At 42.8% G+C, this 57671-nt stretch carries 51 protein-coding genes, 1 tRNA gene and 1 pseudogene (2 of these 53 running past the window's edge); 18 read left to right on the top strand and 35 right to left on the bottom strand.

The features are described from left to right. Window positions 1-1372, top strand: partial view of a hypothetical protein gene (locus BN8908_RS06285; RefSeq protein ID WP_068689727.1) — the 3' portion only. 347 nt of this gene lie to the left of the window's left edge; 1372 of the gene's 1719 nt are visible here — the last part of the coding sequence; its start codon lies off the left edge, out of view; it ends in the stop codon at window positions 1370-1372. Window positions 1373-1460: 88 nt separating this feature from the next. Here the strand turns inward: BN8908_RS06285 and tpiA are convergent, their stop codons facing one another. Genes tpiA through BN8908_RS06270 form a run of 3 tightly spaced genes read right to left on the bottom strand, consistent with a single transcriptional unit; the run spans window position 1461 to window position 4119 of the window. Further along, entirely contained in the window at window positions 1461-2228 is a 768-nt protein-coding gene (gene tpiA, locus BN8908_RS06280) for a triose-phosphate isomerase (RefSeq protein ID WP_068689725.1), read from the bottom strand. A gap of 58 nt (window positions 2229-2286) precedes the next feature. Beyond that, complete coding sequence (locus BN8908_RS06275; RefSeq protein WP_068689723.1) at window positions 2287-3534, bottom strand: BT_3928 family protein; 1248 nt, start codon at window positions 3532-3534, stop codon at window positions 2287-2289. Window positions 3535-3576: 42 nt separating this feature from the next. Beyond that, window positions 3577-4119 (bottom strand): DUF1599 domain-containing protein, encoded by a 543-nt coding sequence (locus BN8908_RS06270; RefSeq protein WP_021988969.1) that lies wholly within the window; start codon window positions 4117-4119, stop codon window positions 3577-3579. Between the two features lie 111 nt (window positions 4120-4230). On the opposite strand from BN8908_RS06270, the gene folP reads away from it, so the two are divergent. After that, window positions 4231-5076: a dihydropteroate synthase gene (gene folP / locus BN8908_RS06265; RefSeq protein WP_068689721.1), complete on the top strand. Its 846-nt coding sequence runs from the start codon at window positions 4231-4233 to the stop codon at window positions 5074-5076. Between the two features lie 15 nt (window positions 5077-5091). On the opposite strand, the gene BN8908_RS06260 is transcribed toward folP, so the two are convergent. From BN8908_RS06260 to BN8908_RS06245, 4 genes are all read right to left on the bottom strand, one after another. Beyond that, entirely contained in the window at window positions 5092-5634 is a 543-nt protein-coding gene (locus tag BN8908_RS06260) for an RNA methyltransferase (RefSeq protein ID WP_068689719.1), read from the bottom strand. Window positions 5635-5698: 64 nt separating this feature from the next. Beyond that, window positions 5699-7024, bottom strand: a complete 1326-nt coding sequence (gene miaB / locus BN8908_RS06255) for a tRNA (N6-isopentenyl adenosine(37)-C2)-methylthiotransferase MiaB (RefSeq protein WP_068689718.1) — start codon at window positions 7022-7024, stop codon at window positions 5699-5701. A 232-nt stretch (window positions 7025-7256) separates the two neighbouring features. Next, window positions 7257-8762: an OmpP1/FadL family transporter gene (locus tag BN8908_RS06250; RefSeq protein ID WP_068689716.1), complete on the bottom strand. Its 1506-nt coding sequence runs from the start codon at window positions 8760-8762 to the stop codon at window positions 7257-7259. A 38-nt stretch (window positions 8763-8800) separates the two neighbouring features. Further along, window positions 8801-10240: a hypothetical protein gene (locus tag BN8908_RS06245; RefSeq protein ID WP_068689714.1), complete on the bottom strand. Its 1440-nt coding sequence runs from the start codon at window positions 10238-10240 to the stop codon at window positions 8801-8803. Between the two features lie 202 nt (window positions 10241-10442). Here BN8908_RS06245 and proS point away from each other — a divergent pair, with 202 nt between their 5' ends. Together proS and mutY are read left to right on the top strand one after the other, a co-directional pair. Continuing rightward, window positions 10443-11918 (top strand): proline--tRNA ligase, encoded by a 1476-nt coding sequence (proS, locus tag BN8908_RS06240; RefSeq protein WP_068689709.1) that lies wholly within the window; start codon window positions 10443-10445, stop codon window positions 11916-11918. A 136-nt stretch (window positions 11919-12054) separates the two neighbouring features. Further along, entirely contained in the window at window positions 12055-13128 is a 1074-nt protein-coding gene (gene mutY, locus BN8908_RS06235; protein WP_068689707.1) for an A/G-specific adenine glycosylase, read from the top strand. 10 nt (window positions 13129-13138) lie between these two features. Here the strand turns inward: mutY and BN8908_RS06230 are convergent, their stop codons facing one another. From BN8908_RS06230 to BN8908_RS06210, 5 genes are all read right to left on the bottom strand, one after another. Next, window positions 13139-13594, bottom strand: a complete 456-nt coding sequence (locus BN8908_RS06230) for a C-GCAxxG-C-C family protein (protein WP_068689705.1) — start codon at window positions 13592-13594, stop codon at window positions 13139-13141. A 101-nt stretch (window positions 13595-13695) separates the two neighbouring features. Further along, window positions 13696-14667, bottom strand: coding sequence for an alpha/beta hydrolase (locus BN8908_RS06225; protein WP_068689703.1), 972 nt, complete (start codon window positions 14665-14667; stop codon window positions 13696-13698). A 12-nt stretch (window positions 14668-14679) separates the two neighbouring features. After that, window positions 14680-15285 (bottom strand): YIP1 family protein, encoded by a 606-nt coding sequence (locus BN8908_RS06220; RefSeq protein WP_068689701.1) that lies wholly within the window; start codon window positions 15283-15285, stop codon window positions 14680-14682. 10 nt (window positions 15286-15295) lie between these two features. Beyond that, on the bottom strand, window positions 15296-15562 hold the full coding sequence (locus BN8908_RS06215; protein WP_392389376.1) for a DUF2089 family protein: 267 nt from the start codon (window positions 15560-15562) through the stop codon (window positions 15296-15298). Between the two features lie 123 nt (window positions 15563-15685). Beyond that, on the bottom strand, window positions 15686-16993 hold the full coding sequence (locus tag BN8908_RS06210; RefSeq protein WP_235837412.1) for an AraC family transcriptional regulator: 1308 nt from the start codon (window positions 16991-16993) through the stop codon (window positions 15686-15688). 63 nt (window positions 16994-17056) lie between these two features. Here BN8908_RS06210 and BN8908_RS06205 point away from each other — a divergent pair, with 63 nt between their 5' ends. From BN8908_RS06205 to BN8908_RS06195, 3 genes are all read left to right on the top strand, one after another. Then, complete coding sequence (locus tag BN8908_RS06205; protein ID WP_222860027.1) at window positions 17057-17686, top strand: porin family protein; 630 nt, start codon at window positions 17057-17059, stop codon at window positions 17684-17686. Between the two features lie 26 nt (window positions 17687-17712). Further along, on the top strand, window positions 17713-19158 hold the full coding sequence (locus BN8908_RS06200) for a TlpA disulfide reductase family protein (protein ID WP_068689700.1): 1446 nt from the start codon (window positions 17713-17715) through the stop codon (window positions 19156-19158). A gap of 224 nt (window positions 19159-19382) precedes the next feature. Continuing rightward, window positions 19383-19952, top strand: a complete 570-nt coding sequence (locus BN8908_RS06195) for an AAA family ATPase (protein ID WP_068689698.1) — start codon at window positions 19383-19385, stop codon at window positions 19950-19952. A 77-nt stretch (window positions 19953-20029) separates the two neighbouring features. On the opposite strand, the gene BN8908_RS06190 is transcribed toward BN8908_RS06195, so the two are convergent. The 3 genes from BN8908_RS06190 to BN8908_RS06180 all read right to left on the bottom strand — a co-directional run bounded on the left by BN8908_RS06190 (window position 20030) and on the right by BN8908_RS06180 (window position 25561). Then, the gene (locus BN8908_RS06190) at window positions 20030-22384 is read right to left on the bottom strand and encodes an ABC transporter permease (protein ID WP_068689696.1); all 2355 of its coding nucleotides are present in this window, start codon (window positions 22382-22384) and stop codon (window positions 20030-20032) included. Window positions 22385-22554: 170 nt separating this feature from the next. Then, window positions 22555-23334, bottom strand: a complete 780-nt coding sequence (locus tag BN8908_RS06185) for an SDR family NAD(P)-dependent oxidoreductase (protein WP_068689694.1) — start codon at window positions 23332-23334, stop codon at window positions 22555-22557. 139 nt (window positions 23335-23473) lie between these two features. Continuing rightward, entirely contained in the window at window positions 23474-25561 is a 2088-nt protein-coding gene (locus BN8908_RS06180; protein WP_021988951.1) for a sensor histidine kinase, read from the bottom strand. A gap of 272 nt (window positions 25562-25833) precedes the next feature. On the opposite strand from BN8908_RS06180, the gene BN8908_RS06175 reads away from it, so the two are divergent. The 3 genes and pseudogenes from BN8908_RS06175 to BN8908_RS06165 all read left to right on the top strand — a co-directional run bounded on the left by BN8908_RS06175 (window position 25834) and on the right by BN8908_RS06165 (window position 28007). Continuing rightward, entirely contained in the window at window positions 25834-26226 is a 393-nt protein-coding gene (locus tag BN8908_RS06175) for a hypothetical protein (RefSeq protein ID WP_068689692.1), read from the top strand. Window positions 26227-26463: 237 nt separating this feature from the next. Continuing rightward, window positions 26464-26575 (top strand): annotated as a pseudogene (locus tag BN8908_RS19140) (LapA family protein); the annotation flags it as partial. A 211-nt stretch (window positions 26576-26786) separates the two neighbouring features. Further along, window positions 26787-28007 carry a sodium ion-translocating decarboxylase subunit beta gene (locus BN8908_RS06165; RefSeq protein ID WP_021988948.1) on the top strand — a complete coding sequence of 407 codons (1221 nt, stop codon included), beginning with the start codon at window positions 26787-26789 and terminating at the stop codon, window positions 28005-28007. A gap of 62 nt (window positions 28008-28069) precedes the next feature. Here the strand turns inward: BN8908_RS06165 and BN8908_RS06160 are convergent, their stop codons facing one another. The 11 genes from BN8908_RS06160 to BN8908_RS06110 are packed head-to-tail and all read right to left on the bottom strand — an operon-like array spanning window position 28070 to window position 38985. Beyond that, complete coding sequence (locus BN8908_RS06160; RefSeq protein WP_021988947.1) at window positions 28070-28984, bottom strand: glycosyltransferase family 2 protein; 915 nt, start codon at window positions 28982-28984, stop codon at window positions 28070-28072. A gap of 18 nt (window positions 28985-29002) precedes the next feature. Then, window positions 29003-29626 carry an acyltransferase gene (locus BN8908_RS06155; RefSeq protein WP_068689689.1) on the bottom strand — a complete coding sequence of 208 codons (624 nt, stop codon included), beginning with the start codon at window positions 29624-29626 and terminating at the stop codon, window positions 29003-29005. A gap of 29 nt (window positions 29627-29655) precedes the next feature. Beyond that, window positions 29656-29865 (bottom strand): hypothetical protein, encoded by a 210-nt coding sequence (locus BN8908_RS06150; RefSeq protein ID WP_068689687.1) that lies wholly within the window; start codon window positions 29863-29865, stop codon window positions 29656-29658. Between the two features lie 3 nt (window positions 29866-29868). After that, the gene (locus BN8908_RS06145; RefSeq protein ID WP_068689685.1) at window positions 29869-30993 is read right to left on the bottom strand and encodes a glycosyltransferase family 4 protein; all 1125 of its coding nucleotides are present in this window, start codon (window positions 30991-30993) and stop codon (window positions 29869-29871) included. A 22-nt stretch (window positions 30994-31015) separates the two neighbouring features. Further along, on the bottom strand, window positions 31016-32188 hold the full coding sequence (locus BN8908_RS06140; RefSeq protein WP_021988944.1) for a glycosyltransferase family 2 protein: 1173 nt from the start codon (window positions 32186-32188) through the stop codon (window positions 31016-31018). Window position 32189: 1 nt separating this feature from the next. Further along, on the bottom strand, window positions 32190-33089 hold the full coding sequence (locus BN8908_RS06135; protein ID WP_068689683.1) for a glycosyltransferase family 2 protein: 900 nt from the start codon (window positions 33087-33089) through the stop codon (window positions 32190-32192). After that, window positions 33073-34506 (bottom strand): O-antigen ligase family protein, encoded by a 1434-nt coding sequence (locus BN8908_RS06130; RefSeq protein ID WP_082989227.1) that lies wholly within the window; start codon window positions 34504-34506, stop codon window positions 33073-33075. The genes BN8908_RS06135 and BN8908_RS06130 overlap by 17 nt, the downstream gene beginning before the upstream one ends. Then, window positions 34499-36688 carry a GumC family protein gene (locus BN8908_RS06125; RefSeq protein WP_068689681.1) on the bottom strand — a complete coding sequence of 730 codons (2190 nt, stop codon included), beginning with the start codon at window positions 36686-36688 and terminating at the stop codon, window positions 34499-34501. Before BN8908_RS06125 ends, BN8908_RS06130 begins: the two co-directional genes overlap by 8 nt. A gap of 1 nt (window position 36689) precedes the next feature. Further along, window positions 36690-37448, bottom strand: coding sequence for a TolC family protein (locus BN8908_RS06120; protein WP_021988940.1), 759 nt, complete (start codon window positions 37446-37448; stop codon window positions 36690-36692). A gap of 18 nt (window positions 37449-37466) precedes the next feature. Continuing rightward, window positions 37467-38606, bottom strand: a complete 1140-nt coding sequence (locus tag BN8908_RS06115) for a sugar transferase (RefSeq protein WP_068689679.1) — start codon at window positions 38604-38606, stop codon at window positions 37467-37469. A gap of 1 nt (window position 38607) precedes the next feature. Further along, window positions 38608-38985, bottom strand: a complete 378-nt coding sequence (locus tag BN8908_RS06110; RefSeq protein ID WP_021988938.1) for a response regulator — start codon at window positions 38983-38985, stop codon at window positions 38608-38610. Between the two features lie 293 nt (window positions 38986-39278). On the opposite strand from BN8908_RS06110, the gene BN8908_RS06105 reads away from it, so the two are divergent. The 3 genes from BN8908_RS06105 to upp are packed head-to-tail and all read left to right on the top strand — an operon-like array spanning window position 39279 to window position 42170. After that, window positions 39279-40415, top strand: a complete 1137-nt coding sequence (locus BN8908_RS06105; protein ID WP_068689677.1) for an ATP-binding response regulator — start codon at window positions 39279-39281, stop codon at window positions 40413-40415. 12 nt (window positions 40416-40427) lie between these two features. Beyond that, window positions 40428-41483 carry a mannose-1-phosphate guanylyltransferase gene (locus BN8908_RS06100; RefSeq protein ID WP_068689676.1) on the top strand — a complete coding sequence of 352 codons (1056 nt, stop codon included), beginning with the start codon at window positions 40428-40430 and terminating at the stop codon, window positions 41481-41483. A 30-nt stretch (window positions 41484-41513) separates the two neighbouring features. Beyond that, window positions 41514-42170: a uracil phosphoribosyltransferase gene (gene upp / locus BN8908_RS06095; protein WP_021988935.1), complete on the top strand. Its 657-nt coding sequence runs from the start codon at window positions 41514-41516 to the stop codon at window positions 42168-42170. Between the two features lie 136 nt (window positions 42171-42306). Here the strand turns inward: upp and BN8908_RS06090 are convergent, their stop codons facing one another. After that, complete coding sequence (locus BN8908_RS06090; RefSeq protein WP_068689672.1) at window positions 42307-42864, bottom strand: GNAT family N-acetyltransferase; 558 nt, start codon at window positions 42862-42864, stop codon at window positions 42307-42309. A 184-nt stretch (window positions 42865-43048) separates the two neighbouring features. On the opposite strand from BN8908_RS06090, the gene BN8908_RS06085 reads away from it, so the two are divergent. After that, window positions 43049-43120 (top strand) — tRNA-Met (locus tag BN8908_RS06085). 90 nt (window positions 43121-43210) lie between these two features. Here the strand turns inward: BN8908_RS06085 and BN8908_RS06080 are convergent. Beyond that, window positions 43211-44293, bottom strand: a complete 1083-nt coding sequence (locus BN8908_RS06080; RefSeq protein ID WP_068689670.1) for a trypsin-like peptidase domain-containing protein — start codon at window positions 44291-44293, stop codon at window positions 43211-43213. A gap of 18 nt (window positions 44294-44311) precedes the next feature. Continuing rightward, on the bottom strand, window positions 44312-45667 hold the full coding sequence (locus BN8908_RS06075) for a type III secretion system chaperone family protein (protein ID WP_068689668.1): 1356 nt from the start codon (window positions 45665-45667) through the stop codon (window positions 44312-44314). Between the two features lie 319 nt (window positions 45668-45986). Between BN8908_RS06075 and BN8908_RS06070 the strand changes: the two genes are divergently transcribed. After that, window positions 45987-49427, top strand: coding sequence for a P-loop NTPase family protein (locus tag BN8908_RS06070; protein WP_068689666.1), 3441 nt, complete (start codon window positions 45987-45989; stop codon window positions 49425-49427). On the opposite strand, the gene BN8908_RS06065 is transcribed toward BN8908_RS06070, so the two are convergent. Next, a complete protein-coding gene (locus BN8908_RS06065; RefSeq protein ID WP_021988927.1) occupies window positions 49420-50130 on the bottom strand; it encodes a phosphatase PAP2 family protein in 711 nt (236 codons plus the stop codon). The genes BN8908_RS06070 and BN8908_RS06065 overlap by 8 nt on opposite strands. A gap of 95 nt (window positions 50131-50225) precedes the next feature. Further along, the gene (locus BN8908_RS06060; RefSeq protein WP_068689663.1) at window positions 50226-50693 is read right to left on the bottom strand and encodes a thioredoxin family protein; all 468 of its coding nucleotides are present in this window, start codon (window positions 50691-50693) and stop codon (window positions 50226-50228) included. Between the two features lie 255 nt (window positions 50694-50948). On the opposite strand from BN8908_RS06060, the gene ispE reads away from it, so the two are divergent. Together ispE and BN8908_RS06050 are read left to right on the top strand one after the other, a co-directional pair. Next, on the top strand, window positions 50949-51785 hold the full coding sequence (gene ispE / locus BN8908_RS06055; RefSeq protein WP_021988925.1) for a 4-(cytidine 5'-diphospho)-2-C-methyl-D-erythritol kinase: 837 nt from the start codon (window positions 50949-50951) through the stop codon (window positions 51783-51785). Window positions 51786-51790: 5 nt separating this feature from the next. Beyond that, the gene (locus tag BN8908_RS06050) at window positions 51791-52108 is read left to right on the top strand and encodes a hypothetical protein (protein WP_021988924.1); all 318 of its coding nucleotides are present in this window, start codon (window positions 51791-51793) and stop codon (window positions 52106-52108) included. A 178-nt stretch (window positions 52109-52286) separates the two neighbouring features. Here the strand turns inward: BN8908_RS06050 and BN8908_RS06045 are convergent, their stop codons facing one another. Next, a complete protein-coding gene (locus BN8908_RS06045; RefSeq protein WP_021988923.1) occupies window positions 52287-52826 on the bottom strand; it encodes an HdeD family acid-resistance protein in 540 nt (179 codons plus the stop codon). 213 nt (window positions 52827-53039) lie between these two features. On the opposite strand from BN8908_RS06045, the gene BN8908_RS06040 reads away from it, so the two are divergent. After that, the gene (locus BN8908_RS06040) at window positions 53040-53600 is read left to right on the top strand and encodes an RNA polymerase sigma factor (protein ID WP_068689661.1); all 561 of its coding nucleotides are present in this window, start codon (window positions 53040-53042) and stop codon (window positions 53598-53600) included. Between the two features lie 75 nt (window positions 53601-53675). Here the strand turns inward: BN8908_RS06040 and BN8908_RS06035 are convergent, their stop codons facing one another. The 3 genes from BN8908_RS06035 to BN8908_RS06025 all read right to left on the bottom strand — a co-directional run. Beyond that, window positions 53676-55043, bottom strand: coding sequence for a thioredoxin family protein (locus tag BN8908_RS06035; RefSeq protein WP_068689659.1), 1368 nt, complete (start codon window positions 55041-55043; stop codon window positions 53676-53678). Window positions 55044-55165: 122 nt separating this feature from the next. Continuing rightward, window positions 55166-56308 carry a retropepsin-like aspartic protease gene (locus tag BN8908_RS06030; protein WP_161945856.1) on the bottom strand — a complete coding sequence of 381 codons (1143 nt, stop codon included), beginning with the start codon at window positions 56306-56308 and terminating at the stop codon, window positions 55166-55168. Window positions 56309-56360: 52 nt separating this feature from the next. Continuing rightward, a protein-coding gene (locus BN8908_RS06025; protein ID WP_068689655.1) for a zinc metalloprotease crosses the window boundary here: on the bottom strand, window positions 56361-57671 show its 3' portion. The gene runs 12 nt beyond the window's last position; only the last 1311 of its 1323 coding nucleotides appear in the window; the start codon falls outside the window, past its right edge; its stop codon occupies window positions 56361-56363.

Here is a 57671-nt window from a genome sequence, read left to right as displayed (position 1 = left end):
CCCCTCAGAAGGCGCAAGTCCGGACAGAAATTATATGATATTTCATAATTTGCGAACAGGTATTTTGAAAGTATATTACTATAAGGAAAATGATGTTAGTAATAATACTTGTATTTGGTTTTTGCTTTTTCAATATCCTCAGCAATGGATGAATTGTGTAAATGAGTTGTGCCACCCTCTATCTTTTGGACAGTGTAATGTGATTGAAACTTCGACGTTTTCAACTTATTCGGACAAGGGAATACGTAAAGGATGGAATTGTTTTCAGGTACTGTTGACTTATGCTCCGAATGCTACTCAGGTTATGGATATAAATGCACAAACATTGAATGTAGGAGAGCTTGATTTATTTGGACAATATGAAGAAGCGTCTTCAGGAACACTTTTATCTTATTCATCCCGGAACCCATTGAGTAAATTTACGGGGGAAATAGCTAATATTTCGGGGAATTATGCTGCTAATTGGTTAAAAAAAGAGATTGATGAGGGAAAGATAAAAGAGAATTCTCTGCAAACCAGAGGATGGATTTCTTCTTTGGTAATTGGATCAGTAAAGTCCCTTGTTAAGGGGGGAATAAATAAGATATTGAATGCTTTTACAGGGAGGTTTTCTAAAACCGTGACGAATAGAATGGATATACAAATCAATACCCAGGGAAATAGTAGAACTACAGGTACGTTGTCGTTTGTGTCTCCGGCACCAATTTTAAGTCTTCGTACAGATTTTTCGCATGACCGTATAGGGGCATTAGGTGCATGGAATCTTGCGGCCCAGCCGATTGTTTATCTAAGTCCGATAGCTGATCATCAACCTAGTTCTTATGACAATTTATATCATCAATATTCATACAAATTCAGAGGAATTAAAGGATATAAATATGAACTTTTGTTTAATCTAGCTTTGGAATCTCATTTATTGAAATATTGGACGGAAATGGAAGTGGTACACTATAAAGGAAAAATACCACAGATACCCGTAGTATATACTGATTTCGGAGTTTTAGGAGGAAGTAGTTCTTTTTTAACGGGATATTTTAAGAACTTATTATATGAAAATAGTGCAGATAGTATAGCTATTTATGAAGATCATTTTGATCCGCATATATATACGACTTATGATATGTATCAGCAATACGGACGGCCTTTAAAAGCGGCTTTTATACCGAAAACAGAGACAATGGAAGGTACTTATCGATTTGATAAAAACCATTTTGTAAAGTTTACTCTTTTTATGGTGACAAATTTTGAAGGACAGATAGATACAACAGTGTCTACTCGTACTTTTGTTCCAAAGATTGAATGGGACCCGTATTTATACAATAAATATAAGGATATGGATGGGGAATGGATAGAGTATCAGGAAACGAGATAAGAAAATAATTTGAAAGGTATCGTAAAAATAAAGACTGGAAGTTCTTTATGATTAAAGCAGACTCCCAGTCTTTATTTTGTTTTGAAGTTTAGTGTTTTGAACGAGCGGAGATGATGGCGGAAAAATCTTCTGCTTTTAAGGAAGCGCCGCCGATTAAGCCGCCGTCTACATCCGGGTTGGCGAATAGTTCGTCGGCATTTTTAGCGTTGCAGCTTCCTCCGTAAAGAATGGAGGTATTGTCAGCAATGGCTTTACCGTATTGATCGGCAATAACTTTGCGGATAAAGGCGTGCATTTCCTGTGCCTGGTCGGAAGTGGCTGTTTTGCCGGTACCGATAGCCCATACCGGTTCGTAAGCGATGACAATGTTTCCGAATTCTTCAGCCGTCAGGTTGAATAAGCCGTTTACCAACTGGGATTTAACAACTTCAAAATGTTGGTTGGCTTCCCGCTCAGCCAGGACTTCTCCTACACAGAAAATAACTTCCAGTTTGTTTTCCAGGGCGCGGGCTACTTTTTTTACCAGGATAGCATCTGTTTCACCGTAATAGCTTCTTCTTTCCGAGTGTCCTAAAATAACATATTTACACCCGGTAGAGGCTACCATGGCTGCCGATACTTCACCGGTGTATGCGCCGGATGCTTCCGTGGCACAATTTTGTGCAGAGACAGAAACCAATGCCGGATCGACAGTTTTGTTCACTTCTGCCAGATGAATAAACGGAGTTCCGATGATTACCTGTACATTGGAGGCGTTCAGTGATTTTACTTTGGCATTTACTTCTTTTGCCAGTTCGATTCCTTCGGAAAGGGTTTTATTCATTTTCCAGTTACCTGCAACAATTTTTTTTCTCATGGTAGTATAATTTATTATTAAGTTTAGAATGATTTTTTCGTATAATCTGCTTTAAGACTTATTTTGCCAGTCTTTTGTATTTTTTTATCATGTAGAAGGCCAGCAGGAACATGTATAGTAAAGCCAGGGAATAAATCACATACCGATCGGTAATGTATTGTTGTTCCAGCAGGCAGAAAGATAAAGGATCTTTTCCTTTCAGTTCATCGGCATCCGGAATATCCCGGTGTCCCCATTTATCGATAATGGTTCCTTTTTTCAATAATACAAGGCCCGGATTGGAACGGGTCACGGTTTTTAATTGAATTTCATCTGTAGCGCAGAAGCTGTAGTTGACGTTGTATTTGTGAACAAAATCGGTGATTTCGTCGGCGTTGGAAGCTGTCAGGCCGTAAAAGCGGTAGCCGTTCTCACTGGCATAAGCTGCCAGCTTGTTGAGTTTATCCTGTGCTTCTGCCGAGGCTTTGCTCAATTTGTAAGAAACGACTAAGAACGTGTAGTCGTCATCGTTCAGCACTTCTTCTGTGATGTCTCCGTATTCGGGGTGTTCAATGACAAAATCGTGGATGGGGGCTTTATAGCCTTCCTTTAATAATTTTTGGCTGGAACTGTGAAATTCCCAATTCAATGTGTCTTGCCAGGGGAAGTTGCTTTCATCAAATTCCTTAATCTCTCCTGTATTTTTATTTTTGTATTTTAAGGTTGTGCTGTATTCGTCGTGAGGAGCTCCTTCCGGAATCGTCATACCTTCGGTGATGTTGGCTCCGACGGCATAGGGGCGGAAGTCCAGGATCGGCAGATGACGATAGCTGTACATTTCTATGCAAAACATAAATATAATACTTCCCGTCAGAATAACACTCTGTTCCAGGACGTTGAAAATGGATTTGAACCGATTGCGGTTGAAAAACACCAGCAATACCATAACCAATAGGATGATATTTTTAAAAAAGGTTTCCCAATTGGTCAAGACCAAGGCATCTCCGAAACAGCCGCAGTCTGTCACCGGATTTTTGATTGCGAGGATCAACGTCAGGGGAGTGAAGACTGCCATGAAAAGAAGGGCTCCCCAGGAGGCTAATTTTGTTTTGATATTTAAAAATAAGCAAATACCGATAATGAATTCTGCCATGGAAAGCAAGAAAGAAAAGAATAATGCGGAAAAATTCATCCAGCTCATTCCGAAAGCGTTGAAGTAGTCGGTGAATTTGTAATCGGATCCCAACGGATCTATCCCTTTTACAAAGCCGGAGAAAATAAACACTAGTCCGATAAGAATCCTGCAGATATTCAGTAAAAATTTCATTGTACTTTGGAGTTTATAAAAATATATAAATCGTTTCTGTTTTTATTGTTTGTTCTCGACACATAAGCGGATCAGGGCAAAGACGGCATAATTGACCATGTCGTAGTAATTGGCATCTATACCTTCCGATATCAGGGTATCGCCTTGATTGTCCTCGATTTGCTTGGTCCGTTTGATCTTCATCAGAATGAGATCGGTATAGGAACTGATACGCATACTTCGCCATGCTTCGTCGTAATCGTGATTTTTGTCTAACATCAGACGTTTGGCGCTTTGAAAATATTCATCGTATCGTGCGGTTATTTTTTCAGGAGGAGTATCTTCTCCCGGGCCGAGTTCCAACTGGATAAGTCCCATGATGGCATAATTGATGATGCCGATGAATTCCGGCACAATACCTTCATGTACTTTGCATACGCCTTTTTCTTCTATGCAACGTATGCGGTTGGCTTTGATAAATATCTGATCTGTAATTGATGTTGTGCGTAATATCCGCCAAGCTGTGCCGTAGTCGTGCATTTTTTTTGTAAAAATATCACGGCATATATTTATTACGCTGTCATATTCTTGTGAAGTATCCACCATAATTTTCGGTTTACATTATGAAATGTAAAAAACTCGTTGTTATTTTGAGGTGTAAAATTAATAAATAGAATTGATAATATTTCAATTTTCAATTTTCAATTTTTAGCAATCATGATAAAGTTTCCGGTAATAGAAAGGCAAGTGCTCGATTTATCCCGTCCCCGGGTGATGGGAATTTTGAATGTGACTCCCGATTCCTTTTACGATGGGGGTAAGTATCTTAGTGAAACGAAGGTCATTGAACGTATCCGGCAGATTGTGGAGGAGGGAGCGGATATCATTGATGTCGGAGCTTGTTCTACCCGTCCGGGGGCTGCCGGGGTTGACGAGAAAGAGGAAATGGCCCGGCTGGAACCGGCTGTCGAGCTGATCCGGAAATATTATCCGAATATGCTTGTTTCGATAGATACTTACCGGGCGAAAATAGCGGAAGAAATTAATACTTGCCTGGGCCCGGTCATTGTCAACGATATTTCCGGAGGAACGATGGACAGCCGGATGTTTGAAACGGTAGCCCGGATGAAAGTGCCTTATATTCTGATGCATATACAGGGCATTCCCCGGACAATGCAACGGAATCCGGTGTACGAAAATGTCGTGGAGGAGGTAAAGCTCTTTTTTAAGGAACGGATTACCCGTCTGAATGAGTTGGGATTCGATAACCTGATCCTGGATCCGGGGTTCGGATTTGGAAAAACGGCTGAACATAATTTCCAATTGATGGAAGCATTGGATACTTTTCAGGAATTGGGTTATCCGGTACTTTCCGGAATTTCCAGAAAGGGTATGATCTGGAAGACTTTGGACATTACGCCGGCGGAGGCATTAAACGGCACGACGGTGTTGAATACGGTGTCACTGATGAAAGGGGCTCAATTGTTGCGGGTACATGATGTAAAAGAAGCTGTAGAAGCTGTGAAACTGTTCAACTGTATACATCAGTTTGCCCGTTTCTGATCCGTGTTTTGAAGATCAGAAACGGTTTAGCCACGGACGGACGACCTGCCACAGTACGATGCCTACACTGACGGAAATGTTGAATGAATGTTTTGTCCCGAATTGGGGAATTTCGATGCAACCGGCAGAATGATCGATGACTTCCTGTTGTACCCCTTTCACTTCATTGCCGAAAACCAGTGCGTATTTTCCATCGGTGGGAAGTGTCACCTTTTCCAGTGACAGGCTGTTCTCGGCCTGTTCTACCGAGAACACTTTATAGCCGTCGGCCTCTAAACGATGGATGACAGGTAATGTATCTTTACTGTATTCCCATGCCACCGATTCTTCTGCTCCTAAAGCTGTTTTATGGATTTCCCGGTTGGGCGGGGTGGCTGTTATGCCGCAAAGGTATATTTTAGAGAGCCGGAACGCATCTGACGTCCGGAATACGGAACCGACATTATTCAGACTGCGGATATTGTCCAGAACGATAACGATGGGCAGTTTTTCTACCGACTTAAATTCTTCGGTGCTGATCCGGTGAAGTTCTTCGTTTTGTAATTTTCTGTTTTCCATCGATTGTAATGAATTTTAAATTATTGGGTAAACTGATTTGTTGACAGATTCATTCAATCAAAAATCAACCGACGGCTTCTCCTATTAAAGTCGCCGAAGTACAGTCTTTCACCTTTACCTGGATAAGATCGCCGGCTTTGGCTGTTTTGCAAGGGAATACGATCACTTTGTTCTGACTGCTGCGCCCGAACATTTCGTCCGGACTTTTTTTCGAAATCCCTTCTACCAGTACTTCGAACGTTTTTCCGATATCCCGGCGGTTACTTTCCAGAGACCAGCCTGTTTGCAGATCGATCAATTGCTGGAGGCGTCTCCCTTTGGTTTCTTCATCGACATTATCAGGTAAACGTTTGGAAGCCATTGTGCCAGGACGCTCGGAATATTTAAACATATAAGCCAGATCGAATCCGACTTGTTGCATCAGTTCCAGCGTCTGCTGAAAATCTGCTTCACTTTCGTTATGGAAACCGACAAATACGTCTGTCGAGATGCCGCATTCGGGGATGATACGGCGGATGGCGGCAATCCGGTCCAAATACCATTCACGGGTGTATTTCCGGTTCATGTCTTTGAGTACCGAATTACTTCCCGATTGTACGGGTAAGTGGATGGCTTTGCATATATTCGGGTAACGGGCGATGGTTTCCAGTGTGGCATCGCTCATATCTTTAGGGTGGGAGGTAGCAAACCGGATCCGCATTTGAGGCACGGTACGGGCTACCGTTTCCAGTAATGCCGGAAAATTTATGTCGGAGGTTTCGTCTTTGTAACGGTAGGAGTTGACGTTCTGTCCCAATAGGGTCACTTCTTTGAATCCGCGTCTCTGCAGGTCGATCACTTCCGCTACGATACTGTGCGGACTGCGGCTGCGCTCGCGTCCCCGCGTGTACGGTACGATGCAGTAGGTACAGAAGTTGTTGCATCCGCGCATGATGGATACAAAACCTGAAATCGTCGTTTCGTCGATACGGGAAGGGCAAATGTCTTTGTACGTTTCGGTTTCCGAAAGCTCGATGTTGATAGCCTTTTCTCCTTTGGCGGCCTTTTCAATCAATAAAGGCAGGTCCATGTAAGCGTCGGGTCCGACGACGATATTGACGTTTTTTTCCTGTTCGAATAGATTTTCTCCCAGACGTTCTGCCATACACCCCATAATTCCTACGAGTAGATGGGGATTTCTTTTGCGGATTTCAGAAAACCCTTGTACGCGTCCCCGTACCCGTTGCTCTGCATTTTCGCGGACAGAGCAGGTATTTACCAGAATGATATCCGCTTCGTTTTTATCTTTGGTGTGTTCAAAGCCTTTAGCTGTTAAAATGGCTGCGACAACTTCACTATCAGCGACATTCATTTGGCAGCCGTAGGTTTCGATATAGAATTTTTTACCCATAAAAAAATATTACTTTTGAAGGTACAAAAGTAATATTTTCAAAGGGATATCTTTTATAAAAAGCGTAAAGATTCGCAGACTTTTAAACAGCTAATTTATTTTTGATTTTAGATTTACGATTTTTGATTCTGTCACACTTGGATGAAAAATTACATATTTATGTATGGAATTTGAAATCTCTTTAATTGTTGACTTGGTGTGTTTAATCAAAAATCGTAAATCAAAAATTATTTTAGAATCTTACTCCCACCGTAATCCGTGCCTGGTGTTCGTGGTATTTGTTGGATACGGGCTCTGCCATTACCGTATGAATGAGGTTGTCGATCTGGGTTTCCGTGTAATAGAAGATGGTTTCGTCTTTTGCAAACCGGTAGCTGTATGCGGCGTCACAATAGAACTGACCGAAATTCAGACCGATACCGCCTGAAACCGTTTGGATTTTATCACCGCCCGGAATAGAATTTACAAAACTGTATTCTTTGCGTTTGTACGGACTTCCCATATAATTATAGCCGGCCCGCAAGCTGAATTGGCTGTTAAAACGGTATTCGGCTCCGACCCGGAAATTATGAGCTGCCGTATAGGTACTCTTGATTGCGGCGTTGGTTTCGTCGTAAAAACGGCTGTAGGGGCCTGCTGTGTATTTGGCCGAACCGTAATCCACATATTCGTAGTCTGCGCTGATGATCGCTTTTTGGTTCAATACCGTTGCAATACTTAAGATGGCCCGCCAGGGAGTTCTCATATCGAAATCGTATTTGTCGTAGTATCCCTGGGATTGGCTGATTTGTGATTCCCGCCCGGTATTCGGGTCTTCGGGAGTCCAGTAGTAAGCGTCAATATATGTTTCCCGGCGATAATTCATGTTATACCACGTGGGCGTATGAATAGCGGCACCGATACGGAGTTCCGGAATCGGACGGTAAATGGCTCCGAATTTCAGGTTGGTACCTACACCGTTGATCCGGACATTTTCAAAGAAGTCGTATGAATCAAAGCCGGACGGGGCATTTTCTTCACCGAGTTCAGTGTATTGGCTGCGGGTTTTGAAATAGGTCGTTTGCAAGCCGATAGTCATTCCCAAATACAGTTTGTCCTTGTAGTTCGTGCCGAAAGAAAAAGCATACTCACCCTGATATCCGTCTTCTTTGAGCAATTTGTATTGATTGACTAATTCCCCTTCTCCGACGGCCGGAGAATAGTACAATTGGTCATTCGGATTGATCAGGAATGTTTCATACGCCTGTCCCAGTGTAAACGGATTCAGATCTTTCGGCTGGATATTGTCCGCCTGTAGAGCATAGGCATTGAGCTGGGAAGTTGAGGAATTGAGTACGGCGATATCCATCTGGCGGTTGTAGTTGCTCAAATTGGTATAATTGATACCGAAATTAAAACCCCGCCAATTGAAGTCGGGCGTATACAGAGAGAAAACTGCCCCCAGCGTTCCCATCTGGAAAGAAGTCTTATTGGCTGTACGGTTTCCCGATTTGATATCGTTGAAATTCAGTAAGGGGGTAAAGGCTGCCTCCGATTTCCGGAAAACACCGATTCCGGCAGGATTGGTACTTAAAGTCGAGAGGTCGCCTCCCAAGGCTCCGAATGCACCTCCCATGGCAGCCGAACGGGCCGTCCCTGTGGTTGTAAATCTGGAGAAACGCAGGATTTCTTCATAATTTTGGGCCGATGCTATGGTTCCCATAGTCAACAGTGCCGAAAGAATATATAATTTTTTCATTGGGTTCAGTTTTTAGTATAAAACGAAGTTTTTGCATTTTATCTTCTTCCGCCTGTTCGGGTAGAGCTACCACCGGAGCGGGTGGTTCCGGACGACCGTGTTGTACCTGTGGAACGCGACGGAGAATAACTGCTTCCGCCCGACCTTGTGTTGTTGTACGAAGGCCGTGTCGTATTGTTTCTGTTGTAATTATACGAATTGCTTCCCGATCGTGTTGCCGGACGGGTATAACGGTTTGACTGACCGGATGTAGACGGCCGTGTCGTTGCTGGCCGTGTTGTCGTACCGGGTCTTACGCTGGTTCCCGGCCGGGTCATTCCCGGTCGCGTTGTGGTTCCCGGTCGTGTGCTTGTTCCTGGTCGTGTTGTTGTACCCGGTCGGGTTGTCGTTCCCGGTCTTACGCTGGTACCTGGCCGCGTTGTCGTACCCGGACGGGTCGTGGTTCCCGGCCTTGTCGTTACTCCCGGTCGCGTTGTCGTACCCGGCCTTACGTTGGTGCCGGGGCGGGTGCCATAACCCGGTCGCGTATTGTTTCCCGGTCGCGTAGCATAGCCCGGACGGGTGCCGATTCCCGGACGCAGGTTGTTATCCGGTCGTACAGGTGCGGGTCTGTTATGAGAGGGGGGGTAATGTCCGCCGCCCCAGATAGGCGGATAAGGATAGTGGTGATGCCAATGCGGATAATATCCACCCGGATACCAGGGATCGTACCAGCCGCCCCATCCGTACCAACCGTTATACCAGGGTCTGTACCAGGGATCGTACCATCCGTTGTTCCAACCGAATCCGAAACTCCAACCCGGATTTCCCCAACCCAGATTGAAACTCCAGTTGAATTGTCTGTCAAAAACAAAACTGTCATAACCCGGTTGATTCCAGGCAATCGTCCAGATGTATTTGGGGTAGGATCCGAAAAGGAAGGTCGAATAAAGTTCTATATTTGAAGAGGACGGAAACCACCAGTAACGGTTGTTGTCTGTATAAACATTCCAGTCCGGACTTACGGAAAGACTGAGAGCGATGTCTGTACCGTTGGCAATATAGCCGAATCCTTGGGGATATTGGGCTATAATCCGGGCTGCCTCACGCAAATCCGACTCACTGCCTTTAAAGCCACCGATCCAGTAACCGGTATTTTCATAGATCGTTTCGTTGATATCATTCGCAGATGACAATTGTGATTCTGCCTGATAAGCCAGATCTGCCGTATTGACTTGTTCTACGGTACCTTTGCGGCGGTTGATGACGGATGCCGTACTGCCTGTCCAATCTGATTCCGGTTGAGTGTAAGATGTCGTACCGGCTGATTTTGTCATGTCGATATGCTGTCCCGTTTCGGTTTCTACTTCCTTAACGATAAGCGGTTTTGCTCCAGGTACATAGTAGATGTCGTCTTCCATACTGCTGCTAAGGCTGCGGCTCGAATAGCAGGAGGTAAGGAGAAACACTGAAGCTATAATATATACTATCGATTTCATAAGATAATGATTTACTTGTTTATTAAATTACTATCAAAAAGTATACCATAAATTTTGGAATTCCGGGGTTATATACTGTATTTAACATGATTCCTCCGTTGTGTGGTATCTTTATCTGTTTACGGAATAAAAATACTCTTTTTCGGGTTATATATCTTAGTTTTTTGCTTAAATTTGCGACGTTTTACCAAAAAATAAGAAGATGGCCAAGTTTTTAACATCAAGAAGTGAAGATTATTCTCAATGGTATAATGAGTTGGTAACCAAGGCAGGATTGGCGGAACCGGCAGCCGTAAGAGGTTGTATGGTGATCAAACCGTACGGATATGCCATTTGGGAAAAGATGCAACGTCAATTGGATCAAATGTTTAAGGACACCGGACACGTAAATGCTTATTTTCCCTTATTGATACCGAAATCTTTCTTTTCAAAAGAAGCTGACCATGTTGAAGGATTTGCGAAAGAATGTGCTGTTGTGACCCATTATCGTTTGAAGAATGATCCCAACGGCAACGGAGTTATCGTCGATCCGGAGGCTAAACTGGAAGAAGAGTATATTATCCGTCCCACATCCGAGACGATTATATGGAATACATATAAAAACTGGATACAATCTTACCGGGATCTTCCGATATTGTGTAATCAGTGGGCGAATGTTATGCGTTGGGAAATGCGTACCCGTATGTTTCTGCGTACGGCTGAATTTCTTTGGCAGGAGGGACATACTGCTCACGCCACTAAGGATGAAGCGGTAGCTGAGGCCAACCAGATGGTGCGCGTATATGCCGAGTTTGCAGAAAAATGGATGGCTGTCCCTGTAATTATGGGTTCCAAGAGTGAAAGTGAGCGGTTTGCCGGAGCTTTGGATACATACACGATAGAAGCTTTAATGCAGGACGGTAAAGCATTGCAGGCAGGTACATCTCATTTCCTGGGACAGAATTTTGCCAAAGCTTTCGACGTGATGTTTACCAATCAGGCAGGTGAACGGGATTATGTATGGGCGACTTCCTGGGGGGTTTCAACGCGTCTGATGGGAGCTTTGATCATGGCACATTCCGATGACAACGGATTGGTATTGCCTCCGAAGTTGGCTCCTTTGCAGGTCGTGATTGTGCCGATATATAAAAATCCGGAAGGACTTCAACAGATTCGTGATAAGGTAAGCGGTGTCGTAGAAGCATTGAAGGCAAAAGGAATTACCGTAAAATTCGACGATCGTGATACCCAGAAACCGGGCTGGAAATTTGCTGATTACGAACTCAAGGGAGTACCGGTACGTTTGGCGATAGGAGAACGTGATCTGGCAAACGATACAGTTGAGGTGGCCCGTCGCGATACCCTTGCTAAAGAAACGGTACCGATGGCCGGAGTGGTAGAATATATCGGGAAATTACTTGAAGACATTCAGGAAAATATTTATAAAAAGGCTCTCGGTTTCAGAAACAATATGATCACAAAAGTGGATTCTTACGACGAATTCAGGCAACTGGTCGAAACGAAGGGTGGTTTCTTCCTGTGTCATTGGGATGGAACGGCGGAAACCGAAGAAAAGATCAAGACGGATACCAAAGCGACGATTCGTTGTATCCCGTTTGATAGTCCGGAAGAAGAGGGAAAATGTATGGTAACCGGTAAACCTTCGCATCGTCGGGTGCTGATAGCAAAAGCTTATTGACCGGGCTACCGGGATCAGGCTGCCCCAAAAGTCCGTATCGGGTAATTTTCAGGCGGGAGAATGTGCTGTCGGCAGACAGGGATGTTTCCCGTACCGGGAAATCGAAGGTCGGTTTTTGGGGTAGTTTTTGTAAAATATATTGGTTGTGGATAATAAATCGGGTTTTGGTAAGGTTTTGGTTGCGTGGTATGAGGAGAACCGCAGGGAATTACCGTGGCGGGATACGAATGACCCTTATCTGATATGGATATCCGAAATTATTTTACAGCAAACCCGGGTAGTGCAGGGCTTGGATTATTTCAATCGTTTTGCCGCCCGGTTCCCGGATGTCCGTTCACTGGCAGAGGCAAAGGAAGACGAGGTACTGAAGTATTGGCAGGGTTTGGGGTATTATAGTCGTGCCCGTAATTTACATGCTGCCGCCCGGGATATTATGCAACGTTTTTCCGGGTTGTTTCCTGTCCGTTATGAGGACGTTTTGTCATTGAAAGGGATCGGCGGGTATACGGCTGCCGCTATCTGTTCTTTTGCCTGGAATCAGCCTTATGCTGTTGTTGACGGAAATGTCTACCGGGTGTTATCGCGGGTATTCGGGATAGATATACCGATAGATAGTACGGAGGGAAAGAAGTTTTTTACCGCTTTGGCGCAGGAGTTGTTATTGGTTTCCTGTCCGGGAGTTTATAATCAGGCTATTATGGATTTCGGTGCTATCCAGTGTGTTCCCAAGTCTCCGGCCTGCCTGTTTTGCCCTTTGCGCGAAAAATGTGTGGCCTTTGTTCGGGGGGAAGTAGAAAATTTGCCCGTAAAAGCCGGAAAAACCCTTGTAAAGCCCCGTTATTTCAATTATTTTCACATCCATTACCGGGATAATGTCCTGTTGGTGCAACGACGTGCCAAAGATATATGGCAAAATCTGTATGAATATCCTTTAATTGAGACAGAGAAGGATATGGAGTGGCCTGAATTGATCCGGACAGAAGAATACCGGCATCTTTGGGAAGGGGCCGGAGAAATACACGTCGTACGCAGAGCGGGACCTTATAAACATGTCCTTTCTCATCGCATTATTTATGCCCGTTTTTATGAGATTCGGATAAACGTACTTTCTGCCGGTTTGACAAATTGTTTGCAGGTATCCGCCGATGATTTTGAAAAATATGCCGTTTCCCGTTTGATCAGTCTCTATCTGGAAGACAGGAACAGATGAAATTTTCTTTTTATTGTTGTTTTTCGAGATATTCGGCCCAGATACGGGCAGCTTCCTCTACCAATTTTATGCAAGGACGTTTGGTGTAATACCGGGAAGTCCGTGCTTCCGGCAGGGGATCTGTATGTGCAATTTCTTTCAATCCGAGTAGTTCACTGCAATTCAGTGCTCCGTTTCTTTTTTTGAATTCTTCAGCTAATTCCTGTACCAGACGATAGTTTGCCGCTTTACCTTCCCGGTCTGACGGATCGGCCGTACCCGTTTGTAATCCGGCTAAAATGAACATGCCGCAGGCAGCTCCGCAGGTTTGGCGCATACGGCCGATACCTCCTCCGAAGGAAGCCGACATTTTCAGGGCCTGTTCGGGTGTATATCCGTAGAGGTCGGCAAATGCCGCACATACCGATTGTGAGCAATTAAAGCCCTGCTTGAATAATCCGACAGCCTTTTGAATCCTTTCTTCCATGACGATGACATTTGTATGAATGGTAACAAATGTATTATAATTTTGCGGTATAGAGAAAAAGGACAATATTTTACTTTGTCCTTTTTCTGGTGAAATGATATTTATTTGCTTTTGATAAAATCGACGATTATTTTTTCCAGACTTTTATTGAGAGGGGCGTCGGGATTGTTGTATACTGCCGATATTTGAAAAACCTGGTCCTGAGAGTCACAGTCTTTCAATACATGTGTCATACCGGGAATGATGTATTTTTGTGCTTTCGGATAAGCATTGGCCAGTAATTCGACTTCTTCCGTAGGGCATTGCAGATCGTTGGTCCCTGATATGAGTAGTACCGGTATATGCAGTTGCCTGATGTCTTGCGCCGGATCGTATTTAAACCAGGAGATCAGATAGGGCTGGACAGACGGCCGGAACAATGTATAGAGCAGGGGAGAAACATGACCAACTGTATCTCCTTTTTCGAGTTTCTCCAGTATCGGATTGCACATATCCAGAATCTGTTGCGGTTGTTTGGCGAGTTGTTTGCGGAGAATCTGGGAAGCCGGTCTTCCGGCGCCTGCCAGAGAAATAACTTTGCCGATCTCCGGGTTACTGCCTGCCGCTAAAATACCGATTTGAGAGCCTTCGCTGTGTCCGGCAACGATGACTTGGTTGAAACGCTTGTCTTTTTTCAGGTAACTGACCCAATCGTTGACGTCGTTCACATAGTCTTCAAAGCGCAGGTTTTTTTCCTGCAATCCGGCATTGCTGCTTTTGGCAATTCCTCTTTTATCGAAACGTAATGAGGCGATGCCGTTGGTACGTAACATCTCCGCCAGCATTTTCAAAGCATTGTTTTTCATCATCGGGTTGTTGCCGTCCCGGTCGGTCGGCCCTGAGCCGGCAATAAGCAATACAACCGGACTGTTTGAGGTGTTTTCAGGTACCGATAATGTCCCGTACAGGTCTCCTGTTGCGGTTTTCATGACGACTTCCGACTCTTGTCCGTATGACGACTGCGACATCAGGCCCAATAGACATAGTGGCAGGCATAACGGTCCTACTAATAGATATAAAATAATCTTTTTCATAGTGTTATGGGTTTAAACGTTTATTTTGTAAAGAAAGCTGATCAGGTATACGGCCAGAATATCCCCGCCGATTATCGAAACGGCGTAAGCGATGCCCAGACGTGCACCTTTCAGGTTACAGGTTACTTTCAGGGCCTTGAACATCCATATCAGTGTCCAGACGATAAAGACAGTCGAAATAAGGGCCAGAAATGCTCCTGTCATGATTTCCGGGCTATTGAGCCATTCTATCGTTATGTCTTGAGGGGTTGCATGGATTAATGTCTGTAGCGGTTTACAAAAGCATAGCAGCGCTGTTGCGATTAAAGGCAGCTGTGCGAAAGCCGTGGTACCGAGGACATCGACGATGCGGATTCGGGAACGCGACAGAAGCAGACCTGAGGTGTAGAAGAGGAGTGCCGGTATCAGCCAGATAATCAGATGTTCGCCCAAAAATGTTGTAAATGTATTACTCGGAGCCCATCCCATGTGTAACAATCCTTGAAAATGTAATCCTGTGATCCACGATAGGACTATTGTAATGCATACCCCTGCAAATCCGTAAATCAGGGCCGGTATACCCGCTATTTGTATAAACGGATTCAGTATTTTTTTCCAAAATGAAATTTGCGTGTCCATGGCTTGTAAGTTAAGGTAGTTTTTCAATAAGATCGTCCAGTAGATTACGGACGGTCGGGTAACTTAAATTCATCTTTTTGGCCATTTCTTTGAGACTTCCTCCCGCCTTGACAAAGTCGATTACAAAAGTCTGCTCCTTTTCACTTAATTGTGCCAAAGGTGAAAGATCGAAGGTTCCGCAAATTTCCGTGCCGCATTGGGTACAAAACAATCGCCCGACTTTCAGAGGTGTTTCACAGGCCGGACAATGTAAGGGTAATTTTTTCTTTATATCCATAATTGCATTGTTTGCTTGTAGCAAATATAAATAATGTTTTATAATATTCAAATTATATTGAATAATATTTAATTTAACATCAATAATATTAATGTATTTAAATGTTTTTATTCCCGTGTGTTATCAAGTGTTTAGGCGATGTATCTTTTTATATTCGGAGGGAGATATTTTCATGTATTTTATGAAAGCTCTGCGGAATGTGCAGGTGGAATTGAAACCGGAGCGTTCCGCAATGTCTGTAATTTCAGTTTGCGGTTCCGTTTCGAGAAGGTGTTTACTTTCTTGCACTCGGAATTGGTTTACGTAGTCGGAAAAAGACACGCCGAGTTCTTTGTTAAATAATTGAGATAAGTAAGTTCTGCTGATTGGAAATTTTCGTTGTAGATCCGATAGACGTAAATCTCTGTATAAATAAGGTTTTTCTGTTTGAAACCATTGGTTAATGGCTTGTAAATAATTTGTTTTTGCCTGGTCATATATCCAGTCTTTTTCCGGAATGTTTTCTTCGGAAGGGGTTTTCCAGCCGGCAGCAAATGAAATTTTCCAAGGGATTTCTTTTAGAAACAGAGCTTTATAGAAAAAATAATACCAGAGAATGAGAATGAATACTTTGTTGATTACATATAAGATCGTGTTATGGGTGACTAATAGTATAAAGTAAAATATATATAATGCGGATAGTACAATCATTATTCTTTTCAGCCAATAAAGGTCATAATCATCCGGATTGGATACATTTTCTTTAAGAAGTTGGGTATACTCGTTATTGTAGCGGAAAGTCAGATAGGCCGGAATGATCATATACAGCATGTTGCACAGGAGTAGTGTAATGCGAAAGATAATATCGATATCGGAAAGTGATAAAAGGTCTTGCATGCCGTGATAAACTGTCACTTCCTGTTTGAAAATGTAATAGCTTCCGAAAAGAAGGGTGAAGCCGATAGCCGGAGATATAAAAAAACAAAAACGCTTGAATGTGAGATATCCCGGACGTAATATTTCGATGATATAACAGGTCGTCGTTGCCATGACATAACTTCCCGTGATAAGTACGATCGGTTGAAATAGTGCTGTGTTATCTAGAAATGGATTGATTATGAGGCGTATACTGATAAGTAGTGCCCAAAATAACATACTTAGTCCTAAAATAAATTTGGCTTTGCTGTGTTGTGGGTGTGCTATAAGGGTTATTCCTCCAAAAATACACAAGCTTAGGATCATCAGGCTTAAAATCAACTGAATATTTTTTAACATGGTAAATAAAGTTTTTCGATTATAAATCAAGATCTTAAAGAAAGGTGTTGCAATATATGCTCTTTTTGTATTTTTTGATCGGCTCTTTTTGTATGATTTGCGCCCTTTTTTGTGCAAAATGAGCTCTTGTGCGCATGATCCCTCTCTTATTTTTGCTCTGTAGTTTTGGTGCGACAAATATAAAAAATGTAGAACTTAAAATGTAAAAAGATGAAAAAAACATGTTTACAATTTGTTTCAATGAAACGAATATTATCGGTTATCGGAATAACCTTTATCAGTTTATCGGTTTTTTCACAGGAATCCTTTTGCGGTTTGTCCTGGGGGATCAAAAGTGGTGTGAATTGGAGCAATATTTTGACGGAGTCAAGTATATTTGATAGCGATAAGGATGAAATTTCGCCGAAGTGGGGATATGTCGGAGGCGGTTTTATCGATTATCGATTTACACGTACTTTTTCCTTGTCTTGTGATGTTTTGTTTTCATGTAAAGGAGCCAAAATGGATTTTTCTTCCGAACAAAGTGGACGATTGTTTTCGGATTTGTATTTTCGGCTGAATTATTTGGATTTTCCTGTAATGGCTAATTTCCATATTTATAAGGGATTGGCTTTGAAAATCGGATTACAACCCTCTTTTTTACTTTCAGCTAAAATGAAAAGTACAGCAATGAAACATCCGGTGTCTGTCCGGAAAAAAATAAATGCTTTCGATTGTTCCATGCCGATAGGTGTGGCTTATGCTTTTGATTGCGGATTGCTTTTCGATGTGCGGTATGCTTTGGGTGCCCGGGGTATATTGAAAACGTTGAGTAATGACGATCTTAATAATAATTCCGTTTTTTCCTTTACTGCCGGTTTTAGGTTCTGAAAAAAACTTTAATCATAAAACGAAGGATGAAAAAATTTAAATTAAGTATATTTTGGCTGGTTTGTTTGGTCATTTGTATCGTAGTAGCAGTTATTTATGGCTGGATAGACTATCGTTTTAAAGATGTGCAGGTTTCCGGGGTTATTAAAAATCTCGAGGATGGGCAACTGTTGTTGTACGGTGAACACGACGGAAAAGTGGATACGATTCAGTTGGACAAAGAAGGTTCATTTGTTTGTCATTTTTCTGAAAAGGAGATTCCCGGTGTTTATGTGTTGTGTATTCCGCAAACTTCAACCACGGTTTTTTTATATTTACGTGCAGGAGCTCGTGTACGGCTTTCATATGATGCGCTGCAATCGGACCTGACTCCGGTAATCACTGGAAATGTTACTGTAGAAAGTGAGATTATACGTAAAATTAATGAAGAATTCCTTGAAATGGAATTGGAACAGGTTGCTCAGAAAACTTTTTCGGAATATTCAAAGGAAATATATGATCGATACGATGGAGTCGTGAAGTTGTTGGATAAGGTGAAGGACCGGAAATTCGTAGCCATGGTTTTGAAAGAACTGAAGGCCCGGCGGGATTATTGTTTGTATTATTATAGAGTGGCTTATAAATTATGTATTTCGTTGGAAAGCGATGTTCAGGAGGAAGCTTTTTGGGAATTTGCCCGAAATCTGGATTTGAATAATATTGAGAATGCAAAGAGTGATTTGCTTAGTCTCGTTATTGCCTGGGATATGCAGACTGCGAAAATAGAAAGATCTGCCATCAATTGCTTGTGTGAATTGAAAAGACGGGTATCAAATCAGGAAGTTTTGAATTATATGTCTGAACAATACATGGTTTCTGCTTTATGTAATGAAACTTCTTCGGATGAATTAACAATGGTGTATGACTTCTTTGTTCAATTATGTGATGATTGTGATATTTTATGTAAGGTGGAGAAAGAATATGAGGCTGTCAAAAGGGCTTTAACAAGGTTTGCTCCGGGAAAAGAAATGATTGATTTGGAAATGTTTGACAGAGAGGGTAACAGTGTACATCTTGCCGATGTGAAAGGTGATCTCGTTTATGTGGATATATGGGCGTCGTGGTGTGGATCTTGTTGTTATGAAATGGCTTTTCTTGAAAAACTGGTGGAAAGATATAAGGATTCTCTTCATTTGGAGGTTGTCAGTCTTTCAATCGATAAGAATGAAAAAGCCTGGCTGGCAAGAGCACCGGAAGATCGTCCCGGCTGGAAGCAATATCAGGCTACGGAGCTTTCACAAAGAATTCTTGAAGAAGAGTATCATATTACAGCAATACCTCGTTTTATGCTGCTGGACAGAAATGGAAAAATTATTGATGCTCATGCTCCTAGACCTTCTGACGATATAATTCACCAATTGATACATCGTTTTTTAACTTCTCGGGCTATGGTACAAGGGAACTTTTCCCTTGTACTGGATAATACTTATTGATTTTTCGTTTTCAGTATCGGAAGAAAGAGTTTTGAAAAAGCGGATGGGGGAGAGTAAAAAATATATTTTGTTTTTGTAAGGCTGGAGAAGATATAAATCGTTTTATTATTAATTTGTAAATTTGTTATGTGGGGGCGGCGGTTTGTGGAGACAGATGTACATCCGAATGTCATAAAAAAGTGAAGATGGATGGAAAGTACAGAGGTAATATTTGAAACAGAGCGATGGAAAATTTGAATTTTTATATTTTGACGGGAGGACCCGGGAGCGGGAAATCGACAGTGTTGAATTTATTGTTTTCTATGGGATATCCTGTTGTTCCGGAAGTCGGAAGAAAGATTATCCAGGAACAGGTTTCCATAAAGGGAAATGCACTCCCCTGGGGCGATACATGTCGTTATGCAGAACTGATGTTGTTGCAGTCGGTACTTGATTTCGGGAAGTTTGCGTCTTTGAATATACCTCGTTTTTTTGACCGGGGTATACCCGATACCTTGGGATATTGTCGTTTTGCCCGTATTCCGGTCAGAAAAAAGTTGGAATCTGCTGTCCGGAATTATCGGTATAATCCGGTGGTTTTTGTATTTCCGCCCTGGGAGACTATTTATACCCAAGATTCGGAAAGGAAACAAAGTTTTCAGGAAGCCCGGGATACTTGTCGTACTATCCGGGAAGTATATGAAGAGAACGGCTATCGGACTGTTGCCGTTCCCTTTTTGCCGCCGGAAGAACGTGCTGTGTGGATTTTAAATTATTTGAATCTTCCCTCGGTTTGTGCTTCGCGGCTTTATTGAGTTCCGGAAAACACAGAGGAAATGCCCTCTGTGTTTTGGTATAGAAATAGAACGTTTTAGCGGTTTCGGAGGTGCTGTTATTCGCTTTTCAGTGCATTTACAGGATTGGCGGTAGCCGCCCGCCAGGTCAATGCACTGACGCATAGCAAAGCAATTACAACCATAATAACAAAGGCCAGGGCAAATATCCACCAGCTTAATTCTGTTTTGTATGCGAAATTATCCAGCCAGATTTGAATGACATAATAGACAATAGGGCATATCAAAATAAAGGCGATCAATAAACGTTTTATAAAATCCTTATTTAATAAGACCAGCATTTGCATTTCTGTTGCACCCATTACTTTTCTGACTCCGATACTCTTTGTTTTTTGCTCGATAAAAAAGACAACGAAAGCCAGTAATCCCAGGCACGCGATCACAATCGACAATCCTGTAAATATCAGCAGGCGGCGTGCGAACAGGTCTTCATCTCCATAGAGTTGCGTGTAGTCGTTTTCCATAAAACTATACTGATAGAAAGTCTGGGGATACAGTTCTTTGTAGCATTTCTCGATATAGGCCAATGCTTCCTGCCGCTTTTCCGGGACAATCCGAATGTATACATCCGCCATGCCTTGAAAATCGTTTAAGTAGCCGAAACACAAAGGTGTGATTTTTTGATGCATCGATTTAAAATTGAAATCTTTCACGACACCGGTTTGCTGTTCTGTTAAATAAGTGTGATCAGGTGATTTTGACGCGATTTCTTTTGCCATTTGCTGATTCATCAGAAAACGGCCTTTGTTGTTTCCTCCTTCACGGTAGGCTTCGCCTTCTACCAGTTGCAATTCCATGACATCCATAAAATATTCATCGACCCAAATGATATGTCCCCCCATATTTTCATCCAGTCCCGGAATTTTTAAATAGCTTCCCCGTTCATTGATATCGTAAATGCGTGATTTTGCTGCCGTCGCATTTACGATGGCGGGATTTTGTAAAAGAAGTTCCCGGAATTCCGGAAATTTTTTCATCAACACCGATTCCCCATGTCCGTTTACCATAACTACATTTTTCGGATTATATCCCGGATCCCGCTGTTTCATGAAATTTACCTGTTTGAAAATCAGGAGTGTGGAAATAATCAATCCCATGGAGACGGCAAATTGCAGTATCATCAGACTTCCTTTTACCCGTTGTAAGGCAATACTTTCATTTCGTTGTGAATTTAAAGAATCCAGACGGTTCATACGCGTCAGGTAGAAAGCCGGATACAATCCGGACAACACTCCGCATAGCAAAGGAATACCGGCCAATAGAATCATTCCGTTCCAGATATCTATTTCTAAGTTAAATCCGTATCCCAGCCATTGCGACAAGGAGGGGAATACCAGCAGAGCTACGATCCAGGCTCCGAACATGGCTAAAAAGCAGGTAAATACGGAATCCATAACGATCGATCCGATCAGCATACCGCGGTTGGCTCCCAGGGTACGTTTTACTCCGATCACCCTTGTTTTATCAGCCAAACGGGCGGTTGCCATGTTTACGTAATTGATGATGCTTACAATCAATACCAATATGGCTATCAGAATTAAAATATTGATATTGGAGCGATTACCGTGAGTGGAAAAATCGACCGCAGGCGTAAAGTAAAGTTCCTTATAATCCTGCAATTGCAGGTAGGGGAGGTTTTCTTTTATGTTCTCCGGTTCATATCCGAAACTTTCCATTTTCCGGGTATATAATTTCCGGAATTTCCCAAGTAATGCCTCCCGGTCTGTTCCCGGGAGTAATTCCAGGAAGGTTTCCCAGTTTGCAGACCGCCACGAATCGCTATATCCTTCCTGCCAGTTCTTATCCACATAGTGCAGGTTAACCAATATTTCCGGTTTTCTCAGAGCCGGATTTACAATGTCTTTGAAAACGGCCGAAACGGTACAATGAAATTGCCCTCCCATTACCAGTTGCTTACCGATGGGATTTGCATCTCCGAATAATTTCCGGGCCATTTTTTCACTTACCATTACCTGGTCGGTTGTTGCAATCCCATTGGGTTCTCCCTGTAGAATCTGTAAGGAAAAAAATCTGGGATAACAGCTATCTCCCAATACGACCGGTTCTTCCGTGTAAAGTTCCTCCACTCCTTGCTGAGGTGGAATGTAAAGGGCTATGCCCATCATCATCATCCGGCAGTATTCTTTTATTTCCGGAAAGCTACCCGCCAGCCAACCTCCGTAAGCCCCCGGAGTGATCCCCCAATCGGCAGTCTTTACCCGTACAATATTTGCCCGGTTTTTTACATTTTCATCATGATTTAATTCTGCATGTACGTAGGTGTATAAAATGATTATGGCAGTGAAGGCCAATGTCATACCGATACAATTGACTAAAAAAGAAAAAGGCTTATTGCGTTTACTTCGTATCCATTCTCTGAACTGTGACCACATTATGTTGTATTTTTTGAGTTTATTTATTCTTGTTTTCAAAAAATATGCCAACACAATAATAACTTGAATGTCTGTAGTTTAGGTGTAAATAATGGGATGCAGCTGTCAAAAAAATAGACAATAGTGTCAAAGAATTAAACGATTAGCCGGAGAATAGCCCCATACGGCGATTATAGTTTTTGCTGACGCAACCATATTTTTATCAGCAGGCTTTGCGGCAATAGTTTTGAAACGATGTGAAAGAGTTTGGTAAAAGAGCCGTAGATCGACATATCTTTTCGTTTTTTAGCATCTTTCAGGGCTTTGTGAGCGACTTTGCCGGCTGTTACCATGCCGGCGAAGTACCGGGTTGCTTTCGGGGCTCCGATTTGTGCTTTTTCCAATAAGGGGGTGTTTATCCATCCGGGACAGACTGCGGTGACGGTAATGGCTTTTTCTTTGAGTTCTATATTCAAAGCCCGGGAATAATTTCTTACAAAGGCTTTTGTCGAACTGTATATATTTTGATACGGAAGCGGCAGAAAAGCGGCTGCGGAAGCTATATTGAGGATATGACCGCCTGCTTTTATGTAGGGAATGCACACCAATCCCATAGCGACGACAGCACTGCAGTTCAAATCAATCATATTTACAGATTCTTCAATGCTCAAATCGTTGTATGAGCAGAATTTTGCAAAACCGGCATTGTTGATCAGAAATAAAATATCCGGATCATGTTCTTTTAAATAAAAAGAAAAGTCTTCTATGGCTTTTATGTTTGACAGGTCCGTCGGGAAAATTTTTATTTTTTCCCCGCAATCCGTCTGTAGCCGGATCAGTTTTTCTTCATTTTTGGCGATGGCCCATATTTCGTCTATGTTTTCTTCTCTGAGGAGCAGTTTTACGAATTCTTTGCCTAAGCCTCCGCTTGCTCCTGTGACAATTGCTATTTTTTTTCCCGGTCCGTTCATCGGTTTTACATTAGATTATGATTTGATACGTATTCGTTTCGTATCTGTTTAAGTTGGAAAAAACCGTATATCATAATTGATAAATCAAATATAGATAAAAATCGGGAATGCCGGGGGACTCGAATATGTTGCCGATAAATTACCGGGGAAGGGGATGAATAAAAATGAACCGGGCTCCCCGGGTGTAGGTGGTGTCGAGTTTGACTTCTCCTTGAAGTGCTTGCGCAATCAGGCGGCAAATGTGTAAGCCCAGACCATTGCCTTGGGAAAAAGAATTCAGTTTCTCGAAACGATTGAATATTTGTTCGGCTTTGTCAGAAGGAATACCCGGTCCGCTATCACTGATGGCAAAGATTACCTGCTGTTCCTGTTCATTGATGGTGTATGTCAGGTTGATTTCTCCCTGTTCGGTATATTTGACAGCATTGTTCAGAAAATTCAGAAGGATTTGCTGTACACGCATGCTATCCGTTACAAGGGTATAAGTATCTTCCCGGGTTGCGGTAAATGTCATTTTAACTCCGGGTTTTACCTTATCTTTTGTACTGTCGACAACTGTCTGACAGAGTTCATTTATTTTATAGGCAGATTTGACGATTTTTAGTTTACCCGATTCCATGGCGGATAGTTCCAGTAAATCGTTGACTAGTTTGAGTAATAACTCACTGCTGTTTAAAATCAGGTTGGAATAAGTTTTCAGTTCACTGTTTATGTTTTGAGCCTCGGAAGCTATCAGTTGTGAAAATCCGACTATCGAATTGAGAGGGGTGCGTATTTCGTGGCTCATATTCTGAATAAAGACGGTTTTTATCCGGTCGGAAGCTTCTGCCTGGTCACGGGCCTGTACTAGTTTTTCCTGGGTTTCCAGCAAGGTCATTTTTTCTTTTTTAAGTGCTTGTTCCGACTGTTTCAGACGTTTTACAAGACGCCGGCTGTGTAAGTGGAAAATGAGTATCAGAATCAATAATACGGTCAGCAGGGATACAATATATCCCATAAGAGATTTGGTATTATGTTCTGCTTCGAGTTCGGTTTCTCTGTTGCGTTGGTTTAAGCTTTCTACATCATTGAGGATCTGAAGTTCTTTGTATTTTTCCAGATTCCGGGTTTGATTGAGCTGATGCAGGACGGTGATATATTCTTTCAGGGCCTTTAATTCCTTGTCTTTTTCTCCTAAAGCCTGTGCAATCTCTATCTGATAACGCAATAATATATGATTCGGAACCTGACGTTGAAGAGGGGGCTTTTGCCACAGGCTGTCCAGAAATACCGAAGCTTTCTCATATTGATTTTTGGCCATGTGATAATAGAGATGAGGCTTGGGGTCGAGTCGGGTAAAATGCCAGTAGACGTCCTCGCTTAAGGAGCACATCTGTTGTAAATGGGCATAGCAGGAATCGACTTCTGCAGCAGACAGACCGGGGTAGTTGTTGAGCATACGACGGTAAATGGCGTAATAGGACGTATAGTAATTCCGGTATATACGGCCCTGTTTGCGGTAGTAGCGTTCGAGATCGTGTATGTATTCCAGTAATTTTTTATCCGTTTCTATGGCTTTTTTATATTCTTCACTGAAGGTGTAAAGAATACTCAATTGGGTAAGAACCGAAGCTCTTAAATAGTAGTTTTCAGGAGGAAGCTGGCTCGTCAGCTTTTGCTGTTCTTCCAGGTATTGAGTGTAAATGTCGCTTTGTATGGAATACCCCAGACAAATACACAATGTACGTAATTTTAAAATCCGGTCGTAGATATCGATTTCTTTGTTCGCATCCGCTTTGTATTCTTTTAATAATTGCTTCAGATGTTCGGCTTTCTCTTCTTCGGAGGCATTTCGGCTGTATATGCTTTCCCATTGTCCTTTCAGGAATACGATCAGGCCTTTGCTGCCTGCTGTCGGTGTGAGTTTCTCTGCTAAGGAGATGTAGTATTTTATAGAATCGAGCTTATTTCTGTTGCCTAGTTCCAGTAAAGCTTCTATTTGTACTTTTTCATCATTGACTTTACAGGCTTCCGAATAAAGTTGAAGGTAATATTTCAGGCGTTCGTTTTTGTTGGAATTGTCCGCCAAATGACGCAATAGGGTATAACGTTCGGTTTGGCGGGTGGTATGGGAAAGCAATCGGGCCAGACTGTCCTGTATATGATGGGATCTCGTATTACCAATTACCGGAACGACAATACACAAACATAGAAATAATATTGCACACAGACGCAAGAAAGCTGTCATATCCAATTTTCTTATTATACAAAGATAATAAAAATATATATATTTTATAATATATGTTTTTCAGTTGAAAAATCCTACTGTATGCCGGTTTGTTTGGATGAAATTTATGGACTTTAAATTTTGCATTTTGATTTTTTAATCTACTCAAATAAAGATTATTGCGATATTCGAATAGAACAACTGATAATAACGGTGTGTTTATAAAAATATTTTCAATATTCGGGTGCGATTTGTGACTATGGCATTGATATTATTTCTACCTTTGTGGTGCAATGAAAAAGTATTTGACAGGCATATTGTTCGGTTTGTTTTTCTTGTTCGGTTTGTGTGAAATAACCGGGTATGGAAATCAGATAAATTCACTGGAGGATTTTGTGTCTGTTCAGGAATCCGGAACAGGGGTAAATGCAGTTACTGCATGTGCCGACGGAAGGGAATTCGACGTATTTTATCTGTATCTGGGAGAGATTCCGGCAACTATTGTCGTTACTTCGAGGGGAGGAAATTTTTTTCGTACATTGCGATTTCAATCTACCATTCGTGTACTTTCTGCAATAGATATTCCATTAGTGGAAAAGAATTCCAAAGGAGAATATTTTCATTTTAGTTTTGGGAGGACGTCCTACCGGTATTTTGTATATACCTTGCGGCGTTTGTTGATTTAGCCTGTATTTATTTTCGAAGGATATATACCGGGGATAGGTATGTCCGCAATTCACTTTACACTGTTTATAACTTTCAGTAAGCCGGGGAAATTTCCGGTTTTCTGTCGGGTGTTTTCAGTTGTCGGGAAGAAACTGATATCCATTTCTGACGGAGAGCTTACAGCTTGAGCGGATGAAATGTATTTCCCGGCATAAAATCAATTTGAACGAATTATTTATTTTTAAAATTATTGGGCTATGTCAAGTTTATTATTGTATACATTGGGGATGATGGGATTGACTTTTTTCATCGGTTTTTTTGTTGCAGCAATCATTAAAACAATTGCTAATTGGGCTGATTTTTTGGATTATTATCATTTTTACCGGAAGAAAATACTGAAGGTAAGAAATATCCGGACGGAGGAGCCGGCGGTAATGGTGGAAGGGCCTGCACGGAAAGAAAGGATGCACGAGGATATCTATCGGAAGTTGCGGCATAAGGCAAATGAAATATGGAACGGTTTCAGGTTACATAAGAAAATAGCTATCTGATTTCTTTAATCCTACAGGTTACTTTTGCTATGGAAAATATTGATTTTTATAGTTTGTTCCAGGGAGTCGGTACGATGGCCGCCGGCGGATGGTTGCTGGCTGTGACACGTATTGCTTTGGTTATTCTGGGTTGTGCAGTGATTTATTTAGGTTGGAAAGGTGTACTCGAGCCCATGATTATGATTCCGATGGGATTGGGTATGATTGCTATCAATTGCGGTACATTGATGATGCCGGAAGGCGGATTGGGAAATCTGTTTCTGGATCCCTTGGCCAGCGATACGGATGAGTTGATGAATATTATGCAAATCGATTTTTTACAGCCGATTTATACCTTGTCGTTCAGTAACGGGTTGATCGCCTGTTTTGTGTTTATGGGGATCGGTACGTTGCTGGATGTCGGTTATCTGCTCCAACGTCCCTTTGCCAGTATTTTATTGGCTTTATGTGCCGAATTGGGAACTTTTCTCACATTGCCTATTGCTTCGGCTATGGGACTGACATTGAAGGAAGGGGCTTCTGTGGCAATGGTCGGAGGTGCAGATGGTCCGATGGTATTGTTTACTTCTTTGGTATTGGCGAAGCATTTATTTGTGCCGATAACGGTTGTCGCTTATCTGTATTTAGGGTTGACTTACGGAGGATACCCCTATCTGGTGAAATTGTTGGTACCCAAGCGTTTCAGAGCCATAAAAATAGAAGAAAAGAAAGTTCCTAAGAACTATGCCCCCAAAGTCAAGTTGGCTTTTGCCGTCATTTTATGTGCTGTATTGTGCTTTTTGTTCCCTGTGGCTTCTCCTTTGTTTTTGTCATTGTTTATAGGGGTGGCAGTCCGGGAATGTAAAGAGAGTATGAAGCATGTGTATGAATTTATGAGCGGTCCGTTATTGTATGGCTCTACGTTTATGCTGGGATTGTTGTTGGGGGTATTGTGCGATGCTCATTTGCTGATGAGTCCTGTTATCTTGAAGCTATTGATTTTGAGTGTTGTAGCCTTGTTGTTATCCGGAATAGGAGGAATTATCGGAGGGTATATCATGTATTTCCTGAAAAAAGGAAATTACAATCCGGTTATCGGTATTGCCGCAGTAAGTTGTGTTCCGACAACGGCAAAGGTGGCTCAAAAGCTGGTAAGTAAGGATAATCCTGATTCTTTTGTACTTGGACACGCTTTGGGCGCCAATATATCCGGGGTCATTACTTCGGCTATTATTGCCGGAATTTATACGACGATTATTCCGTTGCTATAATATTTTGCCACTTATGTGGCAAAATATTATATACCCGTTTATTCGTCCGGACAGCTTTCGGATTAGCCGGTTTTTAAAAACATAACCAAAAAATTCCGGAAACGGACGTAACGGAAATATTTTTCCCGGATACAGGTTATAAAAAGCTTCCGTTTTTGAGCCGACGGTAAAAGGTGGGCTCTCCACACAATAGCATTGAGTGTGGTACGGAAGTATTTGTCTATAATTTTCCGGACGGGTATGGGTTGTGTTTGTTGCAGCCGTTTGATTTCTTTCATGACGGTCAGGTATCCGGCTATATTTTCATTGGAGAAATTCCGGGTCATGATCGATCCTTCTCTTAGTCTGCGCCGGGAAAATATTTGCGGAATGTAACCGACCCGGGCGGCGTAGAGGTATAGTTGAAAGCAAAACAGTTCGTCTTCGTGGATGATTCCGGGGTAGAACGACAATCGGTATTGCCGGAGAAAGGCCGTGCGTATCAGGTTAAGCCATACCGGTGTCCGGAATGTGTGTGTATCTAATTGATGGTCGAACCATTCAATTCCTTTTTTGACTCCCTGTTCGGCTTTATGGATGTAATTCTGGGCATGGTAGTTGCCTGTGTTGATTGTTTGTGCGTCGAAAAATACAAAATCGAGATTCTGCTCTATGCATTGCCGGTAACACTGTTCCAAGGCATTTTTTTCGAGCAGGTCGTCACTGTCCAGGAAGTATATAAATTCACCTTTGATATATTCAAGCCCTTTGTTGCGGGCAGCCGATACGCCTTGATTCGTTTGGGTATAGATCCGGATGCGGGGGTCGGTATTTGCCAGTTCACGGATGATGAAAGGACTGCGGTCGGTAGAACCGTCGTCGATGACAATGATTTCGATGTCCCGGAGGGTTTGTTCTCTGGCGCTTTCAATGGCTTCACCGACATAGGCTTCGGTATTGTATACCGGGATGACGACACTGATTTTCGGGATATTCATAGATCAGGGTATAAACAATTATCGTACAGGTTTTATCCATGTTTTTTGTTCGAAATCGTATTGTCTGACAATACGTCCCGGATTGCCGGCGCAAACGGAATAAGGAGGGACATTGCACGTAACGACTGTACCTGCAGCAACGACTGCGTGTTTGCCTATCGTTATTCCGGCCAGGATAACGGCATTAGCGCCGATCCATACATCGTCCTCTATGGTGACGGGGATCGTCGTAACGCCTTGTTTACTGATCGGTTGTGTGATGTCCCGGTAATTGTGATTAAGACCTGAGATAACGATGTTTTGAGCCAGATTTACCTGGTTCCCGATAGTGACAGGTCCGATAATCGTATTGGATAAGCCGATCCGGCTGTGGTTTCCGATGATTACGGCACCGACCATATTGTTTATTGTCGAGAAACTCTCGATAACAGAATAAGCACCGAGTTGGAAGGCATTGAACGGGACGAGGTCTTTACGGACATTACCGTAGATAATGCTTCCTTTCGAACGTTTCAGATAGAACGGTTGTAACAGGCGTAACCAGCGGCGGGGGCGCGTTTTTACCGGATGTACGAGCAGGTGAAGTACCTGTTGCTTTAGGCGGGGATTATGCCCGAGTTTTTTTTTGAGTTTGGCTAGCATGGTCTTGTTTTTTGCGGCATCTTAATGTTTCAGCGATTTGTTTCTTTACACGGGGCTTTTTCCTGCATTCCGGATGTGTCGATTTTATCGGCACTGCATGCCCGGAGTCCGGAGCTGATTTTTCCGGGGCATTCCGGGGGGACAACCGATAAAATCGATGATTGACGGCTGGACCATTTGTGTCCGGTCGGAGTCCGGAAGATGATTACAGAGCAGATAAAAAATATCGTATTATTCATACTTTAATGTTTTTGGATGACGTCTTGATAGACATTCAGTAGCTGGTGTGCCGTTTGTTGCCAGGAAAAATGTTTTACCCGCTCCAGGCCATAATCGATTTGTTTCCGGCGGAGAAGTGGATTCTGTTCCAGTTCAATGAGGACTTTCGCTATGGTCTCAGCCTTTTCCGGATTAATTAAAAGAGCATCTTTTCCGGCAATTTCCGGGATGGCAGATGTGTTTGAAGTAATCACCGGAGTACCGCAGGCCATTGCTTCGAGCAGAGGAATACCGAAACTTTCCCGTAAAGAGGTGTAAAGAAAAACCGAAGCTCTGTTGTAAATGGCCGGTAGATCTGTGTGCGGGATATAGCCGGGGTAGCGGAGCATGGGTTTGATTTCTTCTATCTGCTCCTGGTGCAGTATACGGTCGATTGTGTCTTCTTTTAAATCAGCAATCAGCAAAGGCAGCCGTTTTGCCGATTTTTTCAGATAAAGGCTGTATGCTTTCAATGTTCGCGGCGTGTTTTTTTTCGGATCGGTATTTCCCAGAAAGAAAAGGTATTCTTCGTCCGGCAGGTATTTTTGAATTTGTGTCCGGGAAATTTCCAGTGGCTGAAAGCGTTGACTGTAACCGTTGTGGATGGCTGTAATCCGGTTTTCCTCTAAATTCAGGAACGACCGGATCCGGTTGCATTCGAAGTTTGAAACGGTAATGATCTTCCGGCAATGTTTTATTATCCGGGGTACGACCAAACGACGGTAATACCGTCCCATATTTTGGTAGAACGAACTGTTTTTTCCGGCCTTTTTTTCCAGAAATATAATATCATGCAGGGTCAATACCAGGGGTACGGAACAAAAAACAGGGGCTGTATTACTGGTACAATGCAACAGATCGGGTTTGATACGCCGGATGGCCCGTGGTAAAGCAAACTGTTCCCAAAGCGGGTAAGAGGGACATTTGATTTCAACGATATGAAAGTTGGATGTCGGTGTCAGGCAATGGTCTTCACCGGGAGCCGTCAGGATGTAATATTCATTTTCTGTATCCAGTTTTTGCAGTTCCCGAATGACTTCGAGTGCTACAAAATCCATCCCGTGTTTGTTGGGACGAAAAATCCGTTGGGCTTCAATCGCAATTTTCATCAGCGTAGCGTTTTACTACTATTTATGGGTTAATCCCTTTTTCAGTACTCGTAAATTTTTTATTTTCTCCTTTTAAGCGGAAATGATTGAGTACCATCATGACAAATAGTTTGGGTAGTTTGTTGATTGACTTTTTGAAATCCTCATCGACCATTTTATCGGGTATGGCCAGACAAAGAGTGATTCCCATAATGATAAACAGTCCCCACCATTTTATAGCAAGCGGCCAGTCTAAAATTTGCATGAGTCCTCCCATGACGATGATTCCGCCGAAAAGAATGAGGCGGGGAGGGAGTATCCATTGGATCAGTTTATCGCTGTAATCGAGATTACCGGAGAAGATGGCTTTGGGCAGGTCCCTGTATACACGTCCCCATTGTCCGATCTGTGTAGCCAGCCATCGTCTCCGTTGGTTGTAAAATCCTTTTTCTCCCTGCGTTTTTTCGTCGTATACCCATACATAATCGAGGAATTCGATGAAAATGCGTTGTTTGAGCAATAGTACTTCCAGTTCTTTGTCTTCGCCGGCTGTATGCAGGTGTTTAACGTTGTTGCGAAACCATGAGTAATCGAAAGCCATACCTGATCCGATAAGGGCAGAAGAAATGCCTAAATTGACATGTCCGCGACGGAATATCGAGTTATTCACTTCTTCACTGATTCCATCGAGAACGGCAATTTCCGTATTCCGGTTTTTAGCGGTACGGTGTGTTTGTACGGCTTTTATACCGGCTTCAAAGGTTTTATTGATCTCATTGAGGAAATCCGGTTCGACAAGGTTATCTGCATCCAGGATGACGACGATATCGTATTTGTTGGGATCGAGGTTATCTATGGCAAAGTTGAGCGCTTTGGCTTTTGAGCTTTTTTCATAGTTGGCTTTCAGAAGGATAATCGGTAAACGGGACAACCGTTCGTTTGTATTGTCCTGCATGTGGTCGGATACGACAACTACATCGTAGTATTCTTTGGGGTATTCCTGCCTTAAAAACGAGCTGATTACGGATTCGATGATCCGGTCTTCCCGGTAAGCCGGGAAAATGATTGCAAAACGACGTTTTTTCCGGGCTTCCGGATAATGGAATACCCGTTTGCGTAATGAAGCCAGCGTGAATATCAACGGATAACTGACAGCTACGGCGGCTAATATCCAGCAAATGTATTCAATCAAGTATATGATTTCCCAAAGGTTCATCTTATTTCTTTTTGTTTTTTAATGAAAAAAAGTCCATGCATCCTTTACAAATGGCTTTTGCCTGTCGTGTTCTTCCTTTCAGCAAATTTAACACTATATTTTTAGGAATAGCTATCGTCAATTGGTAAAATAAAGCGATCCATTTTTCTGCTCCCGGACAATTACGCCAGGAATACAGTAGGCGGTTGCGATTGAGATAATAGGTTTTCAACGGACTGTCGTTTCCCGTAGACCGGCTTTCCTTGTGGTAGACAGTGCAGGCAGGTTGATACCACAACCGGTATCCTTGCCGGGTCAGCCGGCTACACCAGTCCATTTCTTCGTAATAGAGGAAAAATATTTCGGACATGTTGCCGATTTCTTCCAGAATTTCTTTTTTGAACATGAGGGCTGCCCCGTGCAGGAAGGCCGTCGGACCCGGAATATCGTACTGCCCTTTGTCCGGTTCGTCATATCCGGTGGCATGATTGCGCAAGGTGTAGCGGGTCATTGGGGTGAATCCGGCATACTGGATGGCGTAAGGTGGAAATGCAAAGCGTATTTTCGGACTTACGGCTCCTATATCGGGATTGTTTTCGAGTGTATCACAGAGAGCGGACAGACTATCGTCTTTAATATAGGTGTCGTTGTTGAGCAAAAAAATATATTTTCCCTGAGCCTGTGCTATCCCCAGGTTGTTGCCTCCGGCGAAACCCAGATTTTGTTCACTCCGGAGAACGATGGCATGCGGATAACGCTGCCGGAGCATGGCTGCCTCATTTTTCCGGGAACCGTTGTCTACGACAATGATTTCGTAGGTACGGGTATGCAGGTGTTCCTGTACGGAATCGAGTAAGTCACAGGTGTCGTTGAAGCCGTTGTAATTAACTGTAATAATCGATATTTCAGGTGTTTGCTTCATGCTGATTCAATTCTCTGTCGTAATATGGCGCAATATACAAGATGGCCATTAGTGTATATACGATAATACCGTTCGGATAATTCAATACTTCGTTTCCGTAGCAAGTGACCAGAATTCCGCTGATCGCTGCAATGATGGCATATAATTGTCCTTGCAGTTCCCGGTTGAGTATCCGGAAAGAAGCGATATAAGTCGCTTTGAATAATATGGCCAATAAAATAAGAAGGTATAGCGTAAGGCCTGCAATTCCTGTTTCGACAAGTGTCATGACATACCAGGAGTCTGTTGCCATATAGGTGAGGGGATCGTGCCGGTTGACCGGTCTGAAACGGTCGGCTTTGTCTCCCGCTAATCCCAGGCCTATTCCGAAAGGCTTGTCTTTCATCAGGTGATAAACCTGTTGTTGGTTGTTTTGCCTGATCTGGAAAGAAGCGTCGTTTAGATCGAATGCCGAGCGCATACGCCGGATCAGACGATTGCTGTTGCCGATTGTCGTGTAATTCAGAAATACAAAACTGCCGATCAACAGAACGGCTGTCGTAAAAATGGCTTTTGTATTCCGGCACAGCACTAGGTAAACGGCGAGTCCTACAAACGGAATTGCCAGCGAACTGCGGGTGCCGGAAATAACAAGTCCGTATCCTCCGCCTAAAGCAGCCAGCCAAAAGAGTATTTTGAGCCATTTTTTTCTTGCGTAAAATCCGGAAATGCCGAAAACGATCAGGGATAAGCCCATGCTCGCCCCATAGCTGGCAGCATCACTGAAAAAAGAAAAAAAGCGGATACCGGTGTTGATGAGGTGAGTGCTTCCGCCTCCTTCTTCAAATAACCAACGTAATTCTGTTGTATCGAATCCCTGGTTGCGTTGCCAATATCCTTTGAATGCCGCTAATAGGGTCAGGCTGGCCCATATGATCAGCAGCCATTGGAAATTTTTGTAACGGGTAAAGAAAACCGGTACCAGAATAGCGCAGAATAAAGGAAAAAATGCGTAATTGGCGATAGCAATACTCCAGGGAGCTGCCAGTGCACTGGGGTTGAATATCTCCAATATGCAATACACCAGCCAGATACACCAGGCGAATGTCAGAAAGTTTTTGGAGCGCTCCCAATTCTGGCGGGTTTGTATCTCTTTTACCATTGAGATTACGATTATACCTAGAGCCAGAACCGTCATGATCATGCCGCTTTTTATGGGAATGTACCGGTTTATTCCCATGATGACATAATTGAGAATAAAAAAGGCGTAAAAGGTATACTGTTTGTGTATTATTCCGCCGATACCCAATAAAATAGCCGGCAAAGCTGCAAAAGCCAATGCTACGGCAGTTCCCTGATGGAGAATAAGCTGGAATATAATGACTAAACCGGCAAATAGTCCAAGGGCTATCGGGTATTTATAACGGAAATTATACATATTTTTTGTGTCGGTCGGTGGCTGTCAGTCCCAATTGAGATAACCGATAAAATAATTTTCTAAAAAATGTATAAGGCGGCATCAGGCCGTTCAGGTCTTCTGCGGCATCCCGTTTGGTATAATTCAGAACCAGGAATAATGGAGTTTTACCGGCCATTTCTTTTGTTCGGTTGAATACTAGCTGGTCTGTATTTTTCCAGGTTCGCCGGGAATCGACGATTTCCAGATTCACGCTTGCACCTTGCAGAATATCAGTTGTTAAAGCTGCCTCTTTTAAAGAAGGATATTCCACCAGGATGACTTGATTTTTCAGATCGGCTTTGCCGTTCGGATCCTGATCCTGTGTCCCGGGTATTGGGGTGAAAGAGTCGGAATCCGTTCGGAAGTTGTCATGCCAGGATAGCTGTTTTACTTCCAGACCTTGGGCCTTAAACTGTTCTGCCATCTGGTTACTGACGAAGCTTTTTCCTTCTCCCGGTTCATTACTGATCAGGTTGATAATGTTGTTTTGACCGGGTTTGAAGTAGGTCGTAGCATAATTGCATAACGTTTGTGCAGACAGAGTTGTGTATAATTGGTTGAATCGTCTGGATTGTATGCGCAGCGTTCTGCAAAAGGCGCCTATCACTTGTTTGCCCGTCAATAGTTCGGCTTTGAATTTGTGATGTAAGGTATGGTCCATCAATTCTATCAGCAGGAAGAAGAATATGGTGAAAACCAGGGAGGCGAAAAATACACCTATAATAATCTTTTTCCGGTGGTTAGACAATGAGGTTAGCGGATAATACGGATCATTCATGACCTTGAGGGTTGCCGATGTCATTTGCAGGCTTTTTTGTCTCAAACGGGCGGAATTTAATGCGTCCATCGTTGAAAAATATTCCTTTTCAAAGATATTTACAACCCGTTCTTTGCGGTTGAGTACTGAGCCGATGGGGGCAAAGTGCGTATATTTGCCCGACATTTGTCTGGCCCGTTCCTGCAAAACATGCAGTTCGGCTTCTCCTTTTTTATAAGCTATTTCCTGTTTCAGCCATTCTTCTACCACAGCGTCGTTGGCAATGCCTTCTTTTGTATATCTCAAGCCTTCAAAATCCCGTATGGTTTGTTCTATGGCTTTCTGACTGGCCGCTAATTCCCCGGCCAGGGAATCTTTTACCCTGGCGGTAATTTTTCCTTCCGGATAATAGGTTGCCATAGCCAGTTGCTCGCTCAAACGGGTGATTTTTTCGTTGTGATAAATATAATCTTTGTTGTTCCGGATAATATCGGAATATATACCCATCCGTTTTTCCAGGTCTTTTCTGATACTGTCGGCCACTTCGAAAGCATTTTTGGATTCCCAGTATTGCAGTTCAAAGTCCCGGTTTAATGCAGCGACATGCTTGGTTTCTTCATCATAATTAATAACCCGGTTGTCGGTACGGTAAACAGTCAAATCGTCTTCTGCTGCCTTCAGTTCTTTACCGATGCGCTGGAGTTCGGCTTCGAAAAATGCAATGACGGAATTCGTGGCTCCGAAACGTAATTCCTGGTATTGGTGAATAAACTCGTCGATTAAAATGCACAATGTCTGATAGGTGATTCCCGGATCGTCTGTCGTGTAGGATAATTCGAGTACGTCACTGTTGCTGATCCGGAAAGCAATGATTTTCTGCAAGGATTCCCGGTTGACATAGGGTAATTGGTATTGGTATATGCCATAGACATAATTGGAAGGATCGTTGGTTTCGTATGCTACCAGATTTTCGTATGTTCTTTGCTCATTGATGGAGTCATTGGAAGAACTCTTATCGATCAGGTGGTGTATCGGTTCGCCGTGCTCATAGAGTTGACGGTAATGGTCTGCGTTAATGTAAATGTTGTCTTTTTCCGGATCACCGTAAACCATACACCGGGCATACAGGCGCAAAGATACCTGTTTCAGGGTTTGGTCGGCAGTCAGCAGATTCAACAGGTTATCCATCATACTGCCTTGGGTATAGCTGGTCGTTGTTGCTCCCGTTTCCGACATGACGTTGACGCCGGTGATAATACCGGTGTATATCGAGCTGTTTACCGTATAATTTTTGGGCATTTTCTGGGTATACCAGATGGCAAATAAGGTAATAAATACCGGAAAAATAATTAACCAATAGCGGATACGATAAAAGAATTTGATAAAATACGTGATATATATCATTTTATTTATGAATTAATGGGGTGTTAGTAAGAACTTCCAGCTTTAAAAGATAGATATTGAGACGGCTTGCTATCAATTCGTATTCTGCCTGGGCCTTTTTCTGAGAGTTTTTCAATTCGGTCAATCCGCTGGTCGATATTTTGTTATTGATAAAATCACTTTTAACGACATTGTAATCGGCTTCATACATGATTACGGATTCGATAGCCAGTTTCAACATTTTGAGTTGATATTGGATATCTCCGTATAATTCGATGATTTCCGCCTTTATTTCATTAAATGCGATTTCCTGGTTGAATTCGGCGGATTCAACAAGTTGTTGTTGTTTTTTGACTTTTAGCCGGCGATTGATCAGATTATCCAGAGGAACGTTGATATTGGCTCCGATTTGCCAACTGCTTTGGGTGCTCCCGGAGTAAGTTGTCGTAAGGGGGAGGTATTCGGTTTCATGGTCGATGTAAGTTCCGAGTATACCGTAATTGTAGCCTGCACGGAGGGAGAAGAAACTCCACCAATCTCTTTTCGCTAGCTTGGTATCGTATTTTGCAGCCTCAATAGAGGCCTGGATGGCTGCTATCCGCGGATTTTTTTTGGCATTTTCAAACAGGGTTTCCAGAGGAGGAAGTTGAAAATGCTGAAATTCTTCCGTCGAAAGCAGGTGCGGAGAATATCGTGCCGTATCCGTATCGCTTTTTTGGGCGAAACTGTAACAGCATACTCCCAATAACAGATAAGATAATATAAAGTGTTTGATATTCATGGTGTTATTGTTAATGTTCTAAACATTTTCTTTTTGGATAAAAGCTGTAAAAGTCCGGAGGATAATTTTCATATCAAACCAGAATGAAAATTTATGTGCATATTGGATGTCCAATTGTTTTCTTTCTTCTGCCGATAGAATCCCGTCCGTTCCTCTTTTTTCTACCTGCCACAATCCGGTTAAGCCGGAAGGGGCCATAAACCGTTCGATGTATTCGTCCGATGTTAATAATTCCGCTTCATATAAGGGCAGGGGACGGTTGCCGACGACAGACATATCCCCTTTCAGAATATTCAGGAGTTGGGGAAGTTCATCGATACTGTATTTGCGTATGATATGCCCCACACGGGTGATCCGGGGATCGTCCTTTATTTTTATGAAATTATTTTCTTTTAATTTTTTACGGCGTTCCAGGTATTCTTTTTCGGTAAGGTGAAAATCGTCTCCGATCAGGATCGTTGCTTCTGTTTTATACGATACCGGTGCGGAATAAACAGCCTTGTTTTCTTCCTGGCTTTGATATTGATTGTGTTTTTTAAATTCTTCCAGCCGTTTGTCTGCATCGGTGTACATGGACCTGAATTTGAGGAAACCGAATATTTTGTAATTGCTTCCGACTCTTTGGGACGTATAAATAACCGGACCTTTGCTTTCCAAACGAATGGCGATTGCTGTAAATAAAAACACCGGGGATAGCAGCAATAAAGCAATACCTGAAGCAATTATATCGAATAACCGCTTCCAAAGAGGCAAGTGGAATGTTTGAGGTGTCGTTTGCAGGTCTTCCTGTTTTTTCAAGCGGGGAAGGACAGATAGGATCTGTCTGAGGGATTCTTCGGAAATGGTAGCATCGACAATTTCATTGACTCCTGAATGTATGTATTCGTAAATTTGTTTGGGAGAAATATCCTGAATTACCAGAATCAGATACAGGTTATCCGTTCGGTTTTTTTTCCATATTTCCAATTCTTTCTTATCTGCTTCCGGATTTTGGGATTCTAAAAAAACGAACAACGGAGTGTGGACGTGAGTCGAACAACTGTTTGCAATCGGGCCAGCTGCTTCCCGGGAGTTCTGAAATGCGATCAGTTGATGTCCCGTTATGCTATTGAAATGTTCGAACCACTCCGGATTATTCCCGATATATATGTTGTTCATTTTATCGTTTTCTTAGTGTATTCCGGACTCTGATTTTTAATTCTTGGGGATTAAAAGGTTTCAGAATAAAATCTTCGGCACCGTTTTCCAGCAATTTAATCCGGTCTCCGCTATTTTCCATACTGGACAAAACGATAATAGGTATAGACGAAAACATGGAACTGCTTTTCAGATGTTGTATGAATTGATTTCCGTTCATCTCGGGCATATAAACATCCGATATGATCAGATCGGGGATATGGCCTTCGTGCATCCATACCAATGCCTTTATCGGATTCGGGAAATAAACGATATCATACTCCGCTGACATCTGTATTTTAATGACTTTGGCAATTTCGGGCTTATCATCGACAATGAGTATCCGGGGCTTTGTGTCCATGCTGTTTCGGTATTATTATACTAAAGTGCCTGTATGACCTGATTTTTAAGTTTAATCATGAAGCCATGTAAGATACCTGCCATCATAATATATACATACACTTTACAAATATAAATTTATACATGCAAATAATTGGACAAAAATAGTAAAATAATCTCATATTGTAGTGTTTATATCTGATTTTTAGATAAAAAACAGGAAAAGTCATTGTGTTAAAATTCAATCTTATCCTTAAAGAATGTATAAAAAATAAATATAAATTGTATTTTTGAGGGGCGAAATAGAATTAGGTATTGGAAATGAAAATCAATCCTTCAGAATATAAAATTTTGATTGTCGACGACGTTGCTCCTAACGTATTATTATTAAAAGCATTACTGGGACGTGAAAAGTATAATATCGTATCGGCTACCAGTGGGAAAGAGGCTTTGGATTTGGCTGTACGGGAAAATCCTGATTTGATATTATTGGATGTCATGATGCCGGAGATGGACGGTTTTGAAGTTGCCCGGCGTATGCGTGAAGATGAGAAGCTGGGTAAAATACCGGTTATTTTTCTTACGGCTTTGGATGATGCGCAGAGTGTGGTGAAAGGATTCCAGATGGGAGGTAATGATTTTATATCCAAACCGTTCCGGAAGGAAGAGCTGTTGGTACGAATCAGTCATCAATTGTCATTGGTAGAAGCGAAACGGATTATATTGCGGCAGACAGAGGAATTGCAGAAGACGATAGATGCCCGGGATAAGCTTTATTCAGTTATTGCTCATGATTTACGGTCGCCGATGGCTTCTATGAAGATGTTGCTGAATACGATCATGATGAGCGTTACAAGGGACGATATGGACCCCGATCTTTTCGATATGCTTGAAATGAGCAATAAGACTTCCGAAGAAGTTTTCGCTTTACTGGATAATCTTTTAAAGTGGACGAAGAGCCAACTGGGGAAAATAACGATTGTACCGCAGGTTGTGGATATAGCCGAATTAACCCATGGTGTAATGGACGTCATTGCGTCGGTTGCTGCGATTAAGAATATAAAAGTAGAAATGAAGACTACCGATAAATTTGAAGTTACGGTAGATATCGAAATGATCAAAAGTGTTATCCGGAATTTGCTTTCCAATGCGATTAAATTCAGTCATAACGATACGGTCGTAGAGGTAAGCGTGAGGGAGGAGGAGGGAGAAGTTGTGGTATCGGTCAAAGACCATGGGGTCGGAATAAAGTCTGAGAATCAGGCGAAATTATTACACGATGTAAGTCATTTTACAACATACGGGACAGCCAGCGAGGAAGGATCCGGTTTGGGGTTGTTGCTATGCCGGGATTTTGTCCGGAAAAACGGGGGAAGGTTATGGTTTGTTTCTACTGAAAACATCGGTTCGGAATTTTCTTTTTCCTTACCTAAGGCAGAATCGTTGAATTGAATAATACGTTGAATTTCGATGAATAATAATCATGTCGTAATAATGGCAGGGGGGATCGGCAGCCGTTTCTGGCCGATGAGTACGCCTGAGAAGCCCAAACAGTTTATTGATATACTGGGAACGGGAAAAACCTTGTTGCAGTCTACCGTCGATCGTTTCCGGAATGTATGTCCGATGCAGAATATATGGGTTGTTACTGCTTTGAAATTTAAATCCCTGGTGGAAGAACAACTGCCGGAACTTCCCCGTTCGAATATATTACTGGAGCCTTGTATGCGTAATACAGCTCCGTGTGTTGCTTATGTTGCCTGGAAAATCAAGAAGAAATATCCCGAAGCTAATTTGGTCATATCGGCTTCCGATCATGTTGTAACCGACGTTTTTGAATTCGACCGGGTTATTCATGCCGGATTGGATTTTACGGCTTCCGGAGATCATATACTGACTTTAGGAATGAGGCCTACCCGGCCGGAAACCGGATACGGTTATATACAAGTGGGGGCAGAACAGGCCGGAGAGATACAAAAGGTGGTGAGTTTTAAGGAAAAACCGGATTTGGAGACCGCGAAAACTTATCTGGAATCCCGGAATTTTACCTGGAATTCGGGTATTTTTTTATGGAGTGTAAGGACGATAGAAAAGGCTTTCCGGACATATCAGCCTAAAATGGCGGAGTTGTTTGACAGTATGGAGGCCGTTTATTATACTTCTGAAGAACAACGGGCAATAGATGATAAATTTCCCTGTTGTGAGAAGATATCCATCGATTATGCCATTATGGAGCATGCGCCGAATATTTATGTTTTCCCGGCGGATTTTGGCTGGTCCGATTTGGGGACCTGGGGATCTTTGCATGAGTTGTCCCGGAAAGATGAACAGAATAATGCTGTAATCGGGGGACAGGTGAAATTGGTGGAATGTGATGATTGTATTGTCCGGATCGGTGCTGACCGGAAAATGGTCGTACAGGGATTGGAAGGTTATATTGTTGCAGAGCAGGGAGGTGTATTTCTTATTTGTAAAAAAACGGAGGAACAAAGGATCAAAGAATTCTCCGAAGGGATGTAATTTTATAGGAAATCAATTGTAATCGGTATTATGGTTCATATCATTAATCAACAAAATTCAGTATGTAATCGATTTTTGGCGGAAATCCGGGATTGTGAGAAACAGACAGACCGGATGCGTTTCAGAAGAAATCTGGAACGGGTGGGAGAGATTATGGCTTATGAGATCAGTAAAACTTTTTCTTATACGAGTTGTTGTGTGCGGACACCCATAAATCCGGCGTATGTGGAATTGCCGGATGAAAAAGTTGTTGTGGCGACGGTGTTGCGTGCCGGTTTACCTTTTCATCAAGGTTTTTTGAATTATTTTGATGACGCCGGAAATGCTTTTATTTCCGCCCGTCGGGCTTATAGCCGGGTGGACGGACGTTTGGAAGTACGTTTTGATTCCATATATACGCCTGATTTGACAGGTAAACAGCTCTTATTGGTTGATCCGATGTTGGCAACGGGATCCTCTTTGGTGATTGCCTATCGGGAATTGCTAAAACAGGGAAGTTTGCCGAAACATACTCATATTGCGGCTGTGATATCCAGCCGGCAGGGAGTAGAGTATGTGGAGCGGGAATTATCCGGTGAACCGGTGACTTTGTGGACGGCTGCGCTGGATGATGCGCTGACTGAAAAATTTTATATCGATCCTGGTATCGGCGATGCCGGTGACCTGGCTTTTGGGGAGAAAAAATAGAATATAAAATCCGGGTGAAAAATCCGGATTTTATTTTTGAATGCAAAACAGGTCTTAATTTTCGATTTTAGATTAAAAAATCTGATAACGAATCGGTCTGCAGGCAATCTACAATCTAAAATTTACAATTTACAATCTACAATCTACAATCTACAATCTGACGGTAGTGTTTGTAATATACTTCTTCTTTTATCGTTTGAATCTGACGGGCCAGTTTTTCTTTGTCCGTGTCCGGTGTATTACTCATGATCCACAAGGGATAGCTTTCTTCCGGAGTATCGTAAGAGGGTTGGAGGTATTCCCGGTCTACAATTTCATACCCGTTGCGCCGGTAGTAATTGACCCGCCGGGTCGTGAGTTCGTCGGTGGCGTGTTCGACTTCAAGTAAGCGTTCGCCGGGCAGGTGCCGGGCAACGAAATCCAATACCTGCTGGCCGATTTTCCGGTTTCTCATTTCTGCATAGACGGCCAAATGTTCCAGGTAATAAAAGTCTTCAAATTTCCAGTATATGAAAAGGCCTGCTAATGTGCCGTCTTCTTCTATGGCATTGAAATACATTTCAGAATTGTGTTCGATTAATTCGTTTAACTGGGCAATTTCCCTGCGTTCGGATTTTGGAAAAGCTTCCTGATATAAGGTTGCCAGTTTCTTCATACGTTCATCATCCGCTGTTCTGATTCTGCTCAATTCCATTTTTATGTTGTTTATTGTTTATATATCTCTTTTTAGCCGGTTTATTTTTTACGAAAATACGCTAAAAAAGTCAATAATCCGAATATTAAAAAAATATCGCTATTTTTTATCGAAATAATTTTGATATCTGAAATAAACACTCTATATTTGCACCCGTCAAACAGAACAAGTGTTTGAATTATATTGCGGGGTGGAGCAGTGGTAGCTCGTTGGGCTCATAACCCAAAGGTCGTCGGTTCGAATCTGGCCCCCGCTACTAAAAAAGCGAATCGGTTTTCCGGTTCGCTTTTTCTTTTCCAGGAAATAAAAAAATCACAGCCTATATGCGCTGTGATTTTTTATTGGCTTATATCGCATCCTTTTTGGCATATTCAGAAAATTCACACCCGAATGTATCTGCAAGGTAATTATCCATTTCATCTGCTTTGAATGCCATATTGGTGATGTTTTTCTGAATCTCTTCTGCATGTGTGGATTGGAGATCGGAGATATGAATCCGGTACGAGAGATAAATCTGGTTACCGTCGAGTCCCAGTTGGTAAGGTTTTATATTTTCCGCACTTATCAGGTAAGTCAATATCGGTTCGAGGTTTTTCTTCGGTAAGACATTGATCGGTGAAGTACAGAATAAATAAGAACGCTGGTAGACAAACATCCGGATTTCTGAGCTGCCTTTATGGAAAACCCAGCTTTCATAGCCTACTCTGGCCAGAACCGGATTGATACCCATGGCCTGAATCGCAGTCTCACAAAAGCTGGCCAATTCCGTTAATCCGCGTTGTTGAAAAATATTTTCAGGCAATTGTTCACCGCAGGAAGGACAATATTCATCTTCGTCAGAAATGAATTCGTCGCAGCTATTACATTGTACGTTGAATTGGGTTCTGTCCAGAGTTGCGGTTTGTTCGAGTAAGGTACGTAAAGCGGCAATCGGAATACCGAAGCCCATATTGTCGGCATCTTTGAATTTACTGGTGGTGATACCGATGATATCTCCTTGCTCGTTTAACATGGGACCTCCGCTGTTTCCCGGATTTACGGCCGCATCCGTCTGTATATAGTAGCTGTGGTCCATCAGTTGTTTTGGGGAAGATACCGTACCTTCGGTGACGGTAAACGGCATTCCGAAAGGATATCCGGCCACGTTGATCTTTTGACCGATACAGACGTCCTGTTGGGCTAAATGTATTGCCGGTATTGCCGAGAAATCACCTTCGGCCGTCAGGAGCGCAATATCGACGGACGGATTTACCAATATGACATTAGCCAGGTAGCGGTTTTTGTCGTTGTCTTCGAGGGCAACCTGCCGGAAGCCTTGTACGACATGATAATTCGTTACAAAAAGATTTTGGTCTTTCAGGTAAAAACAACTGCCTGATCCATCGGCATGATTCACTTTATATATTGCTTTAAATAAATTCTGTTCCATGATCTTTGTATTTGGATATTATTGATTGTTTCCGAAATTACCGGCTGCTAATTCCTGAACTTTCTGTGTATACTCTTCGGCACTGAGGCTGCCGCTCATCAATTGCTGCTGTAAAGCCTGTACTTTTTGCATATAATCCTGCATATTATTGCCTTGCATCATTTGCTGCATGTTTTGCATCACCTGTTGTTGGATGTTCTGTACATTTTGCATATACTGGTTGAGATCGAATCCACCTTCTGCCGATTCCTCGTCGTCGTCGTCCAGTTCATCTTCCATGATGTTTTCCATGGCTTCGTAAAGTATAGGAGCGGCAGTTTCCCACGGTTGGGCAGAGGCTTTGGTCATGGCTTTTACGACAACGGCGTTGACATCATCCTGGAGGTTGTTGTAGTAATACATTTCATAAAATTTGTATGTGATCATGATGCACACCGTCATATAATCGCCGGATTCCATATAGGCAGATACTTTTTTATAACACCCCTCGAAATTTTCCTGGATATTTTGCAGGTTTGAGCGGCGTTTGGCCGGAATAAAGGATTCCGCATAATACAGGTCTTTGGCGAGTTCTTCCCTGGACATGCCCTGCAGATGTTCAATCACCTGCTTCCCTTGGTTGACAATGTCCGGCAGCGGAATGTCTTCCCGGTCCATTTCCCGTACGGCTTTATTCAGGTCGTTCAGCAATTGCCCCTGCGGATGGGCGAAATATAAGAATTTCATCAAAGTGATATCGATGACATTCCAGATAAACCCGAATTTCCGTGCTGTTTCAAAGTATTTTACAGCATCCAGGCATTCCTGGCAGCTTTGCTGAAGTACACGGTAGATGTTTTCGACCGTTTCAGCGTCGTAGGGAGTTATTTTGGGTTCATAGATGCGTTGGGAACCGAATTTGGTTTCGAATTCGTCGTCGTATTTATCGCCGGTCCGGCAGATTTCTTCCAATACATAATATATTTTGTAAGGTTCAATCAGATCGATGGGACAACTGTATTCAAAATAAAGCTGGTTGTCTTTCAGGATGATCTGTGCCAGGTCCATAGCATTGAAATTCAATCCGGCAACTTGTCTCAACAAGGGAATGCGTCCTTTTTCCGGGAGGGAGACAAAAGGAGCTCTGATGGCAAGTTGCCCGTTATCCAATTTTATATTGACGATAATGGAACCGTGAGGAATATTGAATTCTGTGCCTGCAGGATTTCCGTATCGGGTACGAAAATCTTTATTGATATATTCTAAAAGTGAGTAAAAAGATTTCAGATACTCCTTGTTTTCGAAAGCTTCAACGCTTGTATCGAATGCGGCAATGTCGAGTTTGCTCTGCGTAGATGCAATGGTTGAAGGGGTGAAGGTTAAAGTTTGTTTCATAAGAATAATTTTTAATATTGTATTTTTCTATCTGCTTACGATAGACGTATTCTCAATACCGCTTGCATCTTTACCACGATGCACACAAATATATAAATGAAAACTTTTGATTTTCTTTTTTGGGATGAAATTTTGAAATTTTTAATATCCCGGAAAAACAATCGTTTGCTTTACCTGTTTTTGCCGAAAATATCGCTAAATTCGCAAAAGTAGTTTTACGGCAGTTGAGGGAATTGTTTATTTCCGGAAGTTGTTTGCAGAGCGTGTCGGGGTGGGCAGGAAATAGGTTTGCGGGTTTGCCGGTATAAAATTGAATGTTATGGATACCAAAAATTTGAGTACAAAACCGGAACGTGATAAAGCGGTTGAACGTGCGGTTGTTTTGCAGTCGGTGGAAGTTAGTTGCAGTGCCGATACGGATGAATGGGGCAGGAAGGATTATCGTACGGTGTATGCACAGCAAGAACTGACGTCTCTGTATGTTGATGTGGAAGGTCAGGTGGTTGCGATAGAGCGTGACAACCAGGAAGTGACATTATCGGTAGCCTTGTTTCGGATAGAAGGGGATAAACCGGTATGCGTAGCCCGGCAGCATGCTGTACTAACGCTTGCGGTTGCCGGTGATTTCTGTAATGCTTTTGTATTTGCGGCTTCGGAGGCTGGAAAGGACGGGTTTCGGGAAGGTGTATACGGGATTGTTGCTCAGATTGGGGAACAGGCAATACAGTCGGAGCCTGTTTTTGTTATGGGAAAGGATGGAAATTATGCGTCTTATTTTCGATTGCAGCAGGTTGGGATCGATAAGTACTGCGAGGAAACGGAAGCCGAAGCGAAAGCCAGGGTACATTCGTTTAAATGTTTGGACATCAGTCATCTGAAAGATATTCATTTTTATTTGATCGCCGAAAATATATTGCCGGAGGAGTGGGTATATGAATTTACAGTCCAGTTGACGGGTAAGACCGGTTTGGTGAAGAGCAGGCGTACTTTAAAAGACAAACAATACATAAGCGATAATTCCGGACGTCGGTTTTTATGTTTTGATGCGGGTTTGGGAGAATCCGCAGAACATTTCTGGCAAGAAGGCGAATACCGTTTGGAGGTATATGCTTTCGGACAATTGGTTATTGCTCTTCATTTTTGTGTCGGGCAAAAGGATATTCCTTACGATTATGCTTCCGAGATATCGCATGTTGTTTGGGGAAGTGGGGATACTCCGGTTGATCGTGTTCCGGAAAACCGGGATGAGGTTTTGGATCGCTTGTATAAGCTTGTCGGATTGCGGAAGGTGAAGGAGGAAATAACCCGTATTTGTGAGTATGCCGATTTTTTTCAGATGAGACGGGAAAACGGATTTAAAGATGTGCTTCCGGCTATGCATATGTTGTTTACCGGAAATCCGGATACAGGCATACACGCTGTTGCTAAAATCCTCGGGGAACTTTTTGTATCTTATGGCTTTTTGGAGCACGGGCAGGTAGTCTGTTACAACCGGGAAAAATTGGTGAAGGAAGGATATGCGGCAGAAGAGCAATTGTTGCGTAAAGCATTGGCGGAATCGAAGGGAGGTGTGTTGCTGATTGAGAATGCCGGGGATTTATCCGATCCGGGTAATCCACAGGACCGGGGGAATCTGGTTATAGCATTTCTGATCGGAATTTTGCAGAAGGAGAATCCGCCGGTGTCGGTTATTCTGGCGGATAACGAATCGGAAATTTCCGGCTTGGCCCAGGTTTTTCCGGAGTTCCGGAAATGTTTTACCCGTCAGTTGTATTTTGAAAGTTATTCTTCGGAAGAATGGCTGGAGATTATTGCTAAAAAGTTAGGGAATAGGCAATTCCGTCTGACGCCGGCTGCCGAAGATAAGGTGTTGAAATGGTTGAGAAATACCGTACGAAATGAGGTCGGCGGAACTTATGGTACTGTTATCGATGAAAAGATCGAGGAGATGATATTAAGAATGTCCGGGCGTATGATGAAGGATAAAGGACACGGATTCAGTAAGGAAGAGATGATGCTGATCAACGGGGAGGATGTTGTCACGGGCCCGGATACTGTTTCCGGAAATTCATTGGATAAGCTGGATTCCCTGGTCGGAGCCCGTCAATTGAAGCAGAACATAGCTCAGCATTTGAATTACATATATTTCCTGTTGGAAAGACAAAGGCAGGGATTTGATGACAGCTTGCCTCCCTTACATATGGTTTTCAGTGGTAATGCGGGAACGGGGAAATTGACGGTTGCTAAAATGATGGGGGAGATTTATTATGCAGCAGGGGTGTTGGCACGTCCTACGGTGTTGGTACAGAGTGCTGCAGCCTTGGCGGATGCTGCTACTTCGCCGGATCAGGTTGTCGGGGCATTATGGGGTGCTGCGAATGGGGGTATTTTATATATCGGGGAAGCCCAGTTATTGTTGAAGAGTCCGGCGGGATTGGCTTGTTTTGAATTGTTGTTGTCTTATCTTTCTCCGGAGGAACACGAGGGAACGATTGTCATTCTGGCAACAACTCCGGAAGAAGCGGACAATATGATGCAGTTGAATCCGGCTTTGAAGAACTATTTTCCTTATCGCTTTGATTTTCGTGATTATAGCCGGGAGGAATTGCTGGATATCGTCGTTCGTAAATTGAAAGAAAAGAAATATACTTTGCATCCGAAAGCTGTCGTTGTGTTTAAGGAGTTGATCGATAAGACGTATGGTCGCCGGGACCGGAATTTCGGCAATGCGATATGGGTGGAAAAATTGGTAGAGGCCACGATCCGGAAGATGTCGGATCGTATTATGCAGCTTAAGGATAAACGGGAGTTGACCCGCAAGGAACTGACAACGGTGATGGCGGCGGATGTTCCGGCCAGCCAGATGGATGCGTCGGGATTCGTGAAAGACGTGTTCGATGAAGTCGCAGTAAAAGCAGCTCTGGATGATTTGCAGCAAATTGTGGGGCAGTCCGGGATTAAGAAACAGATACGGGAATTTGTCGATTTGGCCCGGCATTATAGCGGGCAGGGGATCAAATTGAATACCCGAATGTCGCTGCAGTGGTGTTTTACCGGGAATTCGGGAATGGGAAAGAGAGCAATAGCCCGGATCATAGCCCGTTTGTATAAAGCGATGGGAATTATTGAAAAGGACATTGTGTATGATTTCAAAGCGGAGAAACTGATCGGCCAAACGGAAGAGGAGGCTATGCGTTTGGTTGGAGATGCATTGGTAAAAGCCCAGGGAGGAATATTGCTTTTTGATGAGGATTCCCGGAAATTGGCGGATGCCAGCGGTTTTAAAGAACGGGTACGGGCCATTTTAGCTAATCAACTGGCAGAACGGCCCGGTAATTGCATGGTTGTGTATGCCGGGCCGCAACCTGCTATCATGAAATACAGGGATGAAGTGGAAAAGGCTTCGGATATGGTTAATGTATTGGTTTTTGAAGATTACACTGCCGACGAATTGTTACGGATATTGAAGCGGAAACTGGCCGACGAGCATATGGAATTGACGGCTTCTGCCCGTAAATATATGACCGGTTTTATTTCCCGTTTGATGGCGACCGATGAAAGGGTGCATGCAAGTGCCCGGATAATGCGGATTGTTGCCGAGTTTATTATCCGCAATTGTATTCAGCGACTGTTGAAAAAAGGGAAAACCTTGCCACAGCAGGGACAGAGCCTGTCCGTCACGAAAGCGGATGTCGGGGCGTTTACAGAGCAGTGGTTGGCTGACCTGACGAACGAACGCAAAAAGATCGGGTTTAATTGATTACCGTATACAAGGAATAAATCAGAATAGCACCTACGGTAAGCAATTCCGTGTAGATAATGAGCCGGGTATATTTCATAGGTATCTGGTGTCTGATCCGGGCTTTTTCGGTATCGCTGTATCTTAGTCGTCCCGCGAAAGCCGGACGGTTTAAAGCGAAACGGAATAAGCCGTATAGGATGAGAGCCCCACTGAGGCCTACCAAAGCACCGACCAGGAGATCTCCGGGATAATGTACGCCGATGTATATACGGGAATAAGAGTTTATGGCAGCCCATAACAGAATAGCCAGGGTCAGCATTCTTTCCCGGAACAGTAGCATAACGAAAAATGCCAGTGCAAATGAGTTGGCAGCATGACAGGAAGGAAAGCCGTAGCGGCCGCCCCGTTTGCCGTTGACGAGGTGTATCAACTCGGAAATCGGATTCTGGGGATTCGAAGGACGCAGGCGTTCAACACAGGGACGGATCACTGTGGCACAAATTTGGTCAGCATAAGTGATTGTCAAAGCAATGGCCAAGACTGTAATCAGGCTTACCGATAGCCGGAAGTTTTTTAAAAGTACATACAGGATAGCCGCGTACATAGGTATCCACGTCATTTTAGCCGTAAAGATCCACATAAAACTGTCCCAAAAGGGACTGTGTATTCCATTCAGGAAAAGAAGCAGTTGTTGGTCGGCTTGTTGTAAGGATTCCAGCATAAAAATGACGATTTTAGATATACAAAGATAATCTAAAATCGTCAAGGGCAAATCCGATTTGAAATTTTATTCAAAACCGGAAGATTTTATCCGGATTATTTTGAGGTTCCCGATGTACTTTTGAGAGTATTAGGGGTTGTTTCCGGTATTAAATTTTCCTTTATAATCTGCACCAGTTGCTCTTTCGGACGCAATCCGCTTACCAGAAACGGTTTGCCTTTTACAGGAATAAATACCATCAAAGGAATACTGGATACATTGAATAAACGGGAAAGTTGGGTTTCTTTATCCGTATCAACTTTGTAAATCTGCAATTTCTGTCCGTAATCTTTTTGTATTTCTTCCAGGATAGGAGCCAGACGTTTACAAGGTCCGCACCAGGTGGCGTACATATCGATAATGGCCGGTTTGTCTCCTTTGTATTTCCAGTCTTTGTCCGTTTCAAAATTCCAGATTTTTTCTTTGAATTCAGCAGTCGTAAGCGGTGTTACGGTTTGTCCTGAAACTTTATTACCCAAAAAGCAAACGGTCAGGAACGTTAAAATAAGAAATGTATTTTTCATGGTATTAAATTATAATTCAATTATATAACGTAAAAGAGACCTTGAAAGTTTTTCCCTGTTGATGACTAATTTGGAATACATCGGGGGATTATCAGTAATTTTTATATTTTTGTCTCCGTTTTTAAAAGACAAATGTATTTAAATAATTTTAGTTTCTAACTTTTTAATAGCACTTTTCTCGTCATTGGTTCAAGGAGCGATCTGCTCCGGAGGCGAAAAATATGCGTGAGGCGGCAATAAATAGCCGGAGAAAATATGATTGTATATCCAAATGCCAAAATTAATATCGGCTTGTCTGTGATCGGTAAACGTGAAGATGGTTTCCATAATCTGGAAACGGTGTTATATCCGTTGCCCGGATTGAGAGATATTCTTGAGATTAACCGTTCCGGAGGAGCCAAAGGAGTATGTGAATTTGAGAATACGGGTTTGTCTATCGACTGTGAGGAGGAGAAAAATCTGGTTGTGCGTGCATATAAACTTTTGGCGGCACCTTTTGATTTGCCGGGAGTGAATATCAGCCTGCATAAAGTGATTCCTTATGCGGCCGGCTTGGGAGGAGGTTCTTCAGATGCAGCTTTTACACTGAATGCTTTAAATGAGTATTTCGAATTGAAAATCCCGGAACGGAATTTATTGAATTATGCCGCCCGTTTGGGGAGCGATTGTGCTTTTTTTATCCGGAATCGGCCGGCATTTGCAGGAGGTAAGGGGGAATTACTGGAAGATATAGATTTGGTTTTGGAAGACTATGAAGTAATGGTGGTGAAACCGGACTGTGCCGTATCCACGAAAGAGGCTTACGCTGGGATTACGCCGCGTGAGGCGATGTACGATCTGCACGATTTGAATAATTTACCATTGGATAATTGGAAGGAGCGGGTGAAAAATGATTTTGAAGAAACGATTTTCAAAAAATATCCGGAAATCGAACGGATCAAAAACGAACTGTATGCACAAGGGGCCGTCTATGCTTCGATGACCGGAAGCGGTTCCGGAGTATTCGGTATTTTCCCGCGGGGATCGGAAGTAAAAGCAGAACCTATGCGGGCAGAGTTTACCTGGAAAGAGGATAAATTGAAAGAAGAATAATTCCAATGAAAGCTTATTTATTGATCATCCTGATCGGCCTGGTAGCCGGATTTATCGGTATTATTCCGTTGTTGCGGCGGAAAGTGGATAAATATATTTTGCTGGGGGCTTTTGTTTTCTTTTTTCTTATGCCCTATACGGTATACCATATACATATTACCGGAGTGAATTGGTGGTTGAAAGGTCCGCTCGTTACTTTTGTATTGGTATTGCCTTTGGCCATTGCTGCCGGTAAAAGCTACCGGAGGTGTATTTTCCCGTTGTTGCTGATGGCTGTTGTGGTAGGAGCGTTTATTTCTTTTTTAGGACATTATTTGTTGTAATAAACGGAGGAAAATTACACAATGAGTCCGTCCCAGTGTGTAATTTTGATATGATAAGCCCGCAGATTCCGCTGGTCTGGCCAATCGGTTTTCGATTGAGATTGATATGGAAGCGGAATCTGCGGGTGTATTGATTTATATTTTATAATCCCCGGAAAAAAGTTTAAGGATTAATGATTTATTTAAGGGATATGGAAAAGACAATAGCGGATACTCCTCCGAAAATAAAAGCCAATCCCGTCCAAACGATGATATTGAATACGCCGAATAAGGGATGGAAGATGATCAGGAAGGAGAATATCAGGGTCAGTATGCCTCCGGCCAGTACCCAGCCCCAGTTGGGAAGCCGCAGGGTTTGCATTTGAGTGGACCATCCGATAAAATCGATACCCAGGAACATGAGTATAAAGCCTACGGCAAACGGCAGGATATCGATAGCCCATTCCAAGTTCCCTAATAACAGGAAACCGATAACCAGGTCTAAAATACCGATTGCCAGCCCCCAACCCCAATTCCGGTAATGCTGATTAGAGAAAGCGTTGACAATTTCGCCTATTCCGAAGAGGATAAACATGATACAGAAATACACGGCGAGTGCGAAGTAAGATTCTACTGGGTTTTTAAAAACCCATATACCGCATAAAATAGATAGAATACCGACGATAAGCATTAACCACCAGTATTTGTAGGTACCTTTGTAATTTTTTACTGTTTCCATTGTGTTTATTTTATATGTTTACAATGGTTTTAACGATTATAAAGTCAAAGAAGTTATAAATAGTTGTTTTTAGGGAAATAGGTATTTTCAGCTTGTTTTTTATTTGAATAAGATATTTTTATCTTTGTCTTAGATAGTGCAAGCCTAGGACAATGTCCAGCAAGTTTGAATGTTGTCGGAGTGTCGTCTGTCTTTTATGTTATAAATACGATAATGTTAATTAAAGAGAAAGATTTTGAAGGATTTGCAGACGGATGTGAGAAAGCATTTGAGGTGATTTTTCGCCAGTATTATAAGACGTTGGTGTCTTTTTCCATGCGTTACGGTTTGGAACAAATGGAAGCTGAGGATGTGGTGATCGAAGTGATACACCGTATCTGGGAAATCCGGAAAGAGGTCAAATCTCCGGCAGCATTAAACGCATTGTTTTATACTTCGGTGCGTAACCGTACAGTCAATGTCGTCCGGAATCTCAAAAACCGGAAACAGATTATCGGGAAACAGGAAAAGCCGGAAGAATCGGAATTCAGGGATCATTTGATGGAGGAAGAGGTAAGCCGTGTGTTGAATGAGGCTATTGAAAATCTGCCGCCCCAATGCCGTCAGGTAGTGATGCTTATATTGGCGGGAAAAACGATGACTGAAATTGCCCGGCAATTGGATATTTCCGTCAGTTCTGTAAAGACGTATAAATCCCGGGCTATTGAAATTTTGAAAACCGTTTTCCAAAATTATCCTCTCTTGTTGTTGTGGCTTATCTTCCGTTTGGAATAAGTTAACCACCTTCAGCTATTCGATGAAGGTGGTATAGCGGGCCGTTTTCGTCCGTTTTTTTTGTTTCTGAACTATTTATAATTTATCGTTTTCAATATCATCCAGGATGCTCTGCAATTCACGTAAGTCTTTTTCGTTGTCGTAACCGATGGCTTGCAGCGAACCGAGCACTTTTCTGACATAGGTGCCGGCTGCTTTTTTTTCTTTCAGGCGTACCAGTAACGGTGCTGCTTTGACGACGGTTTCCGGATTGTAAGGATTGGCTTTACAGGCATATTCTAACCAGGAGAGACAACGTTTGTGGACTTCTTTTTCAGAAGGGGATGTCCGCCAGTAATAAGCGGTCCATTCAACGATCAGATTTGAGATCGGCCGGTATGTCCAGATCAGTAAGTCTTGATAGTTTATCTGGCTTTGTAGCAGTTGCCCCATCCAGGACGTATCGGGATGATGGATCCGGAATACAATATTTTCACAATTTGCCTGTAGGCTGTCCGTCGGATTGGCCTGAATCAACGTTGACATATATTGGTCCAATGATTTCCTGAATTTTTCCGGATTTACTTTATTATGGGCATCGTACCATAAATTCAAGAGGTCGTCAGAGGCTGTCATCAGTGTATATTGTATATCGTTTTTTACCGGTTTTGTCCGGTTCAGGATTTTTTTTATTTTCAGTAGTTCCCGGAATTTTGCTTGTTTTCCCTGTTGGATGCTTTCTTCGAGAAATGTACCGATTTTGTTTTCGAAAGGCTGGATATAGTAAGGGAAATATTCCAGGGGTGCTGTGGGGGGAAGTTGTGCGATATTTTGGGCAATGCGTTGGAATAACTGGGGGTTGTATAAAGATATTTTTCCGATAAGCGAACCGCTTTCCGGGTCAATCAGTTGTTGGTCCGTCATAGCAGACAGGTAATGATTGAGTATTTCGGGTTTTTCTTCTTCCGGGGCTATTTCGTAGTAATCTTTAAAAAAATCGACGGAACCGTTTCCTTTTTTATAGATTTCAACTTGAGCCATTCCTCCGTATTTGCGAAAGAAATTGACATTGGAGGCTGCTTTCAGAAAATCTTTAGCCGTATGGAATCCTTTTATTGTCAAGACCAGATTTTGTTGCGGGTCTAAAAAGAGAAAGGTTGGAACCGCTTTGATGTTGTATTTTTTCATCAATTCCGGGCCGCACCCTTTTTCTCCGTCTTGTTTGTAGTTGATGAAATGTCGGTTAAAATAATCTCCCACTTCATTCCGGGTGAAAACTTCCTTTGCCATTTTTTTACAGGGACCGCACCAGGAGGTGTATACATCCACGAACAGTAATTTGTTTTCAGTTCCGGCTTTTGTCAAAGCTTCTTCGAAACTCCCCTGTTCAAAAGTAATTCCCTGGGCCAGAACGATGTTTGAAAAGCCCAGAAGCAGAAAAAATAGTAATTCTTTTTTTTTCATAATGTATGGTTGTTATTAAGTACTTGCAATAATGAATGATATATGTGAATGTATAAATGCTTTTGCCGGATTCGGAGGCAAAGCAGCAGTATCGGTATAAGAAATATTTTTGTTGTAAAAATCTATTCTTTCCGGATCGTCACCGTTTTTTCCCGGCCTTCTTTATCTATTACGGTAATTTCGGCTTCTTCGCCTTCCATCCAGACCAAGGAGGTTAAAGCTTCGCCGGGATCTATTTTGTCATACCGTTTTCCATTGATGGCCACGACTTTTTCTCCTGCTTGTAAACGGCCTTCCATGCTTTGCCATATACATCCTGCTATAAGGCTGTCGCCGGAAACAATGACATTTACATTCCAGTCTTTGTGATTCAGGTCTACGGTTGTTGTAACGTCAGGGGTAAAATAGAATTTATTGTCGGGAAAATCCAGGGTAACACTGCCGTATTTCAACAGGCCGGTACCGATACGTGAACTGGATGCATTTACGGTTTCTGTGACTACATTTTTGAATTTTCCTGCGCCGACATACAGGTTGTCTATCTGCACCCGGTATTTGTTTTCTGCTTTTTCCATTCCGTTAACACCCATAGCCGAGGCACCGAATCCTTTGCTTTTTGTGACAATGCCTTGTGCTGTGGCCAGTTGATGATAAATGGGTTCGTTCATTTCATAAAATGCTGACGTACCGGTATCAAACATTACTTCTTCTTGCAATCCGTTTTTAAAATCGATGACGATATACGGAATGTTCTGCTGATCTTTTTCCATGTCTATCGCATATTGCGGATTCAGTTCCATGCTGCCGGTATCTGAAGCCAATACCAGTATTTTCCGCCGGGGATCAAGCCGGATGACGATATCGGGAAAGAGAGAACTGCCGACGATACCGTCGATACCGAAATGTTCCAACGGGTTACCTTCGTCAAAAACCAGGGCCTGTATTTTTCCGAAACCGATATTTCCCAATTGTATGGAATCCAGCATGACCAGCCGGTATTCTGCATCATTGTTATGGGCATCTTTTACCATTTGCCGGATTGCTTTTTTTTCCGGTCCTTTTTTCATTCTCGAATGGGTGATACATACGGGCGCACCGGTGTCGAATAGGTATTTCCCTTTTATTCCTTCTACATCGGCCTGTATGATAATTTTATTTCTTATTGTTTCGTAAGGAATTTCCTGATAAAATCCGGTGTTCTGGGCCGGGGTGCGGCCGTATCCCCAGATGAAAGATATCAAAAGAATAATTTTTACTATTTTCATATAAAACGATGTTGCAGAGTCCCCGCAGGAACTTCGGATTATATTTTTTACGTTATTTTCCCGTAAAGGCAAAGTCATTTTTCCAGGCTGCCCGTTCCGGACAATTTTCCAGTACCCAGCGAATGCGTTCGCATTGATTTTTGGATACGGAAATATGCAAACCGGTAGGATCGTCCATGATATTTTCGGAACGGAAATAACAGCCTTGGGCCTGTTTATACCAACTTGTGTTGAAGGTTCTGTTCATAAAGTCGGTTCCCCAATAATTCATCGTATCGTCGCAATAGTCCGGTTTGAGCTCAACATCTATTCCCGGTGTTCCTGTTGAAAATGTACAGGTTGTGAACAGACCGAGATAACAGCCTATATAATAGGCCAGTTCGTTGTTTGCAGAGGCCAGGTAACTCTTATCGCTGAATTCTCTGCTGACGACATCCAGTTCCTGCAATTTATAGATGACGCCTGCATTTTTGGGACCGAAGGTCGTTCCGGGGGAGATTTCCTGCCAGGCGATGCCTTCCGGACGGTTGTCTGCCGGAGTTCCCGGATATACATAATGGGGATAACAGTCGGCACTTATGGTGTTGGCAAAGTCGTTGACTTTATTCTTGCGGTCGGAAATCAGCCAGATGTTCATATAACGTTCAGGGGGCCATAGCAGATGCCGGGCTGTCAGAAAATCGGCAAAACCGTTGATGGTATCGGCGGCGTTCAATTCCTGAATGGTCAACCGTTCGATGCCGGGTGTGAGCATTTTTTGGCCTTTCGGAGTATACCGGGCCATTTCAAACCGGATGTGGGTATTCACGCCAACGGGATTTACCGAAGTCGTACCTGCAAATAAATTGTTGAGCTTGGAGAGGTGCAGGGTTATTTTTTCATCACTGTACGGACCGCCGTAGGATTCGATGTCCTCCTTGGTTTGTAGGATGTGGAAAATAACCGGAATGATTATATCTGAAGTATATTTCTCTTCCAAAGGGGCGATGATTCGGCAAGAATCCGGCGATGATTCAATATCGGTTCCTTTGATTTTTACCCGTATCGTGACCGTCTTGCCGATCAGTGACGTTTCTGTGGTAGAGAAGTGGCGGGAGAGAGATATATCTTCGTCAGATGTGTATTCCAGCCATTCTTCTTTAACCCGGGTGTCCGGAATCCGGATACCTTTTTGGTCAAACATCACCGGACGCAGGTCCAGTTGTGCATGTCCGTCGGCAATCAATCGACGCTGATTGGGTTCCAGGATAACTCTGGCGATTGTTGCTATATCAACCTCTTCGTTGTTATAATAAGTTATGTCTTCCGGACTGCAACTCCAAATCGATTGCAGTCCCAGGAGCAGAATCATATACAGTGCTCT

This window comes from Culturomica massiliensis, assembly GCF_900091655.1.
Lineage (GTDB): Bacteria > Bacteroidota > Bacteroidia > Bacteroidales > Marinifilaceae > Culturomica > Culturomica massiliensis.
Note: the sequence above shows the minus strand (reverse complement) of the source record. Positions and strands in the feature narration are given on the sequence as shown.

Coding starts and splice junctions, on each gene's coding strand:
- BN8908_RS06080 (WP_068689670.1), bottom strand. CDS start 44,293: ATGGAACAGAATTTATTTAAAGCAATATATAAAGTGAATCATGCCGAT.
- BN8908_RS06175 (WP_068689692.1), top strand. CDS start 25,834: ATGAAAAAGTATTTGACAGGCATATTGTTCGGTTTGTTTTTCTTGTTC.
- BN8908_RS06140 (WP_021988944.1), bottom strand. CDS start 32,188: ATGAACCTTTGGGAAATCATATACTTGATTGAATACATTTGCTGGATA.
- ispE (WP_021988925.1), top strand. CDS start 50,949: ATGATTGTATATCCAAATGCCAAAATTAATATCGGCTTGTCTGTGATC.
- BN8908_RS06165 (WP_021988948.1), top strand. CDS start 26,787: ATGGAAAATATTGATTTTTATAGTTTGTTCCAGGGAGTCGGTACGATG.
- BN8908_RS06230 (WP_068689705.1), bottom strand. CDS start 13,594: ATGGAAGAAAGGATTCAAAAGGCTGTCGGATTATTCAAGCAGGGCTTT.
- BN8908_RS06030 (WP_161945856.1), bottom strand. CDS start 56,308: ATGAAAATAGTAAAAATTATTCTTTTGATATCTTTCATCTGGGGATAC.
- BN8908_RS06110 (WP_021988938.1), bottom strand. CDS start 38,985: ATGGACACAAAGCCCCGGATACTCATTGTCGATGATAAGCCCGAAATT.
- BN8908_RS06180 (WP_021988951.1), bottom strand. CDS start 25,561: ATGACAGCTTTCTTGCGTCTGTGTGCAATATTATTTCTATGTTTGTGT.
- BN8908_RS06035 (WP_068689659.1), bottom strand. CDS start 55,043: ATGAAAAAAAAAGAATTACTATTTTTTCTGCTTCTGGGCTTTTCAAAC.
- BN8908_RS06250 (WP_068689716.1), bottom strand. CDS start 8,762: ATGAAAAAATTATATATTCTTTCGGCACTGTTGACTATGGGAACCATA.
- BN8908_RS06065 (WP_021988927.1), bottom strand. CDS start 50,130: ATGCTGGAATCCTTACAACAAGCCGACCAACAACTGCTTCTTTTCCTG.
- BN8908_RS06205 (WP_222860027.1), top strand. CDS start 17,057: ATGAAACGAATATTATCGGTTATCGGAATAACCTTTATCAGTTTATCG.
- BN8908_RS06215 (WP_392389376.1), bottom strand. CDS start 15,562: ATGGATATAAAGAAAAAATTACCCTTACATTGTCCGGCCTGTGAAACA.
- BN8908_RS06130 (WP_082989227.1), bottom strand. CDS start 34,506: ATGTATAATTTCCGTTATAAATACCCGATAGCCCTTGGACTATTTGCC.
- BN8908_RS06190 (WP_068689696.1), bottom strand. CDS start 22,384: ATGTGGTCACAGTTCAGAGAATGGATACGAAGTAAACGCAATAAGCCT.
- BN8908_RS06275 (WP_068689723.1), bottom strand. CDS start 3,534: ATGAAATTTTTACTGAATATCTGCAGGATTCTTATCGGACTAGTGTTT.
- BN8908_RS06125 (WP_068689681.1), bottom strand. CDS start 36,688: ATGATATATATCACGTATTTTATCAAATTCTTTTATCGTATCCGCTAT.
- BN8908_RS06115 (WP_068689679.1), bottom strand. CDS start 38,606: ATGAACAACATATATATCGGGAATAATCCGGAGTGGTTCGAACATTTC.
- BN8908_RS06120 (WP_021988940.1), bottom strand. CDS start 37,448: ATGAATATCAAACACTTTATATTATCTTATCTGTTATTGGGAGTATGC.
- upp (WP_021988935.1), top strand. CDS start 41,514: ATGGTTCATATCATTAATCAACAAAATTCAGTATGTAATCGATTTTTG.
- BN8908_RS06090 (WP_068689672.1), bottom strand. CDS start 42,864: ATGGAATTGAGCAGAATCAGAACAGCGGATGATGAACGTATGAAGAAA.
- BN8908_RS06075 (WP_068689668.1), bottom strand. CDS start 45,667: ATGAAACAAACTTTAACCTTCACCCCTTCAACCATTGCATCTACGCAG.
- BN8908_RS06160 (WP_021988947.1), bottom strand. CDS start 28,984: ATGAATATCCCGAAAATCAGTGTCGTCATCCCGGTATACAATACCGAA.
- BN8908_RS06200 (WP_068689700.1), top strand. CDS start 17,713: ATGAAAAAATTTAAATTAAGTATATTTTGGCTGGTTTGTTTGGTCATT.
- BN8908_RS06195 (WP_068689698.1), top strand. CDS start 19,383: ATGGAAAATTTGAATTTTTATATTTTGACGGGAGGACCCGGGAGCGGG.
- BN8908_RS06070 (WP_068689666.1), top strand. CDS start 45,987: ATGGATACCAAAAATTTGAGTACAAAACCGGAACGTGATAAAGCGGTT.
- BN8908_RS06270 (WP_021988969.1), bottom strand. CDS start 4,119: ATGGTGGATACTTCACAAGAATATGACAGCGTAATAAATATATGCCGT.
- BN8908_RS06135 (WP_068689683.1), bottom strand. CDS start 33,089: ATGAAGCAAACACCTGAAATATCGATTATTACAGTTAATTACAACGGC.
- BN8908_RS06245 (WP_068689714.1), bottom strand. CDS start 10,240: ATGAAATCGATAGTATATATTATAGCTTCAGTGTTTCTCCTTACCTCC.
- tpiA (WP_068689725.1), bottom strand. CDS start 2,228: ATGAGAAAAAAAATTGTTGCAGGTAACTGGAAAATGAATAAAACCCTT.
- BN8908_RS06260 (WP_068689719.1), bottom strand. CDS start 5,634: ATGGAAAACAGAAAATTACAAAACGAAGAACTTCACCGGATCAGCACC.
- BN8908_RS06150 (WP_068689687.1), bottom strand. CDS start 29,865: ATGAATAATACGATATTTTTTATCTGCTCTGTAATCATCTTCCGGACT.
- BN8908_RS06060 (WP_068689663.1), bottom strand. CDS start 50,693: ATGAAAAATACATTTCTTATTTTAACGTTCCTGACCGTTTGCTTTTTG.
- BN8908_RS06145 (WP_068689685.1), bottom strand. CDS start 30,993: ATGAAAATTGCGATTGAAGCCCAACGGATTTTTCGTCCCAACAAACAC.
- miaB (WP_068689718.1), bottom strand. CDS start 7,024: ATGGGTAAAAAATTCTATATCGAAACCTACGGCTGCCAAATGAATGTC.
- proS (WP_068689709.1), top strand. CDS start 10,443: ATGGCCAAGTTTTTAACATCAAGAAGTGAAGATTATTCTCAATGGTAT.
- BN8908_RS06050 (WP_021988924.1), top strand. CDS start 51,791: ATGAAAGCTTATTTATTGATCATCCTGATCGGCCTGGTAGCCGGATTT.
- BN8908_RS06220 (WP_068689701.1), bottom strand. CDS start 15,285: ATGGACACGCAAATTTCATTTTGGAAAAAAATACTGAATCCGTTTATA.
- folP (WP_068689721.1), top strand. CDS start 4,231: ATGATAAAGTTTCCGGTAATAGAAAGGCAAGTGCTCGATTTATCCCGT.
- BN8908_RS06040 (WP_068689661.1), top strand. CDS start 53,040: ATGTTAATTAAAGAGAAAGATTTTGAAGGATTTGCAGACGGATGTGAG.
- BN8908_RS06045 (WP_021988923.1), bottom strand. CDS start 52,826: ATGGAAACAGTAAAAAATTACAAAGGTACCTACAAATACTGGTGGTTA.
- BN8908_RS06185 (WP_068689694.1), bottom strand. CDS start 23,334: ATGAACGGACCGGGAAAAAAAATAGCAATTGTCACAGGAGCAAGCGGA.
- BN8908_RS06225 (WP_068689703.1), bottom strand. CDS start 14,667: ATGAAAAAGATTATTTTATATCTATTAGTAGGACCGTTATGCCTGCCA.
- BN8908_RS06155 (WP_068689689.1), bottom strand. CDS start 29,626: ATGCTAGCCAAACTCAAAAAAAAACTCGGGCATAATCCCCGCCTAAAG.